Origin of the sequence: Saccharopolyspora mangrovi, assembly GCF_035320975.1 — a bacterium.
GTDB classification, from domain to species: Bacteria; Actinomycetota; Actinomycetes; order Mycobacteriales; family Pseudonocardiaceae; genus Saccharopolyspora; species Saccharopolyspora mangrovi.
This window is the reverse complement of sequence record NZ_JAWLNX010000002.1, coordinates 1-57223: the sequence shown is the minus strand read 5'-3', so window position 1 is coordinate 57223 and position 57223 is coordinate 1. Positions and strand designations below refer to the sequence as shown.

Here is a 57223-nt window from a genome sequence, read left to right as displayed (position 1 = left end):
GCCCTGGCCGCCGAAGTCGTCGTCGATCTCGGTGTGGGTGAACGAGATCTGACCGGGCTTGAGCCGGTACTCCGCGAAACCGGCGAGCCGGCCGTCCACCCGGATCTCGAACCGGTTCGCGTCCGAGTTGTCCTTCACCTCGGGCTCGATGGTCATGGAGCGACTCCCGTCGATGGATGACGTTTCAACCAACATTGTGCACGCGCGTGGCTGATGCAGGAGGCTGAACACGTGAGCAACATCGAGAACGATCCGGACGAACTGCACTGCGGGGGCGTGGCCACCGCGGCACCGGAACCCGAACTGCTGCGACCACGCGAAGTTCCGCTGGGCGGGCCCCGGGCGATGCTGGTGGGCCGCACGCTGCCCAACCGCGACCGGCGCATGGTCGGGGCCTGGTGCTTCGCCGACTTCTACGGTCCGGCCGACATCACCGGTCAGGCCGGCATGCAGGTCCCGCCGCACCCGCACACCGGGCTGCAGACCGTGAGCTGGCTGCTCGACGGGCAGGTGCTGCACCGCGACAGCCTCGGCAACACCCAGCTCGTCGAGCCGGGTGAGCTGAACCTGATGACCGCCGGGCGCGGCATCTCGCACTCCGAGGAGTCCCCGGCCGATCACTCCGCGATCCTGCACGGCGTGCAGCTGTGGGTCGCGCTGCCCGCCGGCCAGCGCGACGTCGCGCCGCACTTCGAGCACCACGGCGCCCTGCCCGTGGCCACCACGCCGGAGGGTGCGGCGACGGTGCTGATGGGGTCGCTGCTCGGCGCGACCTCCTCGGCCAAGACCTACACGCCGCTGGTCGGTGCCGAGCTGAGCATCAACGCGGGTGCCGCGATGCGGATCCCGGTGGAGCCCGGCTTCGAGCACGCGGTGCTGGCGCTGTCGGACATCACCGTCAACGGCCAGCAGGTCAGCACCGGCGAGATGCTCTACGCGGGCACGGGGTGCGACGAGGTGACGATCGGATCCGCGGGTGCGGGGCGGGCGATGCTGCTCGGCGGGGCGCCGTTCGAGGAGGAGATCGTCATGTGGTGGAACTTCGTCGGCCGCAGCCACGACGAGGTCGCCCAGGTCCGGGCCGAGTGGGAGCGGGGTCGGGAAAGCTCCGACGAGCAAGGCCGTTTCGGCGTCGTGCGCGGCTACGACGCCCCGGCGCTGGCGGCTCCGGCGTTGCCCAACGCCGCGCTGCGCCCTCGCGGCCGGGTCCGCGACCGGCACTGATCAAGGCCTCGTGGCCGCGTCGGAGACGTCGACGTAGAGTCCGGGGAAGAAAGTGTTCCGATGAAAGGATCAGTTTGATGAGCAAGGGCCTGGAGATCCGCCTCGCCTCCCGCCCGCAGGGGCTGCCGACGATGGACAACTTCGACTTCGCCGAGGTGGAGGCTCCGCAGCCGGGCGAGGGCCAGCTGCTGGTGCGCAACCTGGTCATGAGCGTCGACCCGTACATGCGCGGCCGGATGAACGAGGGCAAGTCCTACGTGCCGCCCTTCGAGGTCGGCAAGGCCCTCGAAGGCGGCGCCGTCGGTGAGGTCGTGAGCAGCAACGCCGAGGGCTACGAGCCCGGCGACCTCGTGCTGCACATGCTGGGCTGGCGCGACTACGCCGTGGTGCCGGCCAAGCACGCCACCAAGGTCGACGCCACCATCGCCCCGCCGAACGCCTACCTCTACGTGCTGGGCATGCCCGGCATGACCGCCTACGCGGGCCTGGTCGAGGTCGCCGAGCAGAAGGAGGGCGACGTCGTGTTCGTCTCCGGTGCGGCGGGCGCGGTCGGCTCGCTCGCCGGCCAGATCGCCAAGCTGCGCGGCGCCAAGAAGGTCATCGGCAGCGCCGGCTCGCCGGAGAAGGTCAAGTACCTGGTCGACGAGGTCGGTTTCGACGCCGCCTTCGACTACCACGACGGCCCGGTCCGCAAGCAGCTCGCCGAAGCCGCGCCTGAGGGCATCGACGTGTACTTCGACAACGTCGGCGGCGAGCACCTCGAAGCCGCGATCTTCGCGTTCAACGACTTCGGCCGCGCAGCCGAGTGCGGCATGATCTCGCAGTACAACAACGAGACGCCGCAGCCCGGTCCGCGCAACATGATGATGATCGTGCAGAAGCGGTTGAAGCTGCGCGGCTTCATCGTCGGCGACCACGCCCACCTCAAGGACCAGTTCTTCAGCGAGGTCGGCGGCTGGCTGGCCGAGGGCAAGATCAGCTACCGGGAGACCGTCGTGGAGGGCCTGCGCAACGCCCCCGACGCGTTCCTGGGCCTGATGCGCGGCGACAACACCGGCAAGATGCTGGTCAAGATCGCCTGATCACCTCACTGGGCGGGGTGGTTGCGCAGCCACTCCGCCCAGGTGGTCTTGCCGTGCCGGTCGTTCGGGCACGTCCAGTCGGAGGCGATGCGCCGCAGGCGTTTCGGCGCCGGAACGGTGAACGTGCGGGCTTTGACGCCGCGCAGCTCCCGCCAGGTCCGCATTGCCTGGTTCAGCGTGAGCACCTCGGGTCCGCCGAAGTCCGGGCGTCGCCCGGCAGGCCCCTCGATCACGCAGGTCGCGAGGTGGTCGGCGAAATCGCGCTCGTCGACCGGCTGCGTCGGCAGCGAGCCCGGGAGCGGGACCGCGGGCAGCCGGGCCGCCCGGCCGAGCATCCGGTCCAGCAACCAGTGGAACTGGGTCGCGCGCACGATCGACCACGGCACGTCGGAGACGCCCACCAGCTCCTCCGCGGTGTGCTTGAGCCGCAGGTAGGGGAGCGCGGGCCGGTCGACTCCGACGATGGAGACGTAGATGAAGTGGCCGATGCCGGCTGCCGTGGAGGCCTCGAGCAGCCGCGAGGTGCCGTCGACGTCGACGTCCGGCGGGCTGCGCCAGAAGTCCACCGGAAGTGGGTACCCGCGTTGCGCCCCGGGTGACCAGGTCGCCGCGTGCACCACGCAGCTCGCCCCGGCCACGAGCTCCTCCACACCCGAGCCGGTGGCCAGATCGCCTGGTACCCACTGGATTTCGGAGTCCGTGCCCGGGTGGCGGGTGAGCACCCGCACCTGGTGCGTCGGTTTGAGCAGGCGAACCAGCTGACGTCCCAGGTGGCCGGTGCCACCGGTGATCGCGACCGTTTCCATGTGCCGGCACCTCCCGGGATCAACGATCCCACCGGTGCGCGGCCCCCGCGAGCGGCGTCAGCGCCCCAGCAGCGGATCGGTGAGGCCCTGCACCACGCCGCCGACCACCGGCAGCAGACCCGGCCTCGGCTCGGTCGTCTCGCCGGGCTCGCTCGGCTGCGTCGGTTGCGTGGTCGGGCTCGGCTCGGAGGTCTGGGTGGGCTCCGAGGTCTGCGTGGCTGCGGAGGTCTGCGTCGGCTCGCTCGTCGGCGTCTCAACGCTGGTCGACGGGGTGCTCGTCGCCTCCGAGGACGTCGAGGGAGTCGCGCTGCGGGTCGTGGTCGTCTCGGGCGTCGGCTCGCTGGTGGAGGTGTTCGCCGCGGGCCTCGGGGCGGCCTGCGCCGGGGTGGTCGGCGCGGGTGGCACGATCGGCACGACCGGGGGAGCGGCGGAGGTCGACGGCGTCAGCTGCGGCAGGTACTGCCGGGACGGCGCGGAGGCCTGGGCCCGCGCGGCGTCGGCCGGTTCCGGCATCGCGACTTCGTCCGCGCGCGTCTGCGAGTAGTGCGCGGAGGTGGCGGCGATGACGGCCAGCACCGCCGCGGTCGTGTAACCGAGCACCGGTGCGGTGTACCGCCACGCGGCGCCACGCCGGTGGCGCCCTCGCGCGGTTCGCGCCAACGACGACCTGCCCACTGCAACTCACCCCACTGCCGAGTGATCCATTCCGACCAAAGAGCCTCACCCGAACGAGTGAAGGCGGGTCGAACCCTACGTCAACACCACGCCCGCTCGCCAGCGCCTTCCCGAGAAACTCCGCGCGCGGACGCGCGCCCGGAGCAACCGCGTCCGCTCGAGCCGGAAACCGGTGTTCGGAGCGCTATGTTGCCGTCGAGCTGAACGAGAGGTGTGACTTGAAGCTGCTCGACGATGCCAGTGACCTGCTGCCCACCGATCGCGACGCGGCCACGCTGGTGGGCCGCCTGCACGATCCGGACGAGGACGGCCCGGCCGTGGTCGCCGTGCGCGGCGACGAGCTGGTCGACCTCACCGACTCCGCCCCGACCCTGACCGACCTGCTCGAACACCGCGATCCGATCGGGCTCGCGCGCTCGGCCGCGCCCCGCAGGAGCTGGTCGCTGTCACAGGTGCTGGCCACGACGCTCGACGGCGGGCCGGGGCCGAAACTGCTGGCGCCCGCCGATCTGCAGGTCCTCAAGGCCGCGGGAGTCACCTTCGTCAAGAGCATGCTCGAGCGCGTCATCGAGGAACGCGCGGCCGGCGATGCCAGCCGCTCGGCGGAGATCCGCGAGCAGGTCGAAGCGGCCATCGGCGGCACCCTCACCGCCGTGCGGCCGGGATCGGACGAAGCCCGCGCGGTCAAGGAAGTGCTGGTCCGCGACGGGCTCTGGTCGCAGTACCTGGAGGTCGGGCTCGGCCCCGACCCGGAGATCTTCACCAAGGCGCCGCTGCTGTCGGCGGTGGGAGCGGGCGCGGAGATCGGCATCGCCGAGGGCTCGGACTGGAACAACCCCGAGCCCGAGGTGGCGCTCGCGGTTCGCAGCGACGGCCGGATCGTGGCCGCCACCCTCGGCAACGACGTCAACCTGCGCGACGTCGAAGGCCGCAGCGCGCTGCTGCTGCCCAAGGCCAAGGACAACAACGCCTCGGCATCGCTGGGGCCGTTCCTGCGGCTGTTCGACGACGACTTCGGGCTCGACGAGGTCCGCAACCTCGACGTGCGGCTGGAAGTGCGCGGCCAGGACGGGTTCGTCCTCGACGGGCTCAGCTCGATGCGCGAGATCAGCCGCGACCCCGAAGAGCTGGCCGCCGCCGCGCTGGGCGCGCACCACCAGTACCCGGACGGGCTGATCCTCTACACCGGAACCCTGTTCGCCCCCACCGCGGACCGAGGTGCGCCCGGCAAGGGCTTCACGCACCAGGTCGGCGACGTGGTGCGCATTTCCACCCCGAAGCTCGGCGCGCTGGTCAACCGGGTCAACCGCAGCGAGCAGTGCCCGCGGTGGACCTTCGGCGTGCGCTCCCTCATCGCCAACCTGACCCGCCGCGGACTGCTCTGACCCCCTGCGGCAGCACGGCCCGCCTCGGCAGGGGCGGGCCGTGCGCGCTCAGTCGCCCAGCCGCGCGCTCCGCTTGACCTGCGCTGCGATCTCCTTCAGGCCACGCCGGGTGCTCATCGACCCGGTGCCCTCCAGCGCGTCGGTGAACATCACGAACCCCAGAACCAAAACCAGAACCATTGCCACGACGACGACGAACACGTTTCCTCCCCTATCTGCCTGCGGTATCGAGCTCCCGCAATGCCTCGTTACTAGGGGGACGCGCTTCACCCGCCAGCGTGGCGCGAGATCACCCGAAGGTGGCTCAGATCACGATCAGTGGTGGCGTCATGTCGTCCGGCAACGGGTGCATAGGATCGGTGACGGCGGCCGAACGGACGGCCGCCGAGCGCTTCGACGAGGACTAGCCTGGAGTCATGGCGACCACGCCTCCCGCGCCGTCATCGCGACCCAACCCGGCGCAATGGGTCTGGTACGCCTTCGGCGGCAAGCTGCCCGACCGGTGCGCCGAATGGGTGCTGCACGACGTCACCTGCCGCACCTGGGCGCTGCGCCACCTCGCCCGCGCCCTGACCCAGCTCGCCCCGTTCTGCGCCGTGCTGATGCTGCTGCCCGGTCCGATGTGGATCCGGCTGAGCTCGCTGGCGCTCGGCGTGCTCGTCGGCCTGTTCTACTCGGTCTGCTACATGGGCGAGACCGGCGAGCACCGCGCGATCAAGCACGGCTTCCCGCCCGGCGTCGCCCGCGACACCCGCGCCATGCGCCGGGACCTCGACCGCGCCAACAAGCACGGCGTCGGCTACCGCCCCTGGTGGGAGTGACCCCGACACACCGGCGCTTGATCCGGTCGAGCGTATTCCCGGCCGGACCCCGACCCACGTCGCCCCTCGCAGCGGGCTCGCGCTGCGCCGATCCATCACCCAGCGTGCCCGAGCGGTGATTGCGGGTGTTCACCGGCGGGCCTACGTTCGGTCCATCCGCCCGAGATCCGGCGGGAATTCCGAGCGAGGAGGTGGCCTCGTCGATGGCCAACGTCGTTCGCGCAGCCCTCGTGCAGGCCAAGTGGACCGGTGACACCGGCAGCATGGTCGACGCGCACGAACAGCACGCCCGAGCCGCCGCCGCCAGCGGCGCGCGGATCATCGGGTTCCAGGAGGTCTTCAACGCCCCGTACTTCTGCCAGGTCCAGCAGGACGAGCACCACCGCTGGGCCGAGCCGGTCCCGGACGGCCCGACCGTGCAGCGCATGTGCGCGCTCGCGCGCGAGCTGTCGATGGTCATCGTGGTGCCCGTCTTCGAGCTCGACGGACCCGGCTTCTACTACAACACCGCCGCCGTCATCGACGCCGACGGCTCCTACCTGGGCAAGTACCGCAAGCACCACCTGCCGCACCTGCCGGGGTTCTGGGAGAAGTACTACTTCCGGCCCGGCAACCTCGGCTGGCCCGTCTTCGACACCGCCGTGGGCCGCGTCGGGGTCTACATCTGCTACGACCGGCACTTCCCGGAGGGCTGGCGCGCCCTCGGCCTGGAAGGCGCGCAGATCGTGTACAACCCCTCGGCCACCAGCCGAGGCCTGTCGTCCTACCTGTGGGAGCTCGAACAACCCGCCGCCGCCGTGGCCAACGAGTACTTCATCGCCGCCATCAACCGCGTCGGCGTCGAGGAGTACGGCGACAACGACTTCTACGGCACCAGCTACTTCGTCGACCCCTACGGCCAGTTCGTCGGCGAGCCCGCCAGCGACACCGACGAAGAACTGCTGGTCCGCGACCTCGACCTGGACGTCATCGACGAGGTCCGCCGCAAGTGGGCCTTCTACCGCGACCGCCGTCCCGACGCCTACGGACCGCTGAGCCGGCCCTGAAGGAGACCGCGATGAGCAGAACCGTCATCCGCGGTGGCCTGGTGATCACCGCGACCGAGGAGACCGAGGCCGACGTCCTCGTCGAGGACGAGACGATCGCCGCCATCGCCACGCCCGCGATCGCCCGGGACTGGACCGCCGACACCGTCCTGGACGCCACCGGGCTCTACGTCATCCCCGGTGGCGTCGACGCGCACACCCACATGGAGATGCCCTTCGGCGGCACCTACGCCGCCGACACCTTCGAAACCGGCACCCGCGCCGCCGCCTGGGGCGGCACCACGACCATCATCGACTTCGCCATCCAGCCCGTGGGCCGCACGCTGCGCGAAGGCGTCGAGACCTGGCACGCCAAGGCCGACGACAACTGCGCCGTCGACTACGCCTTCCACGGCATCCTCTCCGACGTCGGCGACGGCGTGCTCAAGGAGATGGACGCGCTGGTGGGGGAGGGCATCACCAGCTTCAAGATGTTCATGGCCTACCCGGGGGTGTTCTACAGCGACGACGGGCAGATCCTGCGCGCCATGCAGCAAGCGGGCGACAACGGCGCGCTGATCATGATGCACGCCGAGAACGGCATCGCCATCGACGTCCTGGTCCGCCAGGCCCTCGATGCCGGCCACACCGACCCGAAGTACCACGGCCGCGTCCGCCACCCGCTGCTGGAAGCCGAGGCGACCCACCGCGCGATCCAGCTGTCCAAAGTGGCCGGATCACCGCTGTACGTGGTGCACGTGTCGGCCACCGAGGCCGTCGCCGAGATCACCCGGGCACGCCACGAGGGCTTCAACGTCTTCGGCGAGACCTGCCCGCAGTACCTGTTCCTCACCGTCGACGACCTCGCCGCACCGGACTTCGAAGGGGCCAAGTACGTCTGCTCCACCCCGCTGCGCCCGGCCGAGCACCAGGCCTCGCTGTGGCGGGCGCTGCGCACCGACGACTTGTCGGTGGTCTCCACCGACCACTGCCCGTTCTGCTTCGCCGGGCAGAAGGAACTCGGCCGCGACGACTTCTCCAAGATCCCCAACGGCATCCCGGGGGTGGAGAACCGCCTGGACCTGCTGCACGACGCCGTGGTGGCCGGACACATCAGCCGCCGCCGCTGGGTGGAACTGGCCAGCACCACCCCGGCGCGGATGTTCGGACTGCACCCGCGCAAGGGCGCCATCGCGCCCGGCGCCGACGCCGACCTGGTGCTCTACGACCCCGGCGCCCAGCAGGTGCTGTCCGCCGAAACCCACCACATGAACGTCGACTACAACGCCTACGAGGGCAGGCGGATCACCGGCCGGGCCCGCACGGTGCTCTCGCGCGGCGAGGTGATCGTGCACGACGGCGACTACCGCGGACGTCCTGGACGCGGGCGATTCCTGCGCCGCGAAGCCTGCGGCTACCTGACCTGAGGAGCGGAGATGGACTTCGGAGTCGTCCTGCAGACCGATCCACCCGCCTCGCTGGTCGTGGAGCGGATGCGGCAGGCCGAAGTGCTGGGCTTCACCCACGGGTGGACGTTCGACTCCTGCGTGCTGTGGCAGGAACCGTTCGTCATCTACAGCCGCGCCCTGGCCGCCACCGAGCGGATGCGGATCGGCCCGATGGTGACCAACCCCAGAACGCGGGACTGGACGGTCACCGCGTCGCTGTTCGCGACCCTCAACGACATGCACGGCCCGCGCACCGTCTGCGGCATCGGCCGGGGCGATTCGGCCGTGCGCGTCACCGGCGGGAAACCCACCACCCTGGCCGAGCTCGGCGAGGCGATGGCGGTGATCAAGGACCTCGCCGAGGGCCGCGAGGCGGACCTGGGTGGCACGCCGGTCCGGCTGCCGTGGGTCCGCGACGGGCACCTGCCGGTGTGGATGGGCGCCTACGGGCCGAAGGCCCTGGAACTGGCCGGACGCCAGGCCGACGGGTTCATCCTGCAGCTGGCCGACCCGTACCTGACCAGGTGGATGGTCGAGCACGTGCGGGACGCCGCCCGCCGATCCGGACGCGATCCCGGGGCGGTCACCGTCTGCGTGGCCGCCCCCGCCTACGTCGGCGACGACCTCGCGCACGCGCGCGAGCAGTGCCGGTGGTTCGGCGGGATGGTCGGCAACCACGTCGCCGACCTCGTGGCGCGCTACGGCGAGACCGGTGGGGTGCCGGCTCCGCTCACCGACTACATCAAGGGCCGCGAGGGGTACGACTACGCGCACCACGGACGTGCGGGCAACGCCAGCACCGATTTCGTTCCCGACGAGGTCGTGGACCGCTTCTGCCTGCTCGGACCGCCTGCCGCCCACCGGGATCGGCTGGCCGAACTCCGCGACATCGGCGTCGACCAGTTCGCCGTCTACGCCATGCACGACGCCATCGACGAGACGCTGCGGGCCTACGGCGAGCAGATCATCCCGGCGCTGCGCTGATCAGATCCTGGTGAACTCCCAGGCTGCGGTGCCGATCACAGGGGAGGTGGTTTGTAGAGTTCCGCCTCGATTCGGCGGTCCCGCGCGGCGGGCGGAACAGGGAGGTGCGCCATGCGGCGGGGACTGGGTGCCACGCTGGGCATCGGCTGGAGACTGCACGGGGACGGCGGCACGCCGCGGCCCGGTGAAGCCGTCGCCCCGGACGAACGCCTGTCCTGGGGGCGCACCATCGGGCTCGGCGCGCAGCACGTGGTGGCGATGTTCGGCGCCACCTTCGTCTTCCCGGTGCTGATGGGCCTGGACCCGAACCTGGCGATCATGGTCTCGGGCGTGGCCACGATCCTGTTCCTGCTCATCGTGCAGGGCAAGATCCCCAGCTACCTCGGCTCCAGCGCCTCGTTCGTGGGCGCGGTGACCGTCATCCGCGCCGGGGGAGGCGACAGCTCCGCGGTCACCGGCGCGATCCTGATCTGCGCGCTGGTGCTCGGCGCGGTCGGGCTGGTCGTGCACTTCGTCGGCGCCGGAGCGGTGCACCGGGTCCTGCCGCCCGCGGTGTCGGGGGCCGTGGTGATGCTGATCGGCTTCAACCTCGCGCCGGTGGTCGCCGAGACCTACTGGCCGCAGGACCAGTGGGTCGCGCTGCTCACCATGATCATCGTGCTGGCCGCCAGCGTGCTGCTGCGCGGGTTCTGGGGCCGCATCGCGGTGTTCCTCGGCCTGGCCGCCGGGTACGCGCTGTCGTGGCTGTTCGACGTGGCCTTCGGGCCGATCACCGCGCCCGACGCCGACGGCAACGTCAGCACCCACCCCCGGCTGGACCTCAGCGGGGTCGGCGACGCGCCGTGGTTCGGGCTGCCGCAGTTGCACGCGCCGTCGTTCGACCTGGCCGCGATCGTCGTGGTGCTGCCGGCCGTGATCGCGCTGATCGCCGAGAACACCGGGCACGTCAAGGCCGTCGAGCAGATGACCGGCAGCAGGCTCGACGGCAGCCTGGGCCGGGCGATCTTCGCCGACGGCTTCGCCAGCGCCCTGTCCAGCGCCGTGGGCGGGCCGCCGACCACGACCTACGCGGAGAACATCGGCGTCATGGCCGCCACCCGCGTGTACTCCACCGCCGCCTACTGGGTGGCGGCGATCGTGGCCATCGCCTTCGGCCTGTGCCCGAAGTTCGGCGCGATCATCGCCGCCACACCGGGCGGTGTGCTCGGCGGCATCACCGTCGTGCTCTACGGGATGATCGGCCTGCTCGGCGCCAAGATCTGGGTGGAGAGCCGGGTCGACTTCGCCGACCCGGTCAACCTGCTTCCGCTGGCCGCAGGGCTGGTCGCGGGCATCGGCGGGGTGTCGTTGCAGATCACCCCGTCGTTCGAGTTCAGCGGCATCGCCCTGGGCACGCTGGTCACCCTCATCGGCTACCACGTGCTGCGGGCCGCGGTGGCCCGGCGGAGTTAGACGTCCACCTCCGGGGTGCGGACCACGACCTCTTCGGCGGAGATGGGCCTGCCGGGCAGCGGCCGGCTGTTCTGCGCGCGCAAGCCGTCGAGCAGCACCGCGATGTAGCGCGCCGGGGCGAGGTTGCGAAGCTCCTCGGGCAGCGCCTGCACGCCTTGCAGCGCCAACGAGCTGAGCACGGCGATGTCGCCGGTGCTGACGTCGTCGCGCAGCGTGCCGTCGGCCTGGGCGCGCGTGACCAGGTGGTCCACCAGCGCCATGAACTCGTTGTGCACGGCGTCGGTGTTGGGGTCGCTGTTGATGATCGACCGCGCCCGCGAGGACAGCACCGTCAGCCGGACCACGGTGCGCAGCGCCATGCCGCGGTGCATGATCTGGCTCAGCGCGCGCCACGCGTCGGGTTCCTGCTCGATGGTGGCGCGGGTGTCCTCCAAGACCGTGCTGAAGGCGTCCTGGGCGACGGCCCGGATCAGCGAGTCGCGGTCGGGGAAACGGCGGTAGAGGGTGCCGACGCCGACTCCGGCGGAGCGGGCGACTTCCTCCATGGGCACCTCGGTACCGCGTTCGGTGAACACGGCCTGAGCTGCGGCGATGATCCGGTCCCGGTTTCGGCGAGCGTCTGCGCGCAGGCGCGGCGTCGTGTCGGTGGTGGTCATGATCCTCGTTTCGGCCCTGTTGTGCTTCGGGCGGATTGTCGCATGTCGGGTACTCCGTTAAGAGGATGAGCGGCGTCCATTTTCCTTTGCGTGGCAAACGGTTCCGTGACCTGCGACGTTCGCTCGTCCGGGTGACGGCCAGGGTCTCATGGTGATGCGCAGGAAGGGTGTTGCGCAAATTACAACTGTCCGGTTTGGGAAGTGGCGAAACACGGCCGTAGGATTGGTCCGTACCGGGTTATTACCCAAACCTTCTTCCGATCGACCTGCCTTGGCGGGTGTTTGTGCGTGCGCGCGTTCGGAAGGCGGGGCGGACAGTGGAGAGGAGGCAAGAAGTGGCAACGGTGTGGGTGGCCCTGGCGGCCGAGGCGATTGTTTTTCTGGCCGCGGCCGGAGCGCTGACCAGCTGGATTCGGCGTTCCGACGATGCTTCGGACCAGGTCATCGAGCCCGCCGGGCAGATCGCCTGAGGTAAGCGCGCGCACGGGCTTGCTCCCGGGAGGGAACAAGCCCGTGAGGCCTTGCATCGTTCGCGGAACGCCGTTCGTTACACTTTTCCGGCGCAATTTCGGCGCCGTCGTTTCCCCGCCGGTCGAGGTGCTCCCGGCGAATTGCGGGAATCTTGATCTCGGTTTTTCACCCCCGTCACGCCGCGTGGTGTGCGGCACTGCCGTGCGCCCGGTCGTTGATCGCCCGATAGGCTGGTGCGCACCAACGACCGGCGGCACCGATCGGGAAGGCATCCGTGACCTCACCACACACCCCCAGCAGCCCGGAGACCTCGACGACGCCCGCTGCGGAGGGGCCGGGGAACGGGCGCGGCGGGGGATCGGTGCTGCACAACTACCGGACCTTCCTGCAGCGCGCGGCGAGCAAGCCCGGCCAGGTCGGCGCGGTCGCCCCCAGCTCACCCCACCTGGCCCGCGAGATCGCCTCGGTGGTGCCGCGCACGGGAAGTCCGGTGGTCGTCGAGCTCGGTCCCGGCACGGGTGCCTTGAGCTCCGCCATCGCCGACCGGCTGCCCGCCGGTGGCCGGCACGTGGCGATCGAGCTGGATTCGGGCATGGTCGAGCACCTCAACCGGGAGCTGCCGTGGCTGGAGGTCATCCAGGGCGATGCCTCGCACCTGGGGTCGCTGCTGTCGGCGGCGGGCATCGACCGGGTCGACGCGGTGGTCAGCGGCCTGCCGTGGTCGATCTTCCCGGCCAAGCTCCAGCACGACATCCTGCAGCAGGTCGGCTCGGTGCTCACGCCGGGCGGCGCGTTCACGACCTTCGCCTACCTGCACGCCCTGGGCATGTCCGGCGCCCGCCAGTTCCGCCGCCGCCTCGACACCAGCTTCGATGAGGTCATCACCACCCGCACGATCTGGCGCAACGTCCCCCCAGCGAGGACCTACGTCTGCCGCAGGCCGAACCTCCCCTGACAGCAACCGTCAGGCAAGCACCGATGGTGCTTTCTCTTCTCCCCACCTGAGCCACTGGCACCGCCGCGGGTTCTGAGCGGTGCTGTGGCGAGTACGCCGTGACGCCGTGTATTGGCATACATCAGTCGCGGCGCACGGAGTCCACAGCACCGCTCAGGTTCCGCTGCCCGCACTGCCAAGCAGCGAGACCACAGAGTCTTGAACACAAAAAGAAGAAGCGCTCGGCAGGAGCTTGTGGCTCCCACCGGGCGCTTCTTCAAAGATCCTGCCCGATAAAGCAGGGGATCAGGAGCGGATCATCTTGCGCAGGACGTACTGCAGGATGCCGCCGTTGCGGTAGTAGTCCGCCTCACCGGGGGTGTCGATGCGGACCTTGGCGTCGAACTCCACCTTGGAGCCGTCGGCCTTGGTGGCGGTGACCTTCACGGTCTCCGGGGTCTCACCGTCGTTGAGCTTGGTGATGCCGGAGAAGTCGTAGGTCTCGGTGCCGTTCAGGCCGAGCGACTTGGCCGAGGAGCCTTCCGGGAACTGCAGCGGGATGACGCCCATGCCGATGAGGTTCGAGCGGTGGATGCGCTCGAAGGACTCGGCGATGACGGCGCGCACGCCCAGCAGGCGGGTGCCCTTGGCGGCCCAGTCACGAGACGAACCGGAGCCGTACTCCTTGCCGCCGAGGACGACCAGCGGGATGTCCTGCGCGGCGTAGTTCTGCGCGGCGTCGTAGATGAACGCCTGCGGGGCGCCTTCCTGGGTGAAGTCCCGGGTGTAGCCGCCCTGCACGTCGTCCAGCAGCAGGTTGCGCAGCCGGATGTTGGCGAAGGTGCCGCGGATCATCACCTCGTGGTTGCCCCGTCGGGAACCGTAGGAGTTGAAGTCCTTGCGGTCGATGCCGTGCTCCGACAGGTACTGGCCCGCCGGGGAGTCCGGCTTGATGGCGCCGGCCGGGGAGATGTGGTCGGTGGTGACCGAGTCGCCCAGCAGCGCCAGCACGCGGGCGCCGGAGATGTCGGTGACCGGGGCCGGGTCCATCTGCATGCCCTCGAAGTACGGGGGCTTGCGGACGTAGGTGCTCTGCGCGTCCCACTCGAAGGTCTCGCCCTCCGGGGTGGGCAGCGCGCGCCAGCGCTCGTCGCCCTTGAACACGTCCTGGTAGGAGGAGGTGAACATCTCGTTGGTGATCGCCGAGTCGATGGTCTGCTGGACCTCCTGCGGCGACGGCCAGATGTCGCGCAGGTACACCGGGTTGCCCTCGGTGTCGTTGCCCAGCGGGTCGTTCTCGAAGTCGAAGTCCATCGTGCCCGCGAGGGCGTAGGCGATGACCAGCGGCGGCGAGGCCAGGTAGTTCATCTTGACGTCGGGGTTGATCCGGCCTTCGAAGTTCCGGTTGCCCGACAGCACCGAGGTGACGGTGAGGTCGTTCTCCTGCACGGCGGCGGAGACCTCCTCCGGCAGCGGGCCGGAGTTGCCGATGCAGGTGGTGCAGCCGTAGCCGACGAGGTGGAAGCCGAGCTTCTCCAGATACGGCCAGAGGCCGGCCTTCTCGTAGTAGTCGGTGACGACCTGCGAGCCGGGGGCCATCGAGGTCTTCACCCACGGCTTGCGGGTCAGGCCCTTGTCCACGGCCTTCTGCGCGAGCAGCGCGGCACCGAGCATCACCGACGGGTTGGAGGTGTTGGTGCAGGAGGTGATCGAGGCGATCACCACGGCACCGTGGTCGAGCTCGAACTCGCCCAGCTCCTCGGAGGAGACCTTGACCGGCTTGGAGATCCGGCCGTTGGAGCCGTTGGCCGCGGAGATCAGCTCCGGCTTGGCGTGCGGGCTGATCGAGGCCGGGTCGCTGGCGGGGAAGGACTCCTCGCCAGCCTCGTCCAGGGCCGCGTCATCGGTGGGCGCGGAGGTGTAGTCGGTCAGCGCGGTGCGGAACGACTTCTTGGCCTCGGAGACCACGATGCGGTCCTGCGGGCGCTTGGGACCGGCGATGGAGGGGACCACGGTGGACAGGTCCAGCTCGAGGTACTCGGAGTACTCGGGCTCGTGCTCCGGGTCGTGCCACAGGCCCTGCTCCTTGGCGTAGGCCTCGACCAGGGCGACCTGGTCGGCGGGCCGGCCGGTGAGCTTGAGGTAGCGCACGGTCTCGTCGTCGATCGGGAAGATCGCGGCGGTGGAGCCGAACTCCGGGCTCATGTTGCCGATGGTGGCGCGGTTGGCCAGCGGCACCGAGGCGACGCCCGAGCCGTAGAACTCGACGAACTTGCCGACGACGCCGTGCTTGCGCAGCATCTCGGTGATCGTGAGGACGACGTCGGTGGCGGTGGCGCCGGCGGGGATCTCACCGGTGAGCTTGAAGCCGACCACGCGCGGGATGAGCATCGACACGGGCTGGCCGAGCATCGCGGCCTCGGCCTCGATGCCGCCGACGCCCCAGCCCAGGACGCCCAGGCCGTTGACCATGGTGGTGTGGGAGTCGGTGCCGACGCAGGAGTCGGGGTAGGCCTGGCCGTTGCGGGCCATCACGGTGCGGGCCAGGTGCTCGATGTTGACCTGGTGCACGATGCCGGTGCCCGGGGGGACGACCTTGAACTCGTCGAAGGCGCCCTGGCCCCAGCGCAGGAACTGGTAGCGCTCCTTGTTGCGGCCGTACTCGAACTCGACGTTGCGCTCGAAGGCGTCGGGCCTGCCGAACACGTCGATGATCACCGAGTGGTCGATGACCAGCTCGGCCGGGGCCAGCGGGTTGACCTTGGAGGTGTCGCCGCCGAGGTCGGCGACGGCCTCGCGCATGGTGGCGAGGTCAACGACGCAGGGCACACCGGTGAAGTCCTGCATGATCACCCGGGCGGGGGTGAACTGGATTTCGGTGGAGGGCTCGGCCTTGGAGTCCCAGCCGGCCAGCGCGCGCACGTGGTCGGCGGTGATGTTGGCACCGTCTTCGGTGCGCAGCAGGTTCTCCAGGAGGATCTTGAGGCTGTAGGGCAGCCGCTGGGCCCCCTCGACGGCGCTGAGCCGGAACACCTCGTAAGAGGCGTCGCCGACGTTCAGCGTGCCGCGGGCGCCGAAGCTGTCCTTGCTCGCAGGTGCAGTCACGTTCAACTCCATCTCGCGACGGGCGCAAGTTCGGGAACGATTGCGAGTCTCGCGCACGTCAGCTGAGCGTGCGCGGGGACTCGCGCTCTTCACTGCTAACAGTACGCGCGTCCTATAAAGCCGCTCAACAAAGGGTGACCTGAGTGTCGATCGGTTATCCCGGTTTCGTGAAAAAGTCCTGGTGTTTCCACCTCGGGATACCGCGTTTTCGGTTCTGGAACACTCGACGGGCCCGAATGTTCGCATCACCGGGGCTCGCGATCGCGAAAGTGGCGCCGTCCGGCGGTGTGGCACGCCAGTACCGGAGTTGCGGTTCGGCGTGCTTCGATGTGCCGGTGCGCTCACCGACCCATGACCCCCGCGCCGTCGGCCTCCCGGTGGCCGTGGCCTCGGCGATCTTCTTCGGCGGATCGGGACCCTTCGCCAAACCGCTGATCAACGCCGGGCTGAACCCGCTGCACGTGGCCTGGCTGCGACTGGCCGGGGGAGCGCTGCTCCTGTTGCCGGTCCTGCTGCGCCACCTGCCGGTGCTGCGCCGCGCCCCGCGCCTGATCCTCGGCTACGGGCTGTTCTCCGTCGCCGGGGTCCAGGTCTGCTACTTCGCCGCGATCGCGACCATCCCGGTCGGCGTGGCGCTGCTGATCGAGTTCCTGGGACCGGTGCTGGTGCTGGGCTGGATCCGCTTCGTCCGCCGCGCACCGGTGAGCCGCTCGGCGGTGATCGGCGTGCTGCTGGCGGTGGTGGGCCTGGCGTGCGTGGTCGAGCTGTTCTCCGGGCTGAGCTTCAACCCGCTGGGCCTGCTGCTGAGCCTGGGGGCCGCGGCGTGCCAGGCCACCTACTTCTTGCTCTCGGATTCGGCGGCGGAGGTCGATCCCTTCGCGCTGGCCGGGTTCGGCCTGCTGCTGGGCGCTTCGGTGGTCACCGCGCTCGCCCGGCCGTGGGAGATCGACTTCGCGCTGCTGGCGGGTCAGGTCGAGCTGGCCGGGCGCCACGTCCCGGCGATGGCCGCCGTCGGGTGGGTCGTCGTCGGATCCACCGTGCTGGCCTACCTCACCGGGATCGTCGCCGTGCGCCTGCTGTCCCCGCAGGTCGCCGGCGGGGTGGCGTTCCTGGAGCCGGTGGTGGCCACGCTGCTGGCGTGGGTGCTGCTGGCCGAAGCGCTGGGGCCGCCGCAACTGGTGGGCGGAGCGCTGATCCTGGCCGGCGCCTACGTCGCGCAACGCGCTGCGCCCGCCGGCCGCGACACCGGGGCGCTGGCCGGCCCGGTCGGGTCACCGGCGCCGTGAGCCGGCTCAGGCGGTGCGCACCGCCGACTTCACCAGGTGCACGACCAGCGTCTCGATCAGCGCGATCGCCACGCCGGTGAGGATGGTGGTCAAAAACGCGGGCATCGGAAGGCCTCAATCCCTCGGGTGGTGCAGTACGCCTCCGACTGTGCGGGCAGCGGGTTAGCCGCGTTGCCAACCCAGGTGTCCGCGCGGTGAACCCGCCGCCAACTCTGCAGGACTCGCCGTGGTCGCCGGCCACATCTGCCACACCCGCACCGCCACGGCCACCGCCACCGAGATCCCCAGCGCGACCGCCCACTGGTGCGGCAGCAGCGGGCTGGACCCGAAGAACTGGCTGACGCCGGGGATCTGCACCAGCGCCAGCAGCACCAGCACCGACCCGCCGGCGGCCAGCACGACCAGCGGCGTGCGGCCGCGCGAGGTCAGCGTCTGCGCCAGCTGCGCCGAGACCAGCGCGACCAGCCCGGCGGTGCGCGCCTGCGCCGCGGTCGACACCGGCCGGGTGAGCATCCAGGCCAGCCCCGCCGCAGCCGAGGTGGCCACCGCGCGCGCCCCGACCTCGCGGGCCAGCGCCGTGCCCAGCGACGCCTCCGGGCCTTCGGCCAGCAGCTTCTCCGGTGTGCGGTCGGCGGGCGGGCGCACCGCGATCGCGATGCTGGGAAGCACGTCGGTGAGCATGTTGACCACCAGCAGCTGCCGGGCGTTGAGCGCCGCCGACGGACTGATCAGCCCGGTGCCCAGCGCGTAGCCGATCTCGCCGAGGTTGCCGCCGAGCAGCACCGCGAGCGCTTCGCGCACCGAGGTCCACATGCCCCGGCCCTCGACGATGCCGTCGGTGAGCGTCTCGATGCGGTCGTCGGCGACGACCAGATCCGCGGCGTCGCGAGCCGCCGCGGTGGCCCGCGAGCCGAACGCGATCCCCACGTGCGCCAGGTTGATCGCGGGCACATCGTTGGCGCCGTCGCCGGTCATGGCCACCGCCCGCCCCGCATCGCGCAGGCACCGCACGATGCGGGCCTTCTGCGCCGGGGTCACCCGGGCGAACACCGAGATCTTGGGGACCTCACCGGCCAGCTGCTCGTCGTCGAGGTCGTCGAGCTGGGCACCGGTGATCACCCGCTTGCCGCCGAGCATGCCCAGCTCGGCCGCGATGGCCTCGGCCGTGCTCGGGTGATCACCGGTGATCATGATGACGTCCACGCCCGCCCGCTCCAACTGCTCGACCGCGGCCGCGGCGGTGGCGTGCACCGGATCGGCCAGCCCCAGCAGCCCGACCAGCTCCAGATCGTCCACATCGGATTCGGTGAGCTCGAAGTCCCCGCTCACCCGGCGTTCGGCGACCGCGAGCAGCCGGAAACCGCGCAGCGCCAGGCGTTCCACCTCCTCCTCGACGTCGGCGCGGGCCTCGGCGTCGAAGGCCTGCGAGGAGCCGTCGCGCCGCCACCGCGCGCACCGGTCCAGCACGACCTCCGGGGCGCCCTTGACCGACAGCAGCCGGTCGGTGTGCACCGCGTGGAAACCGCGCGAGGGCTCGAAGGGCAGCTCGGCCAGCACCTCGCCGTCCCCGCACAGCCCGATCTCCTCGGCGCCCTCGAGCACCGCGCGGTCGGTCAGGTGCGGCAGGGGTTGGTCGTCCTGCGGCCGGGGCGTGGCGCGCAGCGCGGCCGCCACGACCTGCCGGTGCTCGCCCTGCAGCTCGTGCACCCCGCGCGACCCCCGGCCGTCGGAGACCTCGCCGAGCGCGATCCGCCCCTGGGTGAGCGTGCCGGTCTTGTCGAAGCACAGCGCGTCGACCCGTCCGAGCGCCTCGATGGTGGCGGGACTGCGCACCAGCACGCCGCGCCGGGACATCCGGCGCGCGGCCGCGAGCTCGGCCAGCGTCGCCACGAACGGCAGCCCTTCCGGCACAGCGGCCACCGCCAGCCCGACCGAGCGCGCCACCGTCTGACCCATCGGCACCCCGCGCAGCAGGTCCGAGGCGAACAGCAGCGCGCCCGCGCCCACCGAGATCGGCAGCACCTTCTTGGTCAGCTCCGCGAGCCTGGTCTCCACACCGGTGGCCTCATCGGTGCCGGTGACCTGCGCGGTGGTGCGGCCCAGCTCGGTGTGGGTGCCGACCGCGACCGCCACCGCGATGCCGGTGCCGCTGGCGATGACCGTGCCCTGGTAGAGCATGCAGGTGCGGTCGGCGACGGCCTGCGCGGTCGTGGGCGCGGCCGTCTTGGTGATCAGCTGGGACTCGCCGGTCAGCCCGGATTCGTCGACCTCCAGCGATTCCACCGACAACAGCCGGCAGTCCGCCGGGACGCCGTCGCCCGCGCGCAGCTCGATGACGTCGCCGGGAACCAGCTCGTCGGCGGAGACGACCTCGGTGCTGCCGTCGCGGCGTCGCCGCGCCGGGGTTCGCCCGGAAGCCAGCAGCTTGCTGAGCTCGCGTTCGGTGGCGGCGCGCTGCAGGCCGTCGATGAGCGCGCTGGCCAGCAGCACGCCGCAGATGAGCACGGCGTCGACGACCGACCCCAGCCCGGCGGAGATCACCGCACCGGCGCCGAGCACCGGCGTGATCGGGTTGATCAGGCCCTCGACGGATGCGGCGAGCACGCCCACCGGGGCGCGCCCGTCGTCGTGCGGCCGGTGCCGCTCGGCCGCAGCGGCTCCGTCGAGCCCCCGCTCGCTGCTGTTGAGCGCGGACAGCACCGTGGTGGCCGGCATCGCGTGCCAGGGCGTGCGCTCGCGGGGCAGCGGCGGCGGCCTGCTGGAGGCGCGCAGGGCGACCCAGGTGCCGGTCGCGTAGGCGGCCAGCGTCGCGGCGTGCACCGGCATCGACGCCCGCGCCGGGGAGCCGGAAGCGGGCCCGAACGCGGCGAACAGCGCGCCCAACAGCGCACCCGCCGCCGAGATCGCCGCCGCGTACATGCTGGCCGCTCGCGCGTCGGTGGCCGAACCCAGCAGCGTGTCCAGCACCGCCGCGCTGGGGCAGATCACGTCGGCGGCCCAGCTCGCCGGATCCGATGTGGACAGTCCGATGCCCAGGTCCGCGGCGGCGAGCCCGCCCGCGTCGCGGTGCGAGATGACGGCGACGACAGTGCCGTCGTCCTGCAGCGCGCGCACCGACTCGCCCAGCTCGGCACCGGCCGGCACCGAGGAGTCCACGGCGAGCCTGCGTTCCAGCCCCGCACCGGCGACCAGCACGGTGGAGGCGACCTCGCGCGCGGTGTCGACCAGCGCCTCGGCCAGCGGGTCGAGCTCGTCGACGACCACCGCGAGCGCCACCGCGCGCCCATCGTGGACCAACGCGAGAACGGTGGAGCCACGCGCGATTTCGGCTGATGCGGCACGTCGGGCCTGCGGTGGGAGCGGTTCGGCCGCCGCCAGCGGGGTGACGGACCAGGCGCCGTCGCTGCGCGGCTCGGTCGGATCGGTGGGGTCGACGAGCTCGGCGGCGCGGGCGAACAGCTGCGCGGAGTCGCCGCCCTCCTCCAGCGGGATCACCGAGTCCACCGCGCGCCGCCCGGACAGCAGCGCCGGGGCGTCGAAGACCACCGCGTCGAGGCGGTCCAGCAGCCGCAACGCGTCCGGTTCCAGCACGAGCGCACCCCGCGCGGCCAGCGAGGTGTCCACCGTCGTGGCGAACGCCTCCCGCCCGCCGATCGCGGGTTTGGGCACCGCGGCCAGCAGAGCGGCCAGCGCGCGCTGCGGAGCGCGGGACAGGGCGAAGGCGGTCACCGCCCCGCCGAGGGCCGCACCGCCGGAGGCGTTGGCGACCCGCTCCACGGGACCGTCGGGAACCGCGCGCGGCCGAGGGTGCTGCGGCAGCGCGGGGCAGGCGTGCGGCAACACCGCCTCCCAGCGCTGCCAGGCCTGGTGGCGCGCGATCGTCTCCCGCGCGGTGCAGAAGCGCCCGCACAGATCGGTCAGCGCACCCAGCGGCCGCCCGGACAAGCCCGGCCCGGCGGCCCCGCCCAGCGCGAGCGCGAGGTCCAGCGGTGCGCGACCCACGACCTGCTGGACGCCGCGACGCATCCACGGCACCGTGTCGACCAGCGACACCGCCGCCGGCAGCAGCGGCGAGACCAGCCGCGCGGGCAGCAACGCCCCCAGCCCCGCGTAGCCGAGCCCCAGCGCGCTGATCGCGAGCGCACCCGCATCCCGCAGCACCGCCTCGGCGTTGCCCGGGTGCCGGTCGCTGCGCGGCGCGACGTCCTGGTCGTCCAGGCCGAACTCGGTTTCGACCTCGCCGATGACGCGCACCGGCTCGGCGAGATCGGGCAGCTCGGCCGCGTGCTCGATCACCACCCGCCCGAGCACGCCGTTGACCTCGGCGCGACGCACCCCGGCGAGCTCGCCCAGCCGCCGCTCGGCCTCGCGGGCAGCGGCCTCGTTGGCCGGCAGGTGCGCACCCCGCAGCTCCAGGTGGCTGCGCTCGCGGCCGCGCCAGACCCGGCGGTCACCGGAGGCGGAAGTGGCTCCGCGGGCGGCGTGCAGCACCGGTGCGGCGACTTCGGCGGCCTGCGACAGCAGCCAACGCAGCATCGGCACCCCTTCGCGCTCAGGCCTGCTCGTCGCCCTGGGAGGCGTTGCGCTGCACCACTGCTGCGCCGATGCCGATCGCGGCCGCCACCGGCCACTCGATCACGCTCAGCGCCGCCGCGGCGGTCAGCCCGCCGTAGAACAGCATCTGCTCGCGCGAGGGCAGCGCTCCGCGCACCGCCGTCACCGTCGACGCGACCCCCTCGCGGCCCGGGATCTCGGGCAGCGGGATCTTCGTCGTGTGCAGCTGCGCGGTCACGTACGGCACGGGAATCGATGCGCCCGTTGACGTCTGCGTGGTCGATTTCGACGACGAGCCGGTCTGCCCGGATGCCTTGGTCGTCGACGACGAGGACGAACGGCCCTGCTGCTTCGGCGCCGACCGCCCCCGCCGGCGCTGCGCGGATCCGGTGCTGGTGCTGGGCATGGCGACGACCTCCTAGCGGAAGTGACAACCAACCCAGACTACGACGAACGGAGCACCGACGACAGATGAACGGCTGATGGCCCCCGGTTCGCGCGGCTCAGCGTCGCGAGCGCTCAGGCCGCGAAGACGTCGTCGCGCACCGCGCAGCGGTAGCGCTGGGCGATCAGCTCCACCACCGCCGGGTGGACACCGATCGGAGCGGCCACCCCCGCCACCGGGAGCTCGCCCAGCCGCCGGTGGAACAGTCCCGGGGCCAGCAGGTACGGGGCGATGAAATCGCCCGGGGCGCAGACCTCGTCGGTCGCCGGGCTCGCGGTGGTGATGTAGCTGGGGGTGAGCCACTGACCGCAGCGGCGGCCCAGCTGCCGCGCCGCCGCCCGCACGTCCGACAGGGCGCGCTCGTCGGAGGAACCCGCGGCCGAGAACAGCACCCGGTCCCCGGGACACCACCCGGCGTCGCGCAACCGGTCCAGCAACGCCTCGGTGATCTGCGGGGCCGGGCCCAGCGGGTCGGTGATCGTCACGTCCTCGCGCCCGCTGGCGGCCAGCTGCTCGGGCAGATCAGCGCGCACGTGGTACCCGGCCGCCAGGAACGCCGGCAGCGCCACCACCGGCCCCGGCACCGAGGCCAGCGCCTCGGCCACGGTCGGGCCGATGACGTCGACGTAGCCGACGTGCACCGCGACGTCCAGGCGCGCGGCAGCGGCCTCGGCCAGCTGCTCGATCACCCGCGGCCCCTCGGGGTCGCGGGTTCCGTGGGCGACCAGCAGCAGCGGCGGGTTCGCGGGGGTCACAGCAGGGGATCGGCGCATCGCGGGGAGTCCCTCATCGGTTCCAGCGGAAGTCGGTATCCGCGTTTGATCACGGTCTGCACCAGCTGCGGCGCGCCCAGCGCCGACCGCAGCCGCGCCACCGCCTGCTCGACGGCGTGCTCGTCGGCGGTGCCACCGGCGCAGTTGAGCGCCTCGGCCAGCGCCCGCCGCGACACCACCCGGCCCGGCCGCTCGGCCAACGCCCGCAGCAGCGTCTTGCCTTGCGGGGACAGCTGTTTCACCGCGCCGTCGAGGATCGCCGCGTGGCCGCGCACCTGCAGGCTGTGCCCGGCCACCGGCAGCGTCGGCGAGCGCATCGGCAGCGCCTCGCACAGCGACCGCACCAGCGCACCGATGCGGAACCGCTCCGGAACCACCGCCGGAACACCGCGGTCGGCCAGCGGTGCGTGGGTCACCGGCCCCACGCAGGCCGCCAGCACCGGACCGCGCAACGCCGCCAGCAGCTCGTCCAGGCAGTGGCGCTCAGCGGCCAGCGACAGCAGGCTCGCCGCGGCCGGAGCGCTGGTGAAGGTCACCGCGTCGACCTGCTGGGCGCACACCGCCGCCAGCAGGTTCTCCAACGCGGTGAGGTCGGCCGGGGCCGCCCACCGGTACACCGGCACCTCGATGACCTTCGCCCCGGCGCACTGCAGCGCCTCGACGAAGTCCGGCAGCGGCTGGCCGTGCAGCTGCACCGCGATCCGCAAACCCTCCAAGGGCCCGTCGATCAGGTGCTCCAGCAGCTCGGCGGAGGACTCCGATCCCGGCGACCACGGGTCGGGCAGACCGGCCGCCCGCACCGCGCCGCGCGCCTTCGGCCCGCGGGCCAGCAGCGTCGCGGGAGCCAGCGCGTCGAGCAGCTCGGCACCCACGCCCCAGCCGTCGGCGGCCTCCACCCAACCCCGGAACCCGATGCCGGTGGTGGCGACCACGGCATCGGGCGGCTGCGCGATGCACTCCTGCGTGGCGCGGCGCAGCTCGGTGTCGTCGGACAGCGGCAGGATCCGCAGCGCCGGGCCGTGCACGACCCGGGCGCCGCGGCGTTCGAGCAGCGAGCCCAGCTCGTCCGCCCGCCTGGCCGCGGTCACGGCGACGGTGTAGCCGGTCAGTTCCTCGCTCAAGGGAGCGCGACCTCCACGAACGCCTCGCGCCGCCGCACCGGGAACACCGGCAGCCGCGCCTCGGGGTCGTCCAGGCATTCGCCGGTGCGCAGCGAGAACACCTGCTTGAGCATCGGCGAGGCCACGGTGGGCTCACCGCCCCGGTCGCCGACGATGCCGCGGCTGATCACCCCGGCCCCGCAGAACGGGTCGACGTTGCCCACCGCGAACAGCTGGTCGTCGTGGGTGCGGAACACCGCCACCGGGTGCTCGCCGACCAGCGCCGGGACTCCGTACTCGGGCAGCAGCGCGTTGATGTCGCAGATCTGGTGCCAGTTCACGAGTGGACCTCCTGGTTCTCGGAGCGGATCGCGGGCATCGGCAGACCGACCGGGCCCGGCCGGATCTGGCCGCGTTCTTCGATGAAGCGGATGGTGGGATCCGGTGCGTCGGGGGCGTTGACGAACGACACGAACCGCGAGAGCTTGCCCGGGTCCGACAGCACGCCCGCCCATTCGTCGGAGTAGGTGTCGACGTGGCGCTGCATCGCGGCTTCCAGCTCCTCGGCGATGCCGAGGGAGTCCTCGACGATGACCTCCTTGAGGTGCTCCAGGCCGCCGTCGAGCGACTCGACCCACGCCGAGGTGCGCTGCAGCCGGTCGGCGGTGCGCACGTAGAACATCAGGAACCGGTCGATGAGCTTGATCAGCCGCTCGTCGTCGAGGTCGGCGGCCAGCAGCTCGGCGTGGCGCGGGGTGAACCCGCCGTTGCCGCCGACGTAGAGGTTCCAGCCCTTGTCGGTGGCGATCACGCCGAAGTCCTTGCCGCGCGCCTCGGCGCACTCGCGGGCGCAGCCCGACACCGCCGACTTGAGCTTGTGCGGTGAGCGCAGGCCCCGGTAGCGCAGCTCCAGCCGGATGGCCATGCTCACCGAGTCCTGCACGCCGTAGCGGCACCAGTCGTTGCCCACGCAGGACTTCACCGTCCGCAGCGCCTTGCCGTAGGCGTGCCCGGACTCGAAACCGGCCTCCACCAACTTCGTCCAGATCTGCGGCAGCTGCTCCACCCGCGCGCCGAACAGGTCGATGCGCTGCCCGCCGGTGATCTTGGTGTAGAGCCCGAACTCCTTGGCCACCTCGCCGAGCACGATGAGCTTGTCCGGCGTGATCTCACCCCCGGGCACCCGGGGCACCACCGAGTAGGTGCCGTTGCGCTGCAGGTTGGCCAAGTACCGGTCGTTGGTGTCCTGCAGCGCCGCCTGCTCGCCCTCGAGGATGTGGCCGTTGCCGAGGCTGGCCAGGATCGAGGCGACCGCGGGCTTGCAGATGTCGCAGCCGCGCCCGGAACCGTGCTTGGTGATCAGCTCGGAGAACGAGCCGACACCGGTGGCCTGCACGATCTCGAACAGCTCCGCCCGCGACTGGGTGAAGTGCTCGCACAGCGCCTTGGAGGTGACCACGCCGCACTCGCCCAGCAGCGTCTTGAGCATCGGCACGCACGACCCGCAGCTGGTGCCGGCCTTGGTGCAGGACTTGACCTCGGCGACGTCGGCCAGCCCGTGCTCGGCGATGGCGCAGGTGATCTGGCCCTTGGTGACGTTGTTGCAGGAGCACACCGTCGCGTCGTCGGGCAGCGCGCCCGAGTCCACACCGGACCCGGCCGGCAGCAGCAGCTGCTCCGGCGGGGCCGGCAGCTCGCGGTCCACCAGCGGCCGCAGCACGCCGTAGGCGCTGGCGTCACCGACCAGCACACCGCCCAGCAGCACCCGCGCGTCGTCGGAGAGCACCAGCTTGGCGTAGGTGCCCGCCGCGTTGTTGGCGTAGACGACCTCCAGCGCGCCCTCGGTGGTGCCGTGGGCGTCGCCGAAGCTGGCGACGTCGACGCCCAGCAGCTTGAGCTTGGTCGACATGTCGGCACCCGGGAAGGTGCCCTCGCCGAGTTCCAGCAGCTGCTCGGCCACGCCCTCGGCCATCGTGTACCCGGGCGCGACCAGGCCGTAGCAGCGGCCGTCGACCGCCGCGCACTCGCCGATGGCCCACACGCCCTCGACGTTGGTGCGGCAGGCGTCGTCGACCAGGAACCCGCCGCGCTCACCGCGCGCCACACCGGCGATGTCGGCGAGCTCGTCGCGCGGGCGCACACCCGCGGAGAACACGACCAGATCGGTGTCGATGACGGTGCCGTCGGCCAGAGTCACCCCGGTGACGCGTTCCTCGCCGTCGATCGACCGGGTCGCGGCGCCGGCGTGGATGGTCAGGCCCAGCTCCTCGACGAGATCGCGCAGCACCTGACCGCCGCCCTCGTCGACCTGCAGCGGCATCAACCGCGGTGCCATCTCCACCACGTGCGGGCGCATCCCCAGCAGTCGCAGCGCGTTCGCGGCTTCCAGACCCAGCAGGCCGCCGCCGATGACCACGCCGTCGCGGCCCTCGGTGGCGGCCTCGCGGATCGCGTCGAGGTCCTCGATGGTGCGGTAGACGAAGTTGCCGGGCAGCTGGTGACCGGGCACCGGCGGCACGAACGGCTTCGACCCGGTCGCCAGCACCAGAGCGTCGTAGGTCAGCGACTCGCCGTCGGCCAGCGTCACCGCGCGGGCCCCGGTGTCCACACCGGTCACCGCCGCGTTCAGGCGCAGGTCCACCATCGGGTCGTCGATGACGTCCTGGCCGGTGAGGCTGAGGTCTTCGGCGCTCTTGCCGTCCAAGTAGGACGACAGCGCCACTCGGTCGTAGGCGGGGCGGGGCTCTTCGCCGAGGACGACGATCCGCCAGGTGTTCGCCTCATCGCGTTCGCGCAGTGCTTCTACGAGCCGGTGGCCGACCATTCCGTGGCCGACGACGACGAGCGTGCGGGTCATGCCGCGCCCTCCCTTTCTGATTCGATGCGATCCGCCAACGAGCTGCACAGCCGGCCGACGTCGTCGACGCAGCCACCGCAGCCGGTGGTCGCCCGCGTTGCCCTGGCCAGCTCGGCGACCGACCGAGCACCGCCGTGGAAGGCGGTGATCAGGGACTTCTTGGTGACGTTGTTGCAGCGGCACAGCACCGCGTCCTCGGGCAGCTCCACCGGCGCACCCGGCACCGCGGCCGGGGTGCCCAGCAGCAGCGAGAGCCGGTCGGCGGGCATCGGCAGGCCGCGGTCGTGCAGCTGGCTGATCGCCGCGATCGCGGCCGGGAACCCCAGCAGCACGGCCCCGCTGATCCGCCCGGCGTGCAGCGCGAGCTTGGCGTAGCGGCCGCGCGCCGGGTCCGAGAGCGTGACGATCTCGGCGTCGCCGGAGTCCAGGGCCCGCACCGATCCGATGGAGACCAGGTCGATGCCGCGCGCCTTGAGCCGCGCTACCACCCGGGTTTCGGCGCAGGCCGCGTCACGGCCGGTCAGGCGTGCGGCCAGCACCTCGGCTTGCTCCCACGCCGAGGCCACCAGCCCCGGTGTGGCGCCCTGGTGCTCGGCGCAGTCGCCGATGGCGTGGATGTGCGGGTCGCTGGTGCGCAGCCGGTCGTCGACGACGACACCGCGGTTGACCGACACCCCGGCGCGCTGCGCCAGGGTCACCTCCGGCCACACCCCGGTGCAGGCCACCACCAGCTCGGCCGGTGCTTCCGATCCGTCGCCGAGCCGCAGCGTCCCGGGCCGGTAGGAGGCGGCCTTGACGCCCAGTCGGACGTCGATGCCGAGCTTGCCCAGCCGCTCGGCCAGCATCCGGCCGCCGACCTCGTCGAGCTGGCGTTCCATCAGGTGCTCCTCGCGGTGCACCAGGGTGACCTGGTGGCCGCGCGCCAGCAGCGCCCGCGCCGTCTCCACACCCAGCACGCCACCGCCGAGCACCGCGACCGGGCCGCAGGCGGCATCGACGCGCGCGCAGTCGGCGAGGGTGCGCAGCGCGGTGAGCCGCTCGGCGCCCAAACCCATGATCTCGGGCATCAGCGGCCGCGCACCGGTGGCCAGCACGAGCACGTCGTAGCCGAACTCGCGGCCGTCCTCGGTGCGCACCGCGCGCTGCGCGCGGTCGATGTCGGCCACCGCGCATCCCAGGAGCACCTCGGCGTCCAGCCCCGGCAGCGCCACCGCGGGAGAGGGCAGCGAACCGTCGAGCACCGAACCCAGCAGCACCCGGTTGTAGGCCGGTTGCTGCTCGGCACCGAGCACGGTGATCGGCCCGTCGTGGCCCAGCGCGCGCAGCCGCTCGACCAGTCGGTGCGCGGCCGGGCCGTTGCCGACCACGACCACGCGCCCGGCCGGCCGGTTGAGGGGAAGGACGGTGCTCATGGCGCCACCACCTCCCGGTGGGGTTCGATGCGCACCGAGCTGACCTTGAACTCCGGCATCCGGCTGCGCGGGTCCAGCGCGTCACCGGTGAGCAGGTTGGCCCGCCCGTCGCCGGGGAAGTGGAACGGCAGGAAGACCGTGTCGGTGCGCATCGTGGCCACCAGCCGCACCTTCGCGATCGTGCTGCCGCGCGGCGAGGTGACGCGCGCCAGCACGCCCTCGGCGAGACCGGCGCGGGTGGCGGTGTCGGGGTGGACCTCCACGAACACCTCGGGGGAGGCCTCGTTGAGCTCGGCGACCCGGCGGGTCTGCGCACCGGACTGGTACTGCGCCAGCACGCGCCCGGTCGTCGCGGTCAGCGGGAACACCTCGGCGGGCACGTCACCGGCGTCGCGGTGCTCGACCGCGGCGAACCTCGCCCGCCCGTCGGGGTGGGCGAAGCCGTCGAGGAAGAGCCTCGGCGTGCCGGGGTGCCCGCCGTCCGGGCACGGCCAGTGCAGCGCCTCACCGGCGTCGAGGCGTTCGTAGCTGATGCCCGAGTAGTCGGCCTTGCCGCCGGCCGAAGCCCGGCGCAACTCCTCGAAGACCTCGCGCGGCCGGGTGGGGTAGCGGTGGCCCGGCTCGCCCAGCCGCGTGGCCAGCCCGTGCAGCACCTCCAGGTCGCTGCGCGCGTGTCCCGGGGGCACCTGCAACCGGCGGCGGCGCAGGACCCGGCCCTCCAGGTTGGTCATGGTGCCCTCTTCCTCGGCCCACTGGGTCACCGGCAGCACCACATCGGCCAGCTCGGTGGTCTCCGACGGCACGAAGTCCGCCACCACCAGCAGATCCAGGGACTTCAACCGGCGCACCACGTGCTCGGCGTTGGGCGCCGAGACAGCCGGGTTGGAGCCGAACACCAGCAGCGCGCTCGGACCGTCCTCGGTGCCCAGCGCGTCGAGCAGCTCGTAGGCCGAGCGCCCCGGACCGGGCAGCACCTCCGGCAGCACGCCCCAGATCTCGGCGACGTGCTCGCGCGCGGACTGGTCGGTGATCATCCGGTAGCCGGGCAGCTGGTCGGCCTTCTGCCCGTGCTCCCGGCCGCCCTGGCCGTTGCCCTGACCGGTCAGGCAGCCGTAGCCGCCACCGGCGCGGCCTGGAATTCCCAGCGCCAGCGCGAGGTTGATGAACCCGGACACGGTGTCCACGCCCTTGCTGTGCTGCTCGGCGCCGCGGCCGGTGAGCACGTAGGCGCTGCCCGCCTCGGCGAGCATCCGCACCGCCTGGCGCTGCTCGGACACCGGAACCCCGGTCACCCGCTCGACGCGCTCCGGCCACCAGGACATGGCCCGCTGCCAGGCGGAGTCGAAGTCGTTGGTGCGCTCGCGGATGTAGTCGGCGTCGGTGAACCCGTCGACCACCGCGATGTGCAGCAGTCCCAGCGCCAGCGCCAGATCGGTGCCCGGCAGCGGCTGCAGGTGCAGCGCCGCCTGCTCGGCCGTGGCCGTCCTGCGCGGGTCGATGACGATCAGCTCCGGCGAGCGCAGGTGCTGCATCAGCGGCGGCATCGTCTCGGCCGGGTTGGCCCCGGCCAGCAGCACCACGTCCGCGCCACCGAGGTCGGTCACCGGGAACGGCAGCCCCCGGTCCAGCCCGAACGCGGCGGTCCCGGCCGCGGCGGCCGAGGACATGCAGAACCGGCCGTTGTAGTCGATCTGGCTGGTGCCCAGCGCCAGCCGCGCGAACTTGCCCAGCAGGTAGGCCTTCTCGTTGGTCAGGCCGCCACCGCCGAACACCCCGATCGCATCCGGGCCGCGCTCGGCCCGGATGCGATCGACGCGCGTGGCGATGGTGTCGAGCGCGGTGTCCCAGGAGACCGGGACGAGCTCACCGCCGCGGCGCACCAGCGGGTGGCGCAACCGGTCGGCGACATCCAGCAGGGCCGGAGCGGTCCACCCCTTCTGGCACAGCCCGCCCTGGTTGACGGGGAAGTCCGTGGGCCGCACCGAAACCCCGCGCCGCTCGCGCGTGAGCCGGGTCCCGCACTGCAGGGCGCAGTACGGGCAGTGGGTGGCCACGGTTCGCACGTCAGGCACGGCCGGCCTCCGCGGTCCGCTTCTCCGGCAGGCCCGCCGGAGCCTGACCCGGCTTGAGCGCACCCCGCAGGTACACCGCCCAGGTCACCAGCACGCACACCAGGTAGTAGGCGAGGAACACCATCAGCGCGCTGTCACCGCTGGCCGCCGCGCCGCCGTAGGAGGAGCGGAACGCCAGGTTGATGCCCACACCGCCCAGGGCGCCGATCGCACCGGCGATGCCGATGACCGCTCCGGAGAGCCGACGCGCCTTGGCGAAGGCCGCGATCGCCTCACCACCGGAGGTGACCTCGTCCTCGGCCTCCTTGGCGTAGACCGCCGGGATCATCTTGTAGGTCGAGCCGTTGCCCAGGCCGGTGAGCAGGAACAGCACGATGAACGCCGCCACGTACAGGCCGAACGAGCCCTGCGCCGAGGCCACCAGCAGGACCGCGACCCCGGCCGCCATCAGCACGAAGTTCCACAGCGTGACCCGCGCACCCCCGACCCGATCCGCCAGCCAGCCGCCGAGCGGCCGCGACACCGAACCCACGAGCGGGCCCAGGAACGTCCAGCTCGCCGCCTGCAGCGGGGTGAAGTCGAACTCGGTCTGCAGCACCAGGCCGAACGCGAAGCTGTAACCGATGAACGAACCGAAGGTGCCCACGTACAGGAACGAGATCCACCAGGTGTGCTTGCTGCTGCAGGCCTCCAGCAGCGCCCCGGGCTTGGCCTTGATGGCGTCGACGTTGTCCATGAACAGCGCCGCGCACACCGCCGCCACCGCGATCAGCGGCAGGTAGATCGCCGCCACGTAGGACGGGTGGGTGTTGCCCGCGAAGGCGATCACCAGCAGACCCACCACCTGGATGGTGGCAACACCGATGTTGCCCCCACCGGCGTTGAGCCCCAGCGCCCAGCCCTGCAACCGCTGCGGGAAGAAGATCGTGATGTTGGTCATCGACGAGGCGAAGTTGCCGCCGCCGACACCGGCCGTGGCGCCGATGAGCATGAACACCCACAGCGGCGTGCCCGGCTGCTGCACGAAGTAGAAGGCCAGTCCGGCGGGCAGCAGCAGCACCACCGAGCTGAAGATCGTCCAGTTCCGGCCGCCGAAGCGGGTCACAGCCGCCGCGTAGGGCAGCCGCAGCACGGCACCCACCAGGTTCGGGGTGATCACCAGCAGGAACTTCTCGGAGGCGGTGAACGGCAGCCCGATGTCGGGGCCCATGAACAGCACCAGCACCGACCAGATGCTCCAGATGGAGAAACCGATGTGCTCGGAGATGATCGAGAAGATCAGGTTCCGGCGCGCGACGTGCTTGCCGGTGGTTTCCCAGAGGTCCTCGTTCTCGGGATCCCAACCCTCGATCCAGCGGCCTCTCGGGGCCCGGGCGTTCGCAGTCAACGCGGCTCCTCTCAACGGGTTGCCCCGAAGGTAGGAACCTGCTGTTTCCCCCTGAAATGCCTCGCGTTACCGGCAAGCAAAACGCGCTTCACATGATCGCCGCGCTCCAGGTCAGAACTGCCGTGACCGGCAACACACGCGGCCCCGGTGGGCGGTGCGCCACCTGCTCCGTGGCACCTTGGAGGCGTGACGCAACGAGGCTCGGGGGCCGAGGACAGCGCGACCTGGCAACGCGCCCGCCAACTGTTCGGCGCCGCCCGGCGCATCACCGCTCTCACCGGAGCCGGGGTGTCCACCGCCTCCGGCATCCCGGACTTCCGCGGCCCGGACGGGCTCTGGACCCGCAACCCGCAGGCCGCCCGGCTCAGCGACATCGACAGCTACCTCGCCGACGAGGACGTCCGCGTGCACGCGTGGCGCGCCCGCGCCGAGAACCCCGCCTGGCACGCCGAGCCCAACGCGGCGCACCGCGCCTTCGTCGACCTCGACGCCGCGGGCAGGCTGGGGGCGCTGCTCACCCAGAACATCGACGAGCTGCACCAGCGCGCGGGCCTGGCGCGCGACCGCGTGCTGGAGTTGCACGGCACGATGCGGCGCACGGTGTGCGTGCACTGCGGCGCCACCGGCGCCATGACCGAGGCCCTGCAGCGGGTCGCCGACGGCGAGCCGGACCCGGATTGCCGCGCCTGTGGCGGCATCCTCAAGTCCGCCACGGTGTTCTTCGGCCAGGCCCTCGACACCGAGGTGCTGCGCGAGGCCCGGCGCGCCTGCCTGGACTGCGACCTGTTCGTCGCCGCGGGCACCTCGCTGACGGTCCACCCGGCGGCCGGTTTCGCGGAGCTGGCCGCCAGGGCCGGCGCGAAGCTGATCATCTGCAACGCCGAGCCGACCCCCTACGACGAGATCGCCGACGCGGTGCTGCGCGGCCCGCTCACCGAGGTCCTGCCGGACCTGGCCTCCGCTCCGCTGATCGACTCCGACGAGCCGCTGCGGACGTGGGGCGATCCCAGCACGTGGGAACAGATGTGACACGAGTGGTTGACGTTGCAAACGAAACGTTCGTTTCGTGTGGTGCAACTGGGGCGGTAGTGCAAAGCTTCAGCTAATTGTGACTCCGTTCGGCTTAAACATCGACGCCGAACGGGTGCATCTGCTGGAGGTGACGGGTGTTGTCCACGCATCGAGCCGCGCGCAGGATCGGCGCGCTGGTGCTGCTCAGCGCAGTCGGTTTGGGGGCCACCGGCACCGGCGCGGCGGTCCCGCCGCCCCCGCCCAACCCCAGCGACGCCGAGATCCAGTCCGGCAAGGCCGAGGCCCAGCGCACCGCTGGTGAAGCCGGCGAGCTCGCCAACCGGCTCGCCGAGGCCGAGTCCCGCCTGGTCGGCCTGCAGTCGCAGGTCGAGGTCAAGATGGAGGACGCGAACAAGGCTCGCGTCGACCTCGAGCGCGCCGAATCCGCCCACGGTCAGGCCCGCTCCGCCGCCGACGCGGCGGCCGCCGAGGCCCGAGCCGCGGCCGGGCAGATCGAAGCCCAGCGCGGCAGGCTCGACCAGTTCGCCGCCAGCAGCTACCGGCAGGGCAGCAGGCTCGGTTCGATCACCGCCTACGTCGGCGCCCGCAACCCGCAGGAGATGCTCGAGCGCGCCTCGCTGCTGGATGCCATCAGCGATTCCCAGCTCGACGTCCTCGACGACCTCGAACGCGCCCGCATCGAGAAGGTCAACAAGGACTCGTTGACCCGCGCCGCCCTGGCCGAAGCCGAGGCCAAGCGCCGCGCCGCCGACGAAGCACGCGCCACCGCCGAAGCAGCCCAGCAGACCGCGATCCAGGCCCGCGCGCAGCAGGCCGAGCAGGCCCAGGGCCTGCAGGCCGACCGGGACTCGGTGCAGGCCGAGCTCGACGCCGCCCGCTCCCGCGTCTCCGGGCTGCAGGCCCAGCGCGCCGACTACCAGGAGTGGCAGGAGGACAAGACCCGCGAGGAGCAGGCCGCCGCCGAAGCAGCGGCTTCCCGGCCGGCGGCCAACCACCAGTCCGGCAGCAGCGAACCCGCCGGCTCCTCGTCGTCCTCCGGTGACGTCGAAGCGGTGGTCTCGCGGGCGTTGTCGCAGCTGGGCATGCCCTACGCGTGGGGCGGGGGCAACTCGCGCGGTCCGACGCGCGGCATCCGGGACGGGGGAGTGGCCGACTCCTACGGCGACTACGCCAAGATCGGCTTCGACTGCTCCGGCCTGATGATCTACGCCTTCTCCGCCGCCGGTGTTTCGCTGGACCACTACAGCGGCTACCAGGCCCAGTCGGGCAAGCGGGTTCCGCTGTCGCAGATGCGGCGCGGCGACATGCTGTTCTGGGACGACGGCGGCGCCATCCACCACGTCGCGCTGTACCTGGGCAACGGCAAGATGGTCGAGGCGCCGTACTCGGGTTCGCGCGTCCGGGTCACCTCGGTCCGCTACAGCGGCATCACGCCCTACGCGGTGCGCGTGCTCTGACCGCCCGGCGGGGTTCGGGTCGGCGCGGCCTGCGAGCATTGCGGCGTGGCGGATTTCGCGGCGGTGGTGCTGGCCGGTGGCAGAGCGCGCCGGCTCGGCGGTGTGGACAAGGTGATGCTGCCGGTGCGCGGCCGCACCCTGCTGGACCGCACGCTCGACGCCGTCTCCGGCGCGGATCCGGTCGTGGTCGTCGGCCCGGAGCGCCCGACCGGCTCACCGGTGCGCTGGACGAGCGAGCGGCCGGCCGGGGGAGGACCGCTGGCGGCCGTGGACGCCGGGCTGCGCCTGCTCGACGACGGCCCAGGCGTGGTGGCGATCCTGGCCGCGGATCACCCGGACCTCACCGCGGACACGCTCGCCCGGCTGCGCGATGCCCTCGCCGGTGACCCCGAAGCCTGGGGAGCGGTCCTGGCCGAGGCCGGTGGCCGGGCGCAGTGGCTGGTCGGCGTCTGGCGGTTGAGCGCCCTGCGGGAAGCGATGCCGAGCGAGGTCGAGAACCGCCCGGTCAAGGCGCTTCTCGCGCCGCTGGACCCGCTGCACGTCACGGCCACCACAGCTGAGGTGTCCGACGTGGACACACCCTCCGATCTCGACCGAGCCCGCACCTCCGACCCCTGAACCGTCCTCGCGGAGGAGGGGAGTGCACCAACTCTACCGTTAACGGCATCTATGACTTCAGTGTCGAGTGAAATTAATGCCCTTCGGGAACGCCGAACCCCGCGCGGACGAAGGAAGCTCCTCGCTTCACAGCGGTCATACCGGCCATGAGGTTGGGTGGGGGTTCGATGCGCCCCCTCGTGCACCAGGGGTGAGGGGCGTGCCAGGATCTTGATCGGCCCCGAAACGGCCACATCGACGAGGAGGCTGGGAGAAGTGACCGAGGCCGGCAACGGTGAGAGCGGAGCCGCTGCGGCGCGTCCAGCAGGTCAGGCGGGGACGTCGGGCACTCCGGCGCGCGACGCGCAGCTGCTCGAACGCACCGTCTTCGAAGTCAAGCGCGTCATCGTCGGCCAGGACCGCCTGGTCGAGCGGATGCTGACCGGCCTGCTCGCCAAGGGCCACATCTTGCTCGAAGGTGTGCCCGGTGTCGCCAAGACCCTCGCGGTGGAGACCTTCGCCCGGGTGGTCGGCGGCTCGTTCTCCCGCTTGCAGTTCACCCCCGACCTGGTGCCCGCCGACATCCTCGGCACCCGCATCTACCGGCAGGGCAGCGAGCGCTTCGACGTCGAGCTCGGCCCGGTGCTGGCCAACTTCGTGCTCGCCGACGAGATCAACCGCGCGCCCGCCAAGGTGCAGTCGGCGCTGCTGGAGGTCATGGCCGAGCGCCACGTGTCCATCGGCGGCGAGAGCTTCCCGATGCCCGCGCCGTTCCTGGTGCTGGCCACCCAGAACCCCATCGAGAACGAGGGCGTCTACCCGCTCCCGGAGGCGCAGCGCGACCGCTTCCTGTTCAAGCTCCCGGTCGAGTACCCGACCGCGGAGGAGGAGCGCGAGATCATCTACCGGATGGGCGTCACCCCGCCCGAGCCCAACGGGGTCCTCGACCCCGAGGAGCTGATCCGGCTGCAGAACGTCGCCGCTGGGGTGTTCGTGCACCACGCGCTGGTCGACTACGTCGTGCGGCTGGTGGTCGCCACCCGCATGCCCAACGACCACGGCCTGTCCGACATCGCCGGCTGGGTCTCCTACGGCGCCTCGCCGCGAGCCAGCCTCGGCATCATCGCCGCCGCCCGCGCCCTGGCGCTGGTGCGCGGCCGCGACTACGTGCTGCCGCAGGACGTGGTGGACGTGGTGCCGGACGTGCTGCGCCACCGCCTGGTGCTGTCCTACGACGCGCTGGCCGACGGGATCCCGGTGGAGCACATCGTCGGCCGGGTGCTGCAGACCGTGCCGTTGCCGCAGGTCTCCGCGCGTCCGCAGGGCGGACCGCAGCAGCCCGCGCCGGTCGGTCCGGCAGGGCAGCCCGGCTACGGCCAGCCGCCGATGCCACCACCGCACCAGTGAGGGGAGGGGCAGACGTGGCGGCACCCGCGCACTCCGGCGGTGACCGCCCGGACTGGGCGCCACCGGCCCTGGACACCGGGCGCATGGAGGTCGCGCTGCGCGCCCTCGAGCTGAGCGTGCGCGGTCGGCTCGACGGGCTCCTGCAGGGCAACCACCTCGGCCTGGTGCCCGGACCGGGCAGCGAACCGGGGGAGGCCCGCAGCTACCAGCCCGGCGACGACGTGCGGCGGATGGACTGGGCGGTGACCGCCCGCATGGCCGAGCCGCACATCCGGCAGACCATCGCCGACCGCGAGCTGGAGACGTGGGTGGCGATGGACCTCTCCGCCAGCCTCGACTTCGGCACCGCGGCCTGCGACAAGCGCGAGCTGGCGGTGGCGGCGCTGGCCGCGGTCATGTTCCTGACCAGCGGCGGCGGCAACCGGATCGGCTCGGTGGTGGACAACGGCACCGGGCAGCACCGGCTCCCCGCGCGCGGTGGTTCGGCCTACGCGCGGGCGCTGCTGAAGAAGGTCGCCGAGACCCCGCGCGCCCCTGAGGGCACGCGCGGCAACCTGGGCGCCTTGCTGGAGTCGCTGCGGCGTCCACCGCGCCGGCGCGGGCTGGCCGTGGTGATCTCGGACTTCCTCGGGCCGACCGACTGGCAGCGGGCGCTGCGCGGTCTCGGTGCGCGGCATTCGCTGCTGGCCATCGAGGTGATCGACCCGCGCGACGTGGAGCTGCCCGACGTGGGCACGGTGCTGCTGTCGGACCCGGAGACGGGCAAGCGGCGCGAGGTGCACACGACTCCGGTGCTGCGCAAGGAGTTCGCCGCCGCGGCAGCCGCGCACCGCGAGGAGGTCGCCGGGGTGCTGCGGCGGGCCGGGTGCGCGCACCTGGTGCTGCGAACGGATTCCGACTGGATCGCCGACGTGGTGCGGTTCGTGATGGCGCGCAAGCGCGGGTGGTCCGGCGGAGGAGCTGGGTGATGTTGAGTCTGACCGGGTTCACCGCGCCGTGGTGGTTCCTGCTGCTGCTCGTGGTCGCCGCATTGGTGGCCGGGTACGTGTGGGCGATGCGCCGCCGGCGCCGGGACACGCTGAAGTTCTCCAACCTGGAGGTGCTGGACCGGGTCGCCGCCGGTCGGCAGGGCTGGTGGAAGCACGTGCCGCCGGCGCTGCTGGGGGTGGCGCTGATCCTGCTGACGGTGGCGCTGTCGGGGCCGACCGCGGAGCAGCGGATTCCGCGCAACCGGGCGACGGTGATGCTCACGATCGACGTGTCGTTGTCGATGAAGGCCACGGACGTCGAGCCCAACCGGCTGGAGGCGGCCAAGGTCGCGGCCAAGGAGTTCGCCGACAAGCTGACCCCGGGCATCAACCTCGGGCTGGTCTCGTTCGCCGGGACGGCCACCGTGCTGGTCATGCCGACCACGGACCGCTCCAGCGTCAAGCAGGCCATCGACACGCTCAAGCTGGCCGAGGCCACGGCCACCGGTGACGGCATCAACGCCTCGATGCAGGCGATCGATTCGTTCGGGAAGATGGTCGGCGGTCCGGCGGGTGCGCCTCCGGCGCGGATCGTGCTGATGGCCGACGGCGGCCAGACCATCCCGCGCGAGATGGACGCGCCGCGCGGTGCCTACACCAAGGCCGGTGAGGCGAAGAAGGCCGGCGTGCCGATCTCCACGATCTCCTTCGGCACCAAGCACGGGTCGATCGAGATCGAGGGCGAGCAGGAGTGGGTCGAGGTCGACGACGAGGCGATGCAGGAGATCGCCCGGTTGTCGGGCGGGGAGTTCCACAAGGCGGCCAGCGCCGAGCAGCTGCGCGAGGTCTACGAGACCCTCGGCGAGCAGATCGGCTACGAGACCAAGCACACAGACGCCAGCAAACCGTGGCTCGTGCTGGGTACGCTCTGCGCGATCATCGCGGCCGGGATCTCCCTGTTCGCCGGTCGAAGACTGCCTTAACGACGACGGGAGCGACGTCGCCTTGAGCACGGCAGCTCGTTTCTTGTGGGAATTCGTCAAATCGCCGACCACGACGGCCGCCGTGGGTCCGAGTTCGCGGGCGCTGGCCGAGCAGATGGTGGCCCCGATCCCGCTGACCGGTGATCCGGTGGTGGTGGAGCTGGGCCCGGGCACGGGTGCGTTCACCGAGGTGATCCAGCGGCGCCTGGCCGGGCGGGGCACGCACCTGGCGGTGGAGCTCAACCAGGGCTGGGCCGCCGACCTCGGGCACCGGTACCCGGGGGTGGAGTCGGTGTGCGACAGCGCCCGGCGGGTGCCGGAGCTGCTGGCCGAGCGCGGGCTGGGCAAGGCCGATGTGGTGGTCAGCGGGTTGCCGTGGGTGGCGCACGCACCGGTCGACGGGGTTCCGCTGGTGCGGGTGCTGGCCGAGGTGATGGCGCCGGAGGGCGCGTTCACGCAGTTCGCCTACACCTGGACGCGGTGGGCGCCACCGGCGCGCAGGCAGCACGCGGATCTGCGGGCGACGTTCGAGGAGACGGTGGTCAGCCGCACGGTGTGGCGCAACCTGCCGCCTGCGGTGGTCTACCTGGCTCGCAGGCCTCATCCTGCGTGAGGGCGGTGCACCGGTCTCGGTGCTAATTTGGTCGGATGCCTGCTGATCCTGTGGTGTTCGGTCTGGACGAATTACCGCTGTTGGTGGAGCTGGGGACGGCGCTGCTGTTCTCCAGCTTGATCGGGCTGGAGCGGGAGATCCGGGCCAAGAGCGCCGGGTTGCGCACGCACGCGCTGGTGGGCGTGGGCGCGGCGTTGTTCATGCTGGTGTCGAAGTACGCCTTCGGGGACCTGCTGCCGTTCGAGCGGGTGTCGCTGGACCCGTCGCGGGTGGCGGCGCAGATCGTCTCCGGCATCGGGTTCATCGGCGGTGGGCTGATCTTCGTGCGCCGCGACGCGGTGCGCGGGCTGACCACGGCGGCGTCGGTGTGGCTGGTGGCGGCGGTAGGCATGGCCTGCGGCGGGGGACTGGTGGTGCTGGCCGCGGCGACGACCGGGGTGCACTTCCTGGTGGCGATCGGGTTCCCGTACCTGCTGCGGGTGGGTCGTCCGGCGTTGCGGGAGCCGCAGGTGGTCCGGGTGGGCTACCTGGACGGGTACGGGGTGCTGCGCAGCGTGCTGACGATGTGCACCAGTCGCGGGTGGGCGCTGCTGGACCTGCAGGTCGAGCGCGAGGACTCCGACGACGAGCAGCGCACGGCGGTGGTGGCGCTGCGGTTGCGCGGCAAGGTGCCGGTGGCGGCGCTGGTGGAGGAGATCAGCGCGTTGCCGGGTGTGCTGCACGCCGCGCCCGGGGAGTCGGCCGCGGCGGGGTTTGGCGGTGGTGCCGGGCCCGCGGCTGGGCCCGGCACCGGCGGATCACTCCGCGTCCTTCTTGATCTGCTCCATGTCGAGGTCGCGGGCCTGGCCGACGAGGTCCTCGAAGACGTTCTCGGGCAGGGCGCCGGGCTGCTGGAAGACCAGGACCTTGTCCCGGATGATCGCCAGCGTGGGGATCGACTGGACGTCGAAGGCGGCGGCGAGTTCGGGCTGGTCCTCGGTGTCGACCTTGGCGAAGACGATGTCGTCGTGGGTCTCCGAGCCCTTCTCGAAGACCGGGGCGAACTGCTTGCACGGGCCGCACCAGGAAGCCCAGAAATCGATGATGACGAACTTGTCGTCGCCGACGACCTCGTCGAAGTTGTCCTTGGTCAGTTCGACCGTGGCCATGTGGAGATCCCTCTTCGCAGTCGTGGGGTCAGGTACTCGGGCAACGCGGGCAGCGGGACCGCGCATTCCCCCAGGTTGGTGTCGGTTGCACCACGCTCGTGGTGATCACCGCGAGCGTGGTGGGCCACCGTACTGGTCCGGGGGCGGTTCGTGGTGGACGGGTTGGCCCGGTGTGTAGGCGCGCCACCAGATTGGGGCTGGTTTTGTGTAAGGAGTCGATGAGCGGTGGGGCTCGCTGAGCCGATAATGTCGCGGCTGAAACGAATCTTGAGGCGTTCGATGGGAGATCCACAGTGGCACGGTCCGTACTGGTGACCGGCGGTAACCGGGGCATCGGCCTGGCGATCGCGAGGGCGTTCGAGGCCGCCGGGGACAAGGTCGCGGTCACGCACCGCGGATCGGGTGCCCCGGAGGGTCTGCTGGGCGTGCAGTGCGACGTCACCGACCCGGACCAGGTCGCGGCGGCTTTCGACGAGGTGGAGGCCGCGCACGGGCGGGTCGAGGTGCTGGTGGCCAACGCGGGCATCACCGATGACACGCTGCTGCTGCGGATGAGCGAGGAGCAGTTCGGCCGGGTGATCGACGCGAACCTGGCGGGGTCCTACCGGGTGGCCAAGCGGGCGGCGAGCAGCATGCTGCGCAACCGCTTCGGCCGGATGATCTTCATCTCGTCGGTGGTGGGCCTCTCCGGTGGTCCGGGGCAGGTGAACTACGCGGCGAGCAAGGCCGGTCTGGTGGGCATGGCGCGTTCGATCGCGCGCGAGCTGGGTTCGCGCAACATCACCGCGAACGTCGTGGCGCCGGGTTATGTCAACACCGACATGACCGAGGAGCTGCCGGAGGACCGCAAGAAGGAGATCCTCGGCCAGGTCCCGCTGGCGCGGATGGCCGACGCCGAGGAGGTCGCGGGCGCGGTGCGCTGGCTGGCGTCGGACGACGCCGGCTACGTCACCGGTGCGGTCATCCCGGTCGACGGTGGCCTGGGCATGGGTCACTGACGACCTCTCGATCGATTTCCGGCACGGTGCGGGTGCCGGCTACCGCGGGTGCGTGGGCACCTTCGGCAGGTGAATTCTCGGAAGGACTTTTCTCGTGAGCGGATTGCTCGAAGGCAAGCGAATCCTGATCACCGGTGTGATCACCGACGCCTCGATCGCGTTCCACGCGGCCCGGGTCGCCCAGGAGCAGGGCGCCGAGGTGGTGCTGACCGGTTTCGGCCGGTTGAGCCTGGTGGAGCGGATCGCCAACCGGCTGCCCAAGCCGGCCCCGGTGCTGGAGCTGGACGTCACCAACGCCGAGCACCTGGAGACGCTGCCGGAGCGGGTGCGCCAGCACGTCAGTGGCCTGGACGGGGTGCTGCACTCGATCGGCTACGCGCCGGCGTCGTGCCTCGGCGGTGACTTCCTGGAGGCGCCGTGGGCCGACGTGTCGACCGCGGTGGAGATCTCGGCGTACTCGCTGAAGTCGCTGAGCACCGCGACGCTGCCGCTGCTGGGCGAGGGCGCGTCGATCGTGGGCATGGACTTCGACGCGCGGGTGGCGTGGCCGGCTTACGACTGGATGGGCGTGGCCAAGGCGGCGCTGGAGTCGACCTCCCGCTACCTGGCGCGTGAGCTGGGCCCGAAGGGCGTGCGGGTGAACCTGGTGTCGGCGGGTCCGGTGCGCACGATGGCGGCCAAGTCGATCCCGGGCTTCTCCGAGCTGGAGGCGGGCTGGGGCGACCGCGCGCCGCTGGGCTGGGACGTCAACGACCCGACGCCGGTGGCCAAGTCGATCTGCGCGGTGCTGTCGGACTGGCTGCCCGCGACCACCGGTTCGATGATCATGGTCGATGGCGGGGTGCACTCCCTGGGTGTCTGAGCCCCTGTGATGACGAGTGGGGTGCGCGGGTTCGGTCGAACCCGCGCACCCGCGTGGTGTGGGGGGGGGGCGGGGGGCGCCCCCCCCCCCCCCCCCCCCCCACTCGTCGTTGGTGGTCATCTCGTGGTTCACATCCGGTGCGCCCCGGTTGCGCGGGGTCGTCGTGGCGGCGCGATGATGGGCCGGTGAGCTTTGATGCGTTGCTGTTCCTGTCGTTCGGGGGGCCGGAGGGCCCGGAGGAAGTGCGGCCGTTCCTGGAGAACGTGACCCGGGGCAGGGGAGTGCCGCCGGAGCGCCTCGACGAGGTGGCCGACCACTACCTGCACTTCGGTGGTGTGTCGCCGATCAACCGGCTCAACCAGGACATCATGGCCGCGTTGCGGTCGGAACTGGAGGCCCAGGGTCGCGACCTGCCGGTGTACTTCGGCAACCGCAACTGGCATCCGATGGTGGAGGACACCGTGGCGCGGATGGCCGGCGACGGTGTGCGGCGGGCGCTGGTGTTCGCGACCTCGGCGTGGGGCGGCTACTCGGGCTGCAAGCAGTACCACGAGGACATCGCGCGGGCGCGCGAGGCGGTCGGCGACGGGGCGCCGGAGCTGGTGAAGCTGCGGCAGTTCTTCGACCACCCGCTGTTCGTGGCGCCCAACGCCGATGCGGTGCGGGCGGCCTTCGCCGAGCTGGGGGAGCGGGGCGAGCAGGCGCGGCTGGTGTTCACCGCGCACTCGATCCCGCTGCGCGCTGATGAGCAGGCGGGTCCGGACGGTCGACCGCAGTGGTACTCGCGGCAGGTCGCCGAGGCGGCGCGGCTGGTGGCCGAGCAGGTGGGCGTGGAGGCCTACGACGTGGTGTGGCAGTCGCGGTCGGGGCCGCCGCAGGTGCCGTGGCTGGAGCCCGACATCTGCGACCACATCGAGGACTTGCACGCCAAGGGCGTGGATTCGGTGGTGGTGAGCCCGATCGGGTTCGTCTCCGATCACCTGGAGGTGATCTGGGACCTGGACAACGAGGCCCAGGAGACGGCCGACGAGCGCGGGATGGGGTTCGCGCGCGCGGCCACGGCCGGCACGGACCCGCGGTTCGTGAAGATGATCGTGGAGCTCATCGCCGAGCACACCGACGATGCCCCGGTGTGCAAGCTCTCGGAGCTGCGCGCGGCGGGCTCGACGGTCAACGGGGCGCTGTGCGCTCCGGATTGCTGCTGCTGAGCTGAGGTTGCGAAAAAAGGGGGTGCCCGCCGCGGCGGGCACCCCCTTTCGACGTCGTTCTACGAGTGGGGTGCTTGGTCTGCCAGGACGCGGACCATCTCGGCGACCGAGGCGCGGCGGGCGGCGCGCACGGCGTCGAACAGCGGGCGCAGGGCGTCGGTGCGGCTGCGCATCGCCGAGGCCGACAGGGCTCCGCCGGGGGAGTCGTCGGTGGCCACCCACAGGATGGCTTCGACCTCGGTGGCGCGCTGCAGGATCCGCAGGGTGCGCGGGGGGATGTTCTCCGGCCAGTCCGGGGCTGGTTTGGCGGCGATGGTCTGGGCGATCTCCTCGCGCACGCCGGGGCGCTGCTTGGCCACGCCGAGGTCGATCAGGGCGGTGGCGGCTTCGCGCATGGCCGAGGCCATGCCGTGCTCGGCTTCACCGATGGGCAGGTGTTCGGCGGGCGGCAGGTCACCGGTTTCGAACACCGTCCAGCGCAGGATGCCTTCGGCGATGCGCTCGGGCACCAGTCCCAGTCCGGCCTCGGGCAGCACGGCCGCTTCGCCGATGCGCATCGCGAGTGTGGCGAACGGGCTCGCTCCGCCCAGGCCGCGCGCGTCGCCGGGCACCGGCAGCGCCAGTTCGCCGGTGGAGGCACCGGCCTTGCGCAGCGCGGCCAGCAGCAGGGCGGGTCCGGCGGGGGTGTCGTGGGGGCCGGGCAGGTCCAGGCGCGCGGCGAGTTCGTCGTCGGCGGCGCGGAACTCCTGCACCTCGCCCCAGGTCTGCAGGGCATCGAGCACGTCGTCCGAGGCGGCTGCACCGTGCAGCCAGGCGGACGACCAGACAACCAAAGTGGCGCTTGGGCATGGCACGTCGCTAGAGGGTACGGATCGAAAACCCTTGCCGCGTCCCGGGGGAGGGCCGGTGTGACGCCAACCATGAGTGGTCGGTCGGTGTTGGTCCGGCGTGGCGGCACCACGGTCGGACACGATCGGATTACCGTGTTCGCTCGTGCGGTCGGTTGATTATGGACGGGACGTCCTCTCGGGTTCGCGGCGCAAGAAGGTGCCGGAGATCCCCGCCGAGGCGGGTCTGGTGGTCGAGGACGCGGCCAGCGGGTTCTGCGGCGCGGTGCTGCGGGTGGACAAGGGCAACGTCGTGCTGGAGGACCGGCACGGCAAGCAGCGCTTGTTCCCGATGCGCCCGGCGGCCTTCCTGTTCGAGGGCAAGCCCGCGACGCTGGTGCCGGTGCGGCAGGCGGCCCCCGCCGCACCGCAGCGGTCGGCCTCGGGTTCGGTGAAGGTCGAGGGCCTGCGGGCCCGCACCGCGCGGGGCAGCCGGATCTGGGTGGAGGGCGTGCACGACGCCGAGCTGGTCGAGCGGATCTGGGGGCACGACCTGCGGGTGGAAGGCGTCGTGGTCGAGCCGCTGCACGGCGTGGACGATCTGCCGGGGATGCTGGCCGAGTTCGGGCCGGAGCCGGGACGCCGGGTCGGTGTGCTGGTGGACCACCTGGTGGCCGGTAGCAAGGAGTCCCGGCTGGTGGAGGGCATCACCGACGAGCACGTGATGATCACCGGTCACCCCTACGTCGACATCTGGGAAGCGGTGAAACCGGCTTCGGTGGGCATCCGGGAGTGGCCGGTGGTGCCGCGCGGGCAGGACTGGAAGCAGGGCGTGTGCGCGCAGCTGGGCTGGGGCGAGCCGGCCGAGGGCTGGCGGCGGGTGCTGGCCGGGGCGCGGGGTTTCCGCGACGTCGAGACGCCGCTGCTGGGCGCGGTGGAGCAGTTGATCGATTTCGTCACCGCTGACGGGTGATGCCGGGTCACACCTTGATCACGTGGGCGCGAACGCCGGTGTGGAGTGGGACTCGCGTGCCAGGATGGAGCCATGACTCCTGCGCTGCTGTGGCTGATCGCCGGGGTGCTGCTGGTCGGCGCTGAGGCCCTGTCGGGGGATTTCGTGCTGGTCATGATCGGCGCCGCGGCTCTGGGGGCCGCCGGTAGTTCGGCGCTGGGAATGCCCTTGGGCGTGGACGTGGCGGTGTTCGCGGTGCTGGCTCTGGGGCTGGTGCTGCTGGCGCGCCCGGCGCTCAAGCGGCGGATGGGCGTGCAGCGCGAGCTCAAGACCAACGTGGACGCTCTGGTCGGCAAGCAGGCCGTGGTGGAGTCCACAGTGGATGCGCAGGGTGGTCGGGTCCGCATCGACGGCCAGTTGTGGTCGGCGCGGGCTCTGGATGGGACCCAGGTTATCGAGGCCGGCCGCACGGTCACCGTCATGGAGATCGCGGGTGCTACCGCCGTGGTGTGGGCCGAGCCGTGAGGAGATGAGGCTTCGTGGGGATGGCCGAACTGATCGTGCTGGTGGTCGTGGTGCTGCTCGTGCTCATCGTCGTGGTCAAGGCGGTGATGGTGGTGCCGCAGGCCCAGTCGGCGGTGATCGAGCGGCTGGGCCGCTTCCGCACCGTGGCGCAGCCGGGGCTGAACTTGCTGGTGCCGTTCTTCGACCGGGTGCGGGCGCGCATCGACCTGCGCGAGCAGGTGGTGTCGTTCCCGCCGCAGCCGGTGATCACCCAGGACAACTTGACGGTGTCGATCGACACGGTGGTTTACTTCCAGGTCACCGACGCGCGGGCGGCGGTCTACGAGATCTCCAACTACATCGTGGCCGTGGAGCAGCTGACGACCACGACGCTGCGCAACGTGGTCGGGGCGATGAGCCTGGAGGAGACGCTGACCTCGCGGGATGCGATCAACACGCAGTTGCGCGGGGTGCTCGACACCGAGACCGGCCGGTGGGGGATCCGGGTCGCGCGGGTGGAGCTCAAGGCCATCGACCCGCCGCCGTCGATCAAGGACTCGATGGAGAAGCAGATGCGCGCCGACCGGGAGAAGCGCGCGATGATCCTCAACGCCGAGGGCACCCGGGAGTCGGCGATCAAGACCGCTGAGGGTCAGAAGCAGTCGGCGATCCTGGCGGCCGAGGGTGAGAAGCAGGCCGCGATCCTGGCCGCCGAGGCCGATCGGCAGTCCAGCATCCTGCGGGCCCAAGGTGAGCGGGCCAGCCAGTACCTGCAGTCGCAGGGGCAGGCCAAGGCGATCGAGAAGGTCTTCGCGGCGGTCAAGCGTTCCAAGCCGACGCCGGAGCTGCTGGCCTACCAGTACTTGCAGACGCTGCCGCAGATGGCGCAGGGCGATGCCAACAAGGTGTGGGTGGTGCCCAGCGACTTCGGCAAGTCCCTGGAGGGCTTTGCGCGGATGCTCGGCGAGCCGGGTGAGGACGGGGTGTTCCGCTACGAGCCGCCGCAGGAGAGCACCGACGCCCCGCCGGCCGAGGCGGTGGAGGAGTCGGTGCAGGCGTGGTTCGACACCTCCACCAACCCGGAGGTGGCCGAGGCCGTGCGCGCCGCGGAGGCGGTGGCCCGCAAGGAGGTTCCGCCGGCCAACGTCTCGGAGCCCCCGCAGCAGGGCTGACCGGGTTGATGTCGCGTCCCGGTGCCGGTCATCCGGCGCCGGGACGCACGTGTTGGGCGGGCACGGTCACGGGCGTGAACGGCTGCGCGCCGGCGCGTTCGGCGGCGTAGGTGGCCACCGCCCCCAGGGCGTGTCCGTAGGGGTCGCGGAGCACGCCGAAAACGCCGGGGAACACCCGGATCTGGCCGTCGTGGCAGACCACTGGCAGGTGCACGGCCTTGCCCTCCAGCTCGGCTTGGGCGGTGGACATCGCGCGGTGGAATCCGGCCCAGTGCGCTTGCTGGAAGTCCGCGGGCACGATCAGGTCGAGCGAGGCGCCGACGGCCTCGGTGCTCGGGTGGCCGAAGAGCAGTTCGGCCACGTCGTTGAAGTGCACGATCGTGCCGCTGGTGTCGGCGACGACCACGGCGGATCGGTGTTCGATGTCGTTCATGGCCAGATGATGCGGCCTGTCCGTCGAGACCGCCTCACGAGATCTTCCACTTGTTTGAGTACCTCTGTGATTTCAGTGCCGACCGAAATTAATGCTCCGCATCGCACCCCAGCGCGACGCTCCCGTCAAAGACGGCTTCAGGCACCGGAGGCCGGGTCGAGGTAGGGGCCGCCGGCGATGCCGAGGGCGCGGACGGTGCCCAGGAGGTGTTCGCGCAGCTGCTTCTTGGCCTGCTCGGCCTCGCCGGCGTTCAGGGCCTCGGCGAGGCCGGCGTGCTGGTGGGTGATGCGCTCGCGCGCGGAGTGGGTGCGGGCGGTGGAGGTGATGCGCATCTGCTTGTCGCGCAGCGTGTTGTAGAGGTCGGTGACCACCGGGTTGCCCGCGGCGCTGACCAGGGTGGCGTGGAAGGCGCGGTCGGCGACGTGCATCTCGGCGTCGGTGAGGTCGGTGCCGTCGCAGGCCGGGTGGGCGGCCAGTTCGCGGCCGACGGCGGCCATCGCTTCGCCACCTTCGATGGCGAGCTTGTCGATGGCGAAGCTCTCCAGGGCCAGGCGCGCTTCGATCACCGCGCGGGCTTCTCCGGCGCTGACCGGCACGACCAGGGCGCCGCGCTTGGGGTAGAGCTTGAGGAAGCCCTCCGACTGCAGGCGCAGGAACGCCTCTCGGACGGGCGTGCGCGACATCTGCAGGGCGCCTGCCACTTCTCCTTCGCTGAGCAGCTCGCCGTCGGGGAAGCTGCCGTCGAGGAGTCCGGTCTTGACGTGCTGGTACGCGCGGTCGGCTGCCGGCGTTTCGGATGCTGTTGCGCTCGACACGTGAGCATCGTACTTCCACCCCTCTTGTATCTAAGATGGATACAAGTCTTTTCTCGGGGAGGGGTCGCACGTGTCCACCACAGTCGAAGCCGCGCCACCGCAGCACGCCGGTGACCGGCAACGGGGGCCCGGCCGGATGGCCTGGCTGGTCTGGGGGGTGGGGGCGCTGTGCTACTGCGCGGCGCTGTTCCACCGAGCGGGCCTGGGCGTGGCCGCCCCCGAAGCCGTGCAGCGCTTCGACGCCGGACCCGGTGTGCTGGCCCTGTTCTCGGCGCTGCAGCTGGGCGTCTACCTGGTGCTGCAGATCCCGGCCGGGCTGCTGGCCGACCGGCTCGGCCCGCGCAAGGTCATCACCGGCGGCATGGTCGCCCTGGCCGCGGGTTCGGCGGTGTTCGCGCTGAGCGGTTCGATCGTCGGCGGCATCACCGGGCGGATGCTCATCGGCTTCGGTGACGCCTTCATGTTCACCAACGTGCTGCGGCTGGCCGCGCACTGGTTCCCGCCGCAGCGCTACGGCAAGGTCGCCGCGCTGACCGGCCTGGCCGGTGGCCTGGGGCAGGTCGTCTCGACGCTGCCGCTGAGCCTGTCGCTGCACTCGCTGGGCTGGGTGCCCACGTTCCTGGGTGCGGCGGCGCTGACCGCCGCTTTGGGCCTGGCCGCGGCGCTGATCATCCGCGACCGCGATGCGGCCGCCCGCTCCGGCGCGGCCGAGGCCGAACCGGTCAGCGAGCGGATCCGGCACAGCCTGCGGGCGGTGGTCGCGCAGCGGGGCAGTAAGCACGCGTTCTGGACGCACTTCGTGCTGATGGCGCAGTTCGTCGCGATCACCACGCTGTGGGGCGGGCCGTGGCTGAGCTCGGCGCAGGGGCACGGCCAGTCCGAGGTCGGTTCCTTGCTGCTGGTGAGCGTGGTCGGGTTCATCGCGGGTTCGTGGTTGGCCGGTCAGTACGTCTCGGGGCGTCCGCGGCGCCGCGAGCGCTACACGTTCGGGTTGTCGGTGATGGTCGTGGTCGTGTGGGCGGCGATGGTCGGCTGGCCGGGTGCGTTGCCGCTTCCGGTGCTGGTGGTGGCGTTGCTGGCGGTCGGTGTGGCCGGGGGTGCGGCGATGCTGGCCTTCGACGGGGCGCGGATGGCCAACGCCGAGCACCGCTCGGGCACTGCCACAGGTGTGGTGAACATGGGTGGTTTCAGCGCTGCGGTGCTGATCCAGCTGCTGGTCGGGGCGGTGCTGGAGCTGGTGTCAGGGTGGGATCCGGCGGTGGCCTACCGGTGGGCGTTCGCTCCGGTGCTGGCGCTGCTGGTGATCGGGACCGCCTCGCAGTGGTGGTTGCGGGACCGCGCCCTGAGCTGAGCGCGCGGCGTTAGCCTCGGGTGGGTGGCCGGCCAACGGCGGCCGGCCCGGTTTTCGAGGGGCGTGTGGCGTGACGGCGTGGGAACTGCGCAACCTGGTCGGCGGCAAGTCGGTGTCCACCGCGGGTGGTGAGACGTTGCCGTTGGTGGACCCCAGCACCGGTGAGCAGTGCGGGACGGCTCCGCTGACCCGGTGGCCGGATGTGGACGCGGTGATGCCGGTGGCCGCCGAGGCGTTCGAGTCCTGGTCGCAGACCACGCCTCGGGTGCGGCAGGAGGCGCTGCTGGGGCTGGCCGATGCGGTGTCCGGGCGGGCCGAGCAGCTGGTGCTGGCCGAGTGCCGGGTGACCGGCAAGCCCTTCGAGGTGGTGCGCGGCGAGGAGCTGCCGATGGCGGTGGACCTGCTGCGGTTCTACGCGGGGGCGGCTCGTGCCGAGAGCGCCACGGCCGGGGGTGAGTACCGGGTGGGGCACACCTCGTTCACGCGGCGGGAGCCGATCGGGGTGTGCGCGGCGGTGACGTCGTGGACGCATCCGCTGCTGCAGGCGGCGGCCAAGGTCGGGCCGGCGGTGGCGGCGGGCAATGCGGTGGTGCTCAAGCCTGCGGAGACCACGCCGGTGAGCGCGGTGTTGCTGGGTGAGTTGGCGGGGGAGTTCTTGCCGCCGGGTGTGCTCAACGTGGTTTGCGGTGATCGTGACAGCGGTCGGGCGTTGGTTGCCCACGAGGTTCCGGGGATGTTCTCGATCACCGGGACGGTGCGCTCGGGGATGGAGGTCGCGGGGTCGGCGGCGGCGGATTTGAAGCGGGCGCACCTGCAGTTGGGCGGGAAGGCGCCTGCGGTGGTGTTCGGGGATGCGGATCTGGATCGGGCTGCGGAGCGGATCGCGGCGGCGGCGTTCGGCAACGCGGGGCAGAGCTGCACGGCGGCGAGCCGGGTGTTGGTGGCCGCGGAGGTGCGCGAGGCGTTGGTGTCGCGGTTGGTGGAGTGGGCGCAGCAGTTGCGGCCGGGTCCGCCACAGGATGCCGATGCGTCGTTCGGTCCGCTCAACAGCGCCGGTCAGCTGGAGTTGGTGCTGGATCGGTTGGATCGGTTGCCGGGCCACGCGCGGGTGGTGGCCGGTGGTCGGCGCCGGGGTGAGCGGGGGTTCTTCCTGGAGGCCACGGTGGTCGATGGTGCTGAGCAGGACGATGAGCTGGTGCAGCACGAGATCCTGGGTCCGGTGGTGGCGGTGCAGTCCTTCGCCGATGAGGACGAGGCGGTGGCGTTGGCCAACGGTGTGCGCTACGGGTTGACGGCGAGCGTGTGGACGCGTGATCACGGTCGGGCGATGCGGATGTCGCGGCGGTTGCAGGCCGGGACGGTGTGGATCAACACCCACGATTGCCTGGTGGTCGAAATGCCGCATTCGGGTTTCAAGCATTCGGCTTCGGCGCGTGATTTCGGTGTGCACGGGCTGGAGGACTACACGCGCATCAAGCACGTGATGTCGGCGTGGGACTAGGGCGTGTTGGGGGTGGGCGCGGTCGTGCGCTGTGGTCAGAGCCAGTGACCACCGGCGACCTGGATGACTTGACCGTTGATCCATCGAGCTTGGTCGGAGGCGAGGAAGACCACGGCGTCGGCGATGTCCTGCGGAGTACCCACCCTCCCCAGCGGGATGGTCGGCGTCACTGATTCGACCATCTCCTCGCTCATCCAGCCGGTCTGGACAGGTCCCGGTGCGACAGCGTTCACGCGCGTCACCGGCCCCAGGTCCAGCGCCGCCCCGCGGGTGAGGGACTCCAGCGCCCCTTTGGACGCCCCGTAGGCGACCTGCCCGGGAAAGCTCCGGGCTGCGTCGGTCGAGATGTTGACCACGGACTTCGAGCTCTCGGGCGCATCGTGGGGAACCCGTCGTGAGAACTCGGCCATGAGCATCGCCGGAGCGGTCAGGTTCACGCGGAGGGTCCGTTCCACGCCGTCCTGGTCCAGGGTGGTGAACGTGTCCTCCTGCTCGGCGTGCCCGGCGTTGTTGACGAGCACGTCGAGCGGGCCGAGCTGCTTGTCGACCTGGTCGAGCAGACGATCGGCAGCGCCCGGTTCGAGGAAGTCCGCTTCCACGGCTACCGCGCCAGGTAGCGAGGCCACGAACTCCCCGACCCTGTCCCGGGTAGCACGGGAGTGCTCCAGCGAAGCTGGGGCGTCGCCCCTACGAAGTGGACGGCCACACGCGCGCCTTGCTGGGCAAGAGAGCGCGAGATCGCGGCACCGATGTTCATCGCGCCGCCGGTGACGAGCACGGTCTTGCCCTTCAGGCCCGGGTCGATCATGTCGTCGAGCCTAGTAACGCAGCCACAGCGGGATCCACCGATTATCGCTCGAGCAGCCGCGCAAACGATTCCCGAGCAGTGTTCAGTGCTGTTGGGGTGTGGTGGTGCGGGGCCAGGGGTTGGCCTGTTCGTAGGCGTGGGCGGCGCGGAGGATGGTGGCGTCGTTGTGGCGGGCGGCGATGATCTGCAGGCCGATGGGCAGGCCGTCGTCGGTGTGGCCGCAGGGGATGCTGGCGGCGGGTTGCTGGGTCATGTTGAACGGGTAGGTGAACGGGGTCCAGCTGCTCCAGCGGTGGCCGTCGGCGGGTGATTCGCGGCCTGCGTCGAAGGCGGGGATGGGGACGGTGGGGGTCAGCAGCAGGTCGTAGGTCTGGTGGAAGGCGCCCATGCGCTGGCCGAGGATCATGCGGGTGTTGGTGGCTTCGAGGTAGTCCTGGGCGGAGTAGGTGAGGCCTTGGCGGCAGATCTCGGCGAGTCCGGGGTCGAGTTGGTCGCGCTGGGCGTCGGTGAGGTGTTCGGTGGCTTTGGCCGCGCCGGCGTACCAGAGGACGTGGAAGTCCTCGGCGGGGTCGGTGATGGCGGGGTCGGCGTGTTCGACGTGGGCGCCGAGGTCGCTGAAGGTGCGGGCGGCGCGGGTGAGCGCGGCGGCGACCTGGGGGTCGACGGGGGTGCCGAAGCCGAGGTCGGTGCTCACGGCGATGCGCAGGCCGGTGACTCCTCCGCCGAGGTGGTCGAGGAAGGAGTCGGTGGGTGCGGGCAGCGCGGACCAGTCGCGCACGTCGGGGTGGGCGAGGACGTCGAGCATGAGGGCGGTGTCGGTGATGGTGGTGGCAATCGGTCCGGCGTGGGAGAGGGTGCCGAAGGGGCTGGCGGGGTAGAGGGGGATGCGGCCGTAGGTGGGTTTGAGGGTGGCGATGCCGCAGAAGGCGGCGGGGATGCGCACCGATCCGCCGCCGTCGGTGCCGAGTGCGAGGGGGCCCATGCCGGTGGCCACGGCGGCCGCGGCGCCGCCGGAGGAGCCGCCTGCGGTGCGGGAGGTGTTCCAGGGGTTGCGGGTGATGCCGTGGCGGGGGCTGTCGGTGACGCCTTTCCAGGCGAGTTCGGGGGTGGTGGTTTTGCCGAGGAGCACGGGGTTTTCGCGCCGCAGGAGGGTGACGGCGGGGGCGTCTTCGGTCCAGGGCTGGTCGGGGTCGATGGTGTGGGAGCCGCGCAGGGTGGGCCAGCCTCGGGTGAGGAAGATGTCCTTGATGGAGGTGGGGACTCCGTCGAGGCGGCCGATGGGCTGGCCGCGGTGCCAGCGGTCTTCGGATTCGCGGGCTTGGCGCAGGGCGGCGTCGGCGTCGAGGTGGCAGTAGGCGTTGATGGCCGGGTCGTGGTCGTTGATGCGTTGCAGGACGGCTTCGCAGGCTTCGACCGGGGAGAGGGTTCCGGCGGCGTAGGCGGCCAGCAGTTCGGTGGCGGGCAGCTCGGCGGGCTCGGTGTTGGCCATGACGTCTCCAGTTGTGTGTGGCGGGCTGCGGGTCAGGTGCTGACGTAGCCGCGGTGCTTGTCGACGACGTTGCGCAGGTCGGTGCCGTGGGTGAAGGCGTGCAGGTTGGTCAGGAACAGCTCGACGAGCTCGTCGGTCCAGCCGAGGGTGTCGCCGGACATGTGGGGCGAGATCAGGACGTTGGGCATCTCCCACAGGGGTGAGTTGGTGGGCAGGGGTTCGGTGTCGAAGACGTCGAGGGCGGCTCCGGCGAGTTGGTGCTGCTGCAGGGCGGTGACCAGGGCGGGTTGGTCGACTTGTTCGCCGCGGCCGACGTTGATGAGGCGGGCGGTGGGGCGCATGGCCGACAGGACCTCGGTGTTGATGAGCCCGTGGGTTTGGGGGGTCAGGGGTGCGGCGACGACGAGGTAGTCGTAGTGGCCTGCGATGCGGGGCAGGTCGTCGGAGGCGTGGACGTCGCCGAAGTCGGGGTCGCCGGTGCGGGTGGTGCGGCCGGCGCCGGCGACGTGCAGGCCTGCTGCGGTGAGTTGGCGGGCGATGGCGCGGCCGATGGGGCCGGTGCCGATGACGAGGGCGGTTTTGCCGCCGATGCGTTCGGTGACGCGGTGGCGCCACTGCTTGGTGTCTTGCAGGCGCAGGGTGGTGTGCATGTCCTTGGCGAAGGTGAGCACGGTGCCCAGGACGTATTCGGCGATAGGCTGGTCGAAGACGCCGCGGGAGTTGGTCAGGGCAACCGGGGAGTCGCGCAGCTGGGGGAACAGGAGGCGGTCGACTCCGGCGCTGGCGGAGTGGATCCAGCGGAGCTTGTCGGCGTGGGGCCAGGCGTCGGCGATGGCTTGGGAGCGGAAGGACCACACGAACAGCGCGTCGGTGCCGGGCAGGGCGTGGGGCAGTTCGTCGCCGGTGGCGTAGCGCAGGTCGGCGTGTTCGGCGATGCGGGCCATCTCGTCGGGTGCGTCGTCGTCGTGGAGGACGACGACGGTGGGGCGGGTGTGGATCATGTGGGTGACCTTAGGGCCGAAGGGGTGCCGGGCAGTGTTCTCCCACGCCGGTTAAGAGTGTGTTTCCCCAGCACTGAGCGTGAAAAAGGAGCTTCGGTGGAGGCATTGACACGCTAGGAAGCGTTCGTAGGATTGTCAACAATCCACTGGCGACGGCGGGGCCGGTACGCGGGGAGAGCCCGACGATCACCACTGCGAAGGAATGGATCATCAATGGCCAGGTACCTGTCGATCACGCTGGAGAAGCGCGGCGTGTCCTGCGTGGCGGAGCTGCTCGACGCCGACGCCCCTCGCACCTGCGAGGCGGTGTGGAACGCGCTGCCGCAGGTCGGACCGGTGCACCACGCCAAGTACGCGCGCAACGAGATCTACACGATGGTGCCGCGCTTCGCCGTCGACGAGCCCGGGCAGGAGAACCCGACGGTCACCCCGATCCCGGGTGATGTCGTGTACTTCTCCTTCCCCGGCGGGATGCTGGACCGGGAGTTCAAGCAGGAGAAGGGGATCGAGGACCTGCCGGGCGTGATCGACCTGGCGATCTTCTACGGGCGCAACAACCTGCTGCTCAACGGTGATGTGGGGTGGGTGCCCGGCAACGTCTACGCCACGATCGTGGAGGGTTTGGCCGAGATGGCCGAGGCCTGCAACGACGTGTGGCGTTCCGGCAGCGTCGGCGAGACGTTGCGCTATGACCGCATCGAGCGTTAGGCGGGCCCCGAGATGGCACCTGATGACTTCCTGGGTGCGACGCCCGGGCCGGGGCCGCAGCGCGGGATCGGGGTGATCGCCCCGTTCGACCTGGCGCTGGACCGCGAGTTGTGGCGGTGGGCGCCGGAGGCGGTGTCGCTGTACTTGACGCGCACGGCGTTCGTGCCGGTGCCGGTGAGCGTGGAGCAGGCCAACCTGGTCTCCGACGAGTCCGCGGTGCACGCCGCGACCCGTGACCTGCTGGTGCCGGAACCCGAGGTGGTGGCCTACGCGTGCACCTCGGGCAGTTTCGTCGACGGTGCGGGTGGTCAGCGGCGGCTGGTGGAGGTCATGCGCGAGGCCGGTGCTCCGGCGGCGGTGACCACCTCGGGCGCGCTGGTTGAGGCACTGGAGGTGCTCGGCGTGAGCAGCCTGGCGATCGCCACGCCCTACGTCGTGAGCATCACCGACCGGTTGTGCTCGTTCCTGGGTGAGCACGGTGTCGAGGTGGCCTCGAGCGTGGGTTTGGGGTTGCACGGCCAGATCTGGAAGACCTGCTACGCCGATGTGGTCGAGATCGTGCGCAAGGCCGATCGCCCGGAGGCCGAGGCGATGTTCATCTCGTGCACCAACCTGCCGACCTACGACCTGATCGGGCCGTTGGAGCAGGAGTTGGGCAAGCCGGTGCTGACCGCCAACCAGGTCACGATCTGGGCGGCGTTGCGCGAGATGGGGCTGTCGGCGGTGGGTGCCGAGCAGCGTTTGATGCAGGCGGTTGACGCGCCGGCGGCGTGATCGCCCCGGCGGTAAAGATGACATCACGAACGTTCTGACGGCCGCGAACCCTGCGGTAACATTGTCAACAATCCGACACCCACGGGTGGGGGTTCGCGCAGGGTCGTGGCCGTTGGACGTGACAAGCACAGGATGGAGCTCCCCGGTGCCGCACACCGCAGGAATTCTGTACCCCGGCTACAGCGCCGAAGACGACTACCCGATCTTGGAGGAGCTGCTCGGCGACGACGTGCGCCTGCCGCTGGTGCACACCCTGATGCGCGAGGACGCCCACCGGGTGGACGCGCTGCTGGACGTGGGCTCGGAGCAGGTGCTGGCCGACGGCGCCCGCGAGCTGGGCGCGGTCGACTCGGTGATCTGGGCGTGCACCTCGGGCAGCTTCGTGTTCGGCCCGGACGGGGCACGTGACCAGGTCGCCAAGCTGCAGGCGGTGACCGGGGTGCCCACCTCGAGCACATCGCTGGCGTTCGTGCACGCCGCGGCCCGGCTGGGGTTGTCGCGGGTGGCGGTGGCAGCGACCTACCCGGCTGATGTGGCCGAGCGGTTCGTGGAGTTCCTGCACGCCGACAGGCTGGAGGCGGTGCGGTTGTCCAGCAGGGGCATCATCACCGCCGCCGAGGTCGGCACGCTGGGCCGCGAGGCGGTGCTGGAGTTCGCCGCGGCCAACGACGACGAGCGGGCCGAGGCGCTGCTGATGCCCGACACCGCACTGCACACCGCTGCGTGGTTGCCGGAGCTGGAGCAGCGGCTGGGCAAGCCGGTGCTCACGGCCAACCAGGTCAGCGCTTGGGAGGCGTTGCGGCTGGCCGGTGACGACCGCGCGCGCGAGGGATTGGGAACGCTGTTCGCAGGCCGTCGTGCCTAGTGGGCCGGCGGTGAGACGAGGAAATGGTGAGCGCAGTGCTCGGGACCGAGGAGCAGGACCAGCAGCCGGGTGAGCTGGAGCCGGTGCAGCGCAAGTCGACCGCGGCGATCGTGGCCGACCAGTTGCGCGCGGCGATCATGTACGGCTCGCTGCCTCCGGGGTCGCAGCTGGGTGAGGCGGAGCTGGCGGCGCGGCTGGGGGTCAGCCGGGGGCCGTTGCGGGAGGCGATGCAGCGGCTGGTGGCCGAGGGGTTATTGCGCAGCGAGCCGCACCGCGGGCTGTTCGTGATGGATCTGGACACCGCTGATGTCGCCGACATCTACTTGGCGCGGCTGGCGGTGGAGCGGGCGGCGTGCGAGCAGATCGTGCGGCATCACCGGGTGGAGGCGGTGGCGGAGCTGACCGCGGCGCAGTCGCGGATGGTGGCGGCTGCGGGCAAGGGTGATGCCATCGAGCTGGCCGATGCCGATCAGGAGTTCCACGAGACGCTGGTGCGGGTTTCCGGCAGTGCGCGTTTGCAGCGGATGGCGCAGACGCTGCTGGTGGAGAAGCGGATGTGCTTGACGGCGTTGCAGGACAAGTACCACGCCGACGTGCAGGCCCTGGTCGATGAGCACAAGGGCTTGGTGGATGCGATCGAGGCCGGTGACGAGGCGTTGCTGCTGTCGCGGTTGGAGGCGCACATGAACGATGCGCTGGAGCGGCTCAACGGTTCGATGGCCGAGTAGGTCTCGACGCTGATGTGGGGGGGGGGGGGGGGGGGCCCCCCCCCCCCCCCCCCCCCGGGGGGGGGGGG

The 57223-nt window shown here is 71.3% G+C and carries 53 protein-coding genes and 1 pseudogene (1 of these 54 cut by a window edge); 32 read left to right on the top strand and 22 right to left on the bottom strand.

Going from position 1 to position 57223, the window contains the following annotated elements; translation table 11 throughout:
• Positions 1–156, bottom strand: the 5' end (the start) of a protein-coding gene (locus R4I43_RS02870) for a GNAT family N-acetyltransferase (RefSeq protein WP_324263914.1). Its footprint begins 156 nt before the window's first position; 156 of the gene's 312 nt are visible here — the first part of the coding sequence; its start codon is at positions 154–156; the stop codon falls past the left edge of the window.
• A 75-nt stretch (positions 157–231) separates the two neighbouring features.
• Here R4I43_RS02870 and R4I43_RS02865 point away from each other — a divergent pair, with 75 nt between their 5' ends.
• Complete coding sequence (locus R4I43_RS02865) at positions 232–1224, top strand: pirin family protein (protein WP_324263913.1); 993 nt, start codon at positions 232–234, stop codon at positions 1222–1224.
• A gap of 77 nt (positions 1225–1301) precedes the next feature.
• The gene (locus R4I43_RS02860; protein ID WP_324263912.1) at positions 1302–2306 is read left to right on the top strand and encodes an NADP-dependent oxidoreductase; all 1005 of its coding nucleotides are present in this window, start codon (positions 1302–1304) and stop codon (positions 2304–2306) included.
• 5 nt (positions 2307–2311) lie between these two features.
• Here R4I43_RS02860 and R4I43_RS02855 read toward each other — a convergent pair whose 3' ends face one another.
• Positions 2312–3112, bottom strand: coding sequence for an SDR family oxidoreductase (locus R4I43_RS02855; RefSeq protein WP_324263911.1), 801 nt, complete (start codon positions 3110–3112; stop codon positions 2312–2314).
• A 57-nt stretch (positions 3113–3169) separates the two neighbouring features.
• Entirely contained in the window at positions 3170–3712 is a 543-nt protein-coding gene (locus tag R4I43_RS02850) for a superantigen-like protein SSL4 (protein WP_324263910.1), read from the bottom strand.
• 293 nt (positions 3713–4005) lie between these two features.
• Here R4I43_RS02850 and R4I43_RS02845 point away from each other — a divergent pair, with 293 nt between their 5' ends.
• A complete protein-coding gene (locus tag R4I43_RS02845) occupies positions 4006–5172 on the top strand; it encodes a fumarylacetoacetate hydrolase family protein (protein ID WP_324263909.1) in 1167 nt (388 codons plus the stop codon).
• Positions 5173–5220: 48 nt separating this feature from the next.
• On the opposite strand, the gene R4I43_RS02840 is transcribed toward R4I43_RS02845, so the two are convergent.
• Positions 5221–5373, bottom strand: coding sequence for a hypothetical protein (locus R4I43_RS02840; RefSeq protein ID WP_324263908.1), 153 nt, complete (start codon positions 5371–5373; stop codon positions 5221–5223).
• Positions 5374–5588: 215 nt separating this feature from the next.
• Here R4I43_RS02840 and R4I43_RS02835 point away from each other — a divergent pair, with 215 nt between their 5' ends.
• The 5 genes from R4I43_RS02835 (at position 5589) to R4I43_RS02815 (ending at position 10902) form a co-directional block, all read left to right on the top strand.
• Positions 5589–5993, top strand: coding sequence for a DUF5313 family protein (locus R4I43_RS02835; RefSeq protein WP_324263907.1), 405 nt, complete (start codon positions 5589–5591; stop codon positions 5991–5993).
• Between the two features lie 203 nt (positions 5994–6196).
• Positions 6197–7039 (top strand): nitrilase-related carbon-nitrogen hydrolase, encoded by an 843-nt coding sequence (locus R4I43_RS02830; RefSeq protein WP_324263906.1) that lies wholly within the window; start codon positions 6197–6199, stop codon positions 7037–7039.
• Positions 7040–7050: 11 nt separating this feature from the next.
• On the top strand, positions 7051–8445 hold the full coding sequence (gene hydA, locus R4I43_RS02825) for a dihydropyrimidinase (protein ID WP_324263905.1): 1395 nt from the start codon (positions 7051–7053) through the stop codon (positions 8443–8445).
• Between the two features lie 9 nt (positions 8446–8454).
• Complete coding sequence (locus R4I43_RS02820) at positions 8455–9450, top strand: TIGR03842 family LLM class F420-dependent oxidoreductase (protein WP_324263904.1); 996 nt, start codon at positions 8455–8457, stop codon at positions 9448–9450.
• 111 nt (positions 9451–9561) lie between these two features.
• A complete protein-coding gene (locus tag R4I43_RS02815; RefSeq protein ID WP_324263903.1) occupies positions 9562–10902 on the top strand; it encodes a uracil-xanthine permease family protein in 1341 nt (446 codons plus the stop codon).
• On the opposite strand, the gene R4I43_RS02810 is transcribed toward R4I43_RS02815, so the two are convergent.
• Entirely contained in the window at positions 10899–11558 is a 660-nt protein-coding gene (locus R4I43_RS02810; RefSeq protein WP_324263902.1) for a TetR/AcrR family transcriptional regulator, read from the bottom strand. The genes R4I43_RS02815 and R4I43_RS02810 overlap by 4 nt on opposite strands.
• A gap of 335 nt (positions 11559–11893) precedes the next feature.
• On the opposite strand from R4I43_RS02810, the gene R4I43_RS02805 reads away from it, so the two are divergent.
• Both R4I43_RS02805 and R4I43_RS02800 read left to right on the top strand, forming a co-directional pair.
• Complete coding sequence (locus R4I43_RS02805) at positions 11894–12028, top strand: hypothetical protein (protein WP_324263901.1); 135 nt, start codon at positions 11894–11896, stop codon at positions 12026–12028.
• Between the two features lie 362 nt (positions 12029–12390).
• Positions 12391–12984 carry a class I SAM-dependent methyltransferase gene (locus R4I43_RS02800; RefSeq protein ID WP_324264295.1) on the top strand — a complete coding sequence of 198 codons (594 nt, stop codon included), beginning with the start codon at positions 12391–12393 and terminating at the stop codon, positions 12982–12984.
• Positions 12985–13269: 285 nt separating this feature from the next.
• On the opposite strand, the gene acnA is transcribed toward R4I43_RS02800, so the two are convergent.
• Positions 13270–16080 carry an aconitate hydratase AcnA gene (gene acnA / locus R4I43_RS02795; protein ID WP_324263900.1) on the bottom strand — a complete coding sequence of 937 codons (2811 nt, stop codon included), beginning with the start codon at positions 16078–16080 and terminating at the stop codon, positions 13270–13272.
• Between the two features lie 323 nt (positions 16081–16403).
• Between acnA and R4I43_RS02790 the strand changes: the two genes are divergently transcribed.
• A complete protein-coding gene (locus R4I43_RS02790; protein ID WP_324263899.1) occupies positions 16404–17354 on the top strand; it encodes an EamA family transporter in 951 nt (316 codons plus the stop codon).
• Between the two features lie 162 nt (positions 17355–17516).
• On the opposite strand, the gene R4I43_RS02785 is transcribed toward R4I43_RS02790, so the two are convergent.
• A complete protein-coding gene (locus R4I43_RS02785; RefSeq protein ID WP_324263898.1) occupies positions 17517–21890 on the bottom strand; it encodes a cation-translocating P-type ATPase in 4374 nt (1457 codons plus the stop codon).
• A gap of 16 nt (positions 21891–21906) precedes the next feature.
• Complete coding sequence (locus R4I43_RS02780; protein WP_324263897.1) at positions 21907–22146, bottom strand: hypothetical protein; 240 nt, start codon at positions 22144–22146, stop codon at positions 21907–21909.
• 37 nt (positions 22147–22183) lie between these two features.
• On the opposite strand from R4I43_RS02780, the gene R4I43_RS02775 reads away from it, so the two are divergent.
• Positions 22184–22330: a hypothetical protein gene (locus R4I43_RS02775; protein WP_324263896.1), complete on the top strand. Its 147-nt coding sequence runs from the start codon at positions 22184–22186 to the stop codon at positions 22328–22330.
• Between the two features lie 97 nt (positions 22331–22427).
• Here the strand turns inward: R4I43_RS02775 and R4I43_RS02770 are convergent, their stop codons facing one another.
• Genes R4I43_RS02770 through R4I43_RS02740 form a run of 7 tightly spaced genes read right to left on the bottom strand, consistent with a single transcriptional unit; the run spans position 22428 to position 31954 of the window.
• Complete coding sequence (locus R4I43_RS02770) at positions 22428–23108, bottom strand: sirohydrochlorin chelatase (RefSeq protein WP_324263895.1); 681 nt, start codon at positions 23106–23108, stop codon at positions 22428–22430.
• The gene (locus tag R4I43_RS02765; protein ID WP_324263894.1) at positions 23105–24247 is read right to left on the bottom strand and encodes a uroporphyrinogen-III synthase; all 1143 of its coding nucleotides are present in this window, start codon (positions 24245–24247) and stop codon (positions 23105–23107) included. The genes R4I43_RS02770 and R4I43_RS02765 overlap by 4 nt, the downstream gene beginning before the upstream one ends.
• Positions 24244–24567: a nitrite reductase small subunit NirD gene (gene nirD / locus R4I43_RS02760; RefSeq protein ID WP_324263893.1), complete on the bottom strand. Its 324-nt coding sequence runs from the start codon at positions 24565–24567 to the stop codon at positions 24244–24246. Before nirD ends, R4I43_RS02765 begins: the two co-directional genes overlap by 4 nt.
• Positions 24564–27083, bottom strand: a complete 2520-nt coding sequence (gene nirB / locus R4I43_RS02755) for a nitrite reductase large subunit NirB (RefSeq protein ID WP_324263892.1) — start codon at positions 27081–27083, stop codon at positions 24564–24566. The genes nirD and nirB overlap by 4 nt, the downstream gene beginning before the upstream one ends.
• Positions 27080–28495, bottom strand: coding sequence for an FAD-dependent oxidoreductase (locus R4I43_RS02750; protein ID WP_324263891.1), 1416 nt, complete (start codon positions 28493–28495; stop codon positions 27080–27082). Before R4I43_RS02750 ends, nirB begins: the two co-directional genes overlap by 4 nt.
• Positions 28492–30558, bottom strand: coding sequence for a molybdopterin oxidoreductase family protein (locus R4I43_RS02745; RefSeq protein WP_324264294.1), 2067 nt, complete (start codon positions 30556–30558; stop codon positions 28492–28494). The genes R4I43_RS02750 and R4I43_RS02745 overlap by 4 nt, the downstream gene beginning before the upstream one ends.
• Position 30559: 1 nt before the next feature.
• Complete coding sequence (locus tag R4I43_RS02740; protein ID WP_324263890.1) at positions 30560–31954, bottom strand: nitrate/nitrite transporter; 1395 nt, start codon at positions 31952–31954, stop codon at positions 30560–30562.
• Positions 31955–32140: 186 nt separating this feature from the next.
• Here R4I43_RS02740 and R4I43_RS02735 point away from each other — a divergent pair, with 186 nt between their 5' ends.
• The 8 genes and pseudogenes from R4I43_RS02735 to R4I43_RS34545 form a co-directional block, all read left to right on the top strand.
• A complete protein-coding gene (locus tag R4I43_RS02735; protein WP_324263889.1) occupies positions 32141–32983 on the top strand; it encodes an SIR2 family NAD-dependent protein deacylase in 843 nt (280 codons plus the stop codon).
• Between the two features lie 137 nt (positions 32984–33120).
• On the top strand, positions 33121–34443 hold the full coding sequence (locus tag R4I43_RS02730; RefSeq protein ID WP_407691184.1) for an NlpC/P60 family protein: 1323 nt from the start codon (positions 33121–33123) through the stop codon (positions 34441–34443).
• Between the two features lie 45 nt (positions 34444–34488).
• Positions 34489–35061 (top strand): molybdenum cofactor guanylyltransferase, encoded by a 573-nt coding sequence (mobA, locus tag R4I43_RS02725; RefSeq protein WP_324263887.1) that lies wholly within the window; start codon positions 34489–34491, stop codon positions 35059–35061.
• A gap of 255 nt (positions 35062–35316) precedes the next feature.
• On the top strand, positions 35317–36447 hold the full coding sequence (locus tag R4I43_RS02720) for an AAA family ATPase (protein WP_407691183.1): 1131 nt from the start codon (positions 35317–35319) through the stop codon (positions 36445–36447).
• 83 nt (positions 36448–36530) lie between these two features.
• On the top strand, positions 36531–37415 hold the full coding sequence (locus R4I43_RS02715) for a DUF58 domain-containing protein (RefSeq protein ID WP_324264292.1): 885 nt from the start codon (positions 36531–36533) through the stop codon (positions 37413–37415).
• A 2-nt stretch (positions 37416–37417) separates the two neighbouring features.
• Positions 37418–38398 carry a VWA domain-containing protein gene (locus R4I43_RS02710; RefSeq protein ID WP_324264291.1) on the top strand — a complete coding sequence of 327 codons (981 nt, stop codon included), beginning with the start codon at positions 37418–37420 and terminating at the stop codon, positions 38396–38398.
• 82 nt (positions 38399–38480) lie between these two features.
• Positions 38481–39011: a class I SAM-dependent methyltransferase gene (locus R4I43_RS02705; protein ID WP_324263886.1), complete on the top strand. Its 531-nt coding sequence runs from the start codon at positions 38481–38483 to the stop codon at positions 39009–39011.
• 35 nt (positions 39012–39046) lie between these two features.
• Positions 39047–39766, top strand: a pseudogene (locus tag R4I43_RS34545) (MgtC/SapB family protein); the annotation flags it as partial.
• Between the two features lie 42 nt (positions 39767–39808).
• Here R4I43_RS34545 and trxA read toward each other — a convergent pair.
• Positions 39809–40159 carry a thioredoxin gene (gene trxA / locus R4I43_RS02695; protein ID WP_324264290.1) on the bottom strand — a complete coding sequence of 117 codons (351 nt, stop codon included), beginning with the start codon at positions 40157–40159 and terminating at the stop codon, positions 39809–39811.
• A gap of 293 nt (positions 40160–40452) precedes the next feature.
• Here trxA and R4I43_RS02690 point away from each other — a divergent pair, with 293 nt between their 5' ends.
• The 3 genes from R4I43_RS02690 to R4I43_RS02680 all read left to right on the top strand — a co-directional run bounded on the left by R4I43_RS02690 (position 40453) and on the right by R4I43_RS02680 (position 43227).
• The gene (locus tag R4I43_RS02690) at positions 40453–41157 is read left to right on the top strand and encodes a beta-ketoacyl-ACP reductase (RefSeq protein ID WP_324263885.1); all 705 of its coding nucleotides are present in this window, start codon (positions 40453–40455) and stop codon (positions 41155–41157) included.
• Positions 41158–41251: 94 nt separating this feature from the next.
• A complete protein-coding gene (fabI, locus tag R4I43_RS02685; protein ID WP_324263884.1) occupies positions 41252–42019 on the top strand; it encodes an enoyl-ACP reductase FabI in 768 nt (255 codons plus the stop codon).
• A gap of 185 nt (positions 42020–42204) precedes the next feature.
• Positions 42205–43227: a ferrochelatase gene (locus R4I43_RS02680; protein ID WP_324263883.1), complete on the top strand. Its 1023-nt coding sequence runs from the start codon at positions 42205–42207 to the stop codon at positions 43225–43227.
• Positions 43228–43286: 59 nt separating this feature from the next.
• Here R4I43_RS02680 and R4I43_RS02675 read toward each other — a convergent pair whose 3' ends face one another.
• Positions 43287–44081 carry a hypothetical protein gene (locus tag R4I43_RS02675; RefSeq protein ID WP_324263882.1) on the bottom strand — a complete coding sequence of 265 codons (795 nt, stop codon included), beginning with the start codon at positions 44079–44081 and terminating at the stop codon, positions 43287–43289.
• Between the two features lie 139 nt (positions 44082–44220).
• On the opposite strand from R4I43_RS02675, the gene R4I43_RS02670 reads away from it, so the two are divergent.
• From R4I43_RS02670 to R4I43_RS02660, 3 genes are all read left to right on the top strand, one after another.
• On the top strand, positions 44221–45027 hold the full coding sequence (locus R4I43_RS02670) for a DUF3097 domain-containing protein (protein ID WP_324263881.1): 807 nt from the start codon (positions 44221–44223) through the stop codon (positions 45025–45027).
• A gap of 72 nt (positions 45028–45099) precedes the next feature.
• Positions 45100–45531 carry an NfeD family protein gene (locus R4I43_RS02665; protein WP_324263880.1) on the top strand — a complete coding sequence of 144 codons (432 nt, stop codon included), beginning with the start codon at positions 45100–45102 and terminating at the stop codon, positions 45529–45531.
• 20 nt (positions 45532–45551) lie between these two features.
• Positions 45552–46682: an SPFH domain-containing protein gene (locus R4I43_RS02660; RefSeq protein ID WP_324264289.1), complete on the top strand. Its 1131-nt coding sequence runs from the start codon at positions 45552–45554 to the stop codon at positions 46680–46682.
• 28 nt (positions 46683–46710) lie between these two features.
• Here R4I43_RS02660 and R4I43_RS02655 read toward each other — a convergent pair whose 3' ends face one another.
• Complete coding sequence (locus tag R4I43_RS02655) at positions 46711–47115, bottom strand: PAS domain S-box protein (protein ID WP_324263879.1); 405 nt, start codon at positions 47113–47115, stop codon at positions 46711–46713.
• Positions 47116–47252: 137 nt separating this feature from the next.
• Entirely contained in the window at positions 47253–47930 is a 678-nt protein-coding gene (locus tag R4I43_RS02650; protein ID WP_324263878.1) for a GntR family transcriptional regulator, read from the bottom strand.
• 70 nt (positions 47931–48000) lie between these two features.
• Here R4I43_RS02650 and R4I43_RS02645 point away from each other — a divergent pair, with 70 nt between their 5' ends.
• Together R4I43_RS02645 and R4I43_RS02640 are read left to right on the top strand one after the other, a co-directional pair.
• A complete protein-coding gene (locus R4I43_RS02645; protein WP_324263877.1) occupies positions 48001–49281 on the top strand; it encodes an MFS transporter in 1281 nt (426 codons plus the stop codon).
• Positions 49282–49351: 70 nt separating this feature from the next.
• Entirely contained in the window at positions 49352–50782 is a 1431-nt protein-coding gene (locus R4I43_RS02640) for an aldehyde dehydrogenase family protein (RefSeq protein ID WP_324263876.1), read from the top strand.
• A 35-nt stretch (positions 50783–50817) separates the two neighbouring features.
• On the opposite strand, the gene R4I43_RS02635 is transcribed toward R4I43_RS02640, so the two are convergent.
• The 3 genes from R4I43_RS02635 to R4I43_RS02625 all read right to left on the bottom strand — a co-directional run bounded on the left by R4I43_RS02635 (position 50818) and on the right by R4I43_RS02625 (position 54080).
• Positions 50818–51408, bottom strand: coding sequence for an SDR family NAD(P)-dependent oxidoreductase (locus tag R4I43_RS02635; RefSeq protein WP_324263875.1), 591 nt, complete (start codon positions 51406–51408; stop codon positions 50818–50820).
• A 264-nt stretch (positions 51409–51672) separates the two neighbouring features.
• Positions 51673–53079, bottom strand: a complete 1407-nt coding sequence (locus R4I43_RS02630; protein WP_324263874.1) for an amidase — start codon at positions 53077–53079, stop codon at positions 51673–51675.
• Between the two features lie 32 nt (positions 53080–53111).
• On the bottom strand, positions 53112–54080 hold the full coding sequence (locus R4I43_RS02625) for a D-2-hydroxyacid dehydrogenase (protein ID WP_324263873.1): 969 nt from the start codon (positions 54078–54080) through the stop codon (positions 53112–53114).
• A gap of 213 nt (positions 54081–54293) precedes the next feature.
• Here R4I43_RS02625 and R4I43_RS02620 point away from each other — a divergent pair, with 213 nt between their 5' ends.
• From R4I43_RS02620 to R4I43_RS02605, 4 genes are all read left to right on the top strand, one after another.
• The gene (locus tag R4I43_RS02620; protein WP_324263872.1) at positions 54294–54788 is read left to right on the top strand and encodes a DUF3830 family protein; all 495 of its coding nucleotides are present in this window, start codon (positions 54294–54296) and stop codon (positions 54786–54788) included.
• 12 nt (positions 54789–54800) lie between these two features.
• Positions 54801–55562: a maleate cis-trans isomerase family protein gene (locus R4I43_RS02615; RefSeq protein WP_324263871.1), complete on the top strand. Its 762-nt coding sequence runs from the start codon at positions 54801–54803 to the stop codon at positions 55560–55562.
• 145 nt (positions 55563–55707) lie between these two features.
• Positions 55708–56427, top strand: a complete 720-nt coding sequence (locus R4I43_RS02610; protein ID WP_324263870.1) for a maleate cis-trans isomerase family protein — start codon at positions 55708–55710, stop codon at positions 56425–56427.
• A gap of 35 nt (positions 56428–56462) precedes the next feature.
• Positions 56463–57155: a GntR family transcriptional regulator gene (locus tag R4I43_RS02605; protein ID WP_324264288.1), complete on the top strand. Its 693-nt coding sequence runs from the start codon at positions 56463–56465 to the stop codon at positions 57153–57155.
• The last annotated feature ends 68 nt before the right edge of the window (positions 57156–57223 follow it).

Coding starts and splice junctions, on each gene's coding strand:
- R4I43_RS02860 (WP_324263912.1), top strand. CDS start 1,302: ATGAGCAAGGGCCTGGAGATCCGCCTCGCCTCCCGCCCGCAGGGGCTG.
- R4I43_RS02855 (WP_324263911.1), bottom strand. CDS start 3,112: ATGGAAACGGTCGCGATCACCGGTGGCACCGGCCACCTGGGACGTCAG.
- R4I43_RS02835 (WP_324263907.1), top strand. CDS start 5,589: ATGGCGACCACGCCTCCCGCGCCGTCATCGCGACCCAACCCGGCGCAA.
- R4I43_RS02830 (WP_324263906.1), top strand. CDS start 6,197: ATGGCCAACGTCGTTCGCGCAGCCCTCGTGCAGGCCAAGTGGACCGGT.
- hydA (WP_324263905.1), top strand. CDS start 7,051: ATGAGCAGAACCGTCATCCGCGGTGGCCTGGTGATCACCGCGACCGAG.
- R4I43_RS02820 (WP_324263904.1), top strand. CDS start 8,455: ATGGACTTCGGAGTCGTCCTGCAGACCGATCCACCCGCCTCGCTGGTC.
- R4I43_RS02815 (WP_324263903.1), top strand. CDS start 9,562: ATGCGGCGGGGACTGGGTGCCACGCTGGGCATCGGCTGGAGACTGCAC.
- R4I43_RS02810 (WP_324263902.1), bottom strand. CDS start 11,558: ATGACCACCACCGACACGACGCCGCGCCTGCGCGCAGACGCTCGCCGA.
- acnA (WP_324263900.1), bottom strand. CDS start 16,080: ATGGAGTTGAACGTGACTGCACCTGCGAGCAAGGACAGCTTCGGCGCC.
- R4I43_RS02785 (WP_324263898.1), bottom strand. CDS start 21,890: ATGCTGCGTTGGCTGCTGTCGCAGGCCGCCGAAGTCGCCGCACCGGTG.
- nirB (WP_324263892.1), bottom strand. CDS start 27,083: ATGACCCGCACGCTCGTCGTCGTCGGCCACGGAATGGTCGGCCACCGG.
- R4I43_RS02750 (WP_324263891.1), bottom strand. CDS start 28,495: ATGAGCACCGTCCTTCCCCTCAACCGGCCGGCCGGGCGCGTGGTCGTG.
- R4I43_RS02715 (WP_324264292.1), top strand. CDS start 36,531: ATGGAGGTCGCGCTGCGCGCCCTCGAGCTGAGCGTGCGCGGTCGGCTC.
- trxA (WP_324264290.1), bottom strand. CDS start 40,159: ATGGCCACGGTCGAACTGACCAAGGACAACTTCGACGAGGTCGTCGGC.
- R4I43_RS02665 (WP_324263880.1), top strand. CDS start 45,100: ATGACTCCTGCGCTGCTGTGGCTGATCGCCGGGGTGCTGCTGGTCGGC.
- R4I43_RS02660 (WP_324264289.1), top strand. CDS start 45,552: ATGGCCGAACTGATCGTGCTGGTGGTCGTGGTGCTGCTCGTGCTCATC.
- R4I43_RS02655 (WP_324263879.1), bottom strand. CDS start 47,115: ATGAACGACATCGAACACCGATCCGCCGTGGTCGTCGCCGACACCAGC.
- R4I43_RS02630 (WP_324263874.1), bottom strand. CDS start 53,079: ATGGCCAACACCGAGCCCGCCGAGCTGCCCGCCACCGAACTGCTGGCC.
- R4I43_RS02625 (WP_324263873.1), bottom strand. CDS start 54,080: ATGATCCACACCCGCCCCACCGTCGTCGTCCTCCACGACGACGACGCA.
- R4I43_RS02620 (WP_324263872.1), top strand. CDS start 54,294: ATGGCCAGGTACCTGTCGATCACGCTGGAGAAGCGCGGCGTGTCCTGC.
- R4I43_RS02615 (WP_324263871.1), top strand. CDS start 54,801: ATGGCACCTGATGACTTCCTGGGTGCGACGCCCGGGCCGGGGCCGCAG.